At 55.6% G+C, this 57,671-nt stretch carries 45 protein-coding genes, 1 tRNA gene, 2 rRNA genes and 1 pseudogene (2 of these 49 cut by a window edge); 25 read left to right on the plus strand and 24 right to left on the minus strand.

Going from position 1 to position 57,671, the window contains the following annotated elements; all coding sequences use genetic code 11:
• From RMR21_RS20235 to RMR21_RS20250, 4 genes and pseudogenes are all read left to right on the plus strand, one after another.
• A 23S ribosomal RNA gene (locus RMR21_RS20235) occupies window positions 1-2,318 on the plus strand; it begins 489 nt to the left of the window's first position.
• 458 nt (window positions 2,319-2,776) lie between these two features.
• A 5S ribosomal RNA gene (rrf, locus tag RMR21_RS20240) occupies window positions 2,777-2,891 on the plus strand.
• A gap of 349 nt (window positions 2,892-3,240) precedes the next feature.
• A tRNA-Met gene (locus RMR21_RS20245) sits at window positions 3,241-3,317 on the plus strand.
• A gap of 283 nt (window positions 3,318-3,600) precedes the next feature.
• A pseudogene (locus RMR21_RS20250) lies at window positions 3,601-3,799 on the plus strand (transposase); the annotation flags it as partial.
• A 277-nt stretch (window positions 3,800-4,076) separates the two neighbouring features.
• Here the strand turns inward: RMR21_RS20250 and iolG are convergent.
• The 6 genes from iolG to RMR21_RS20280 form a co-directional block, all read right to left on the minus strand.
• Window positions 4,077-5,069, minus strand: a complete 993-nt coding sequence (gene iolG, locus RMR21_RS20255) for an inositol 2-dehydrogenase (protein WP_498671207.1) — start codon at window positions 5,067-5,069, stop codon at window positions 4,077-4,079.
• A gap of 172 nt (window positions 5,070-5,241) precedes the next feature.
• On the minus strand, window positions 5,242-6,585 hold the full coding sequence (gene telA, locus RMR21_RS20260) for a telomere resolvase TelA (RefSeq protein ID WP_498671209.1): 1,344 nt from the start codon (window positions 6,583-6,585) through the stop codon (window positions 5,242-5,244).
• A 62-nt stretch (window positions 6,586-6,647) separates the two neighbouring features.
• Window positions 6,648-7,790 (minus strand): M24 family metallopeptidase, encoded by a 1,143-nt coding sequence (locus RMR21_RS20265; RefSeq protein WP_498671210.1) that lies wholly within the window; start codon window positions 7,788-7,790, stop codon window positions 6,648-6,650.
• 87 nt (window positions 7,791-7,877) lie between these two features.
• Window positions 7,878-9,245, minus strand: coding sequence for a virulence factor family protein (locus RMR21_RS20270; protein WP_498671212.1), 1,368 nt, complete (start codon window positions 9,243-9,245; stop codon window positions 7,878-7,880).
• Window positions 9,242-11,842 (minus strand): bifunctional lysylphosphatidylglycerol flippase/synthetase MprF, encoded by a 2,601-nt coding sequence (mprF, locus tag RMR21_RS20275; protein ID WP_498671213.1) that lies wholly within the window; start codon window positions 11,840-11,842, stop codon window positions 9,242-9,244. The genes RMR21_RS20270 and mprF overlap by 4 nt, the downstream gene beginning before the upstream one ends.
• A gap of 180 nt (window positions 11,843-12,022) precedes the next feature.
• Window positions 12,023-13,063, minus strand: a complete 1,041-nt coding sequence (locus RMR21_RS20280; protein ID WP_498671214.1) for a dipeptidase — start codon at window positions 13,061-13,063, stop codon at window positions 12,023-12,025.
• 116 nt (window positions 13,064-13,179) lie between these two features.
• Between RMR21_RS20280 and RMR21_RS20285 the strand changes: the two genes are divergently transcribed.
• The gene (locus tag RMR21_RS20285) at window positions 13,180-14,694 is read left to right on the plus strand and encodes a serine hydrolase domain-containing protein (protein WP_498671215.1); all 1,515 of its coding nucleotides are present in this window, start codon (window positions 13,180-13,182) and stop codon (window positions 14,692-14,694) included.
• A gap of 19 nt (window positions 14,695-14,713) precedes the next feature.
• Here RMR21_RS20285 and RMR21_RS20290 read toward each other — a convergent pair whose 3' ends face one another.
• The 6 genes from RMR21_RS20290 to RMR21_RS20315 all read right to left on the minus strand — a co-directional run bounded on the left by RMR21_RS20290 (window position 14,714) and on the right by RMR21_RS20315 (window position 21,596).
• The gene (locus RMR21_RS20290) at window positions 14,714-15,580 is read right to left on the minus strand and encodes a D-amino-acid transaminase (RefSeq protein WP_498671216.1); all 867 of its coding nucleotides are present in this window, start codon (window positions 15,578-15,580) and stop codon (window positions 14,714-14,716) included.
• Window positions 15,581-15,637: 57 nt separating this feature from the next.
• Window positions 15,638-17,641: an acetyl-CoA carboxylase biotin carboxylase subunit gene (locus tag RMR21_RS20295; protein ID WP_498671217.1), complete on the minus strand. Its 2,004-nt coding sequence runs from the start codon at window positions 17,639-17,641 to the stop codon at window positions 15,638-15,640.
• Window positions 17,642-17,651: 10 nt separating this feature from the next.
• Window positions 17,652-19,184 carry an acyl-CoA carboxylase subunit beta gene (locus RMR21_RS20300; protein ID WP_498671218.1) on the minus strand — a complete coding sequence of 511 codons (1,533 nt, stop codon included), beginning with the start codon at window positions 19,182-19,184 and terminating at the stop codon, window positions 17,652-17,654.
• Between the two features lie 99 nt (window positions 19,185-19,283).
• Window positions 19,284-20,039: an amino acid ABC transporter ATP-binding protein gene (locus RMR21_RS20305; RefSeq protein WP_498671219.1), complete on the minus strand. Its 756-nt coding sequence runs from the start codon at window positions 20,037-20,039 to the stop codon at window positions 19,284-19,286.
• Window positions 20,036-20,716, minus strand: coding sequence for an amino acid ABC transporter permease (locus RMR21_RS20310; protein WP_498671221.1), 681 nt, complete (start codon window positions 20,714-20,716; stop codon window positions 20,036-20,038). Before RMR21_RS20310 ends, RMR21_RS20305 begins: the two co-directional genes overlap by 4 nt.
• Window positions 20,717-20,822: 106 nt before the next feature.
• Window positions 20,823-21,596, minus strand: coding sequence for an amino acid ABC transporter substrate-binding protein (locus RMR21_RS20315; protein WP_498671222.1), 774 nt, complete (start codon window positions 21,594-21,596; stop codon window positions 20,823-20,825).
• Between the two features lie 337 nt (window positions 21,597-21,933).
• Here RMR21_RS20315 and minC point away from each other — a divergent pair, with 337 nt between their 5' ends.
• Genes minC through minE form a run of 3 tightly spaced genes read left to right on the plus strand, consistent with a single transcriptional unit; the run spans window position 21,934 to window position 23,774 of the window.
• On the plus strand, window positions 21,934-22,671 hold the full coding sequence (gene minC, locus RMR21_RS20320; RefSeq protein ID WP_498671223.1) for a septum site-determining protein MinC: 738 nt from the start codon (window positions 21,934-21,936) through the stop codon (window positions 22,669-22,671).
• A gap of 33 nt (window positions 22,672-22,704) precedes the next feature.
• On the plus strand, window positions 22,705-23,517 hold the full coding sequence (gene minD / locus RMR21_RS20325; protein WP_498671225.1) for a septum site-determining protein MinD: 813 nt from the start codon (window positions 22,705-22,707) through the stop codon (window positions 23,515-23,517).
• On the plus strand, window positions 23,514-23,774 hold the full coding sequence (gene minE / locus RMR21_RS20330) for a cell division topological specificity factor MinE (protein WP_174155179.1): 261 nt from the start codon (window positions 23,514-23,516) through the stop codon (window positions 23,772-23,774). Before minD ends, minE begins: the two co-directional genes overlap by 4 nt.
• 61 nt (window positions 23,775-23,835) lie before the next feature.
• On the opposite strand, the gene RMR21_RS20335 is transcribed toward minE, so the two are convergent.
• Window positions 23,836-25,041 carry an MFS transporter gene (locus tag RMR21_RS20335; protein WP_498671226.1) on the minus strand — a complete coding sequence of 402 codons (1,206 nt, stop codon included), beginning with the start codon at window positions 25,039-25,041 and terminating at the stop codon, window positions 23,836-23,838.
• Window positions 25,042-25,200: 159 nt separating this feature from the next.
• Here RMR21_RS20335 and RMR21_RS20340 point away from each other — a divergent pair, with 159 nt between their 5' ends.
• On the plus strand, window positions 25,201-25,977 hold the full coding sequence (locus tag RMR21_RS20340; RefSeq protein WP_498671227.1) for an AraC family transcriptional regulator: 777 nt from the start codon (window positions 25,201-25,203) through the stop codon (window positions 25,975-25,977).
• Between the two features lie 18 nt (window positions 25,978-25,995).
• Here the strand turns inward: RMR21_RS20340 and RMR21_RS20345 are convergent, their stop codons facing one another.
• Window positions 25,996-26,889, minus strand: coding sequence for a choline sulfate utilization transcriptional regulator (locus tag RMR21_RS20345; protein WP_498671228.1), 894 nt, complete (start codon window positions 26,887-26,889; stop codon window positions 25,996-25,998).
• A gap of 94 nt (window positions 26,890-26,983) precedes the next feature.
• Here RMR21_RS20345 and choX point away from each other — a divergent pair, with 94 nt between their 5' ends.
• Both choX and betC read left to right on the plus strand, forming a co-directional pair.
• Complete coding sequence (gene choX / locus RMR21_RS20350) at window positions 26,984-27,937, plus strand: choline ABC transporter substrate-binding protein (protein WP_498671229.1); 954 nt, start codon at window positions 26,984-26,986, stop codon at window positions 27,935-27,937.
• Between the two features lie 17 nt (window positions 27,938-27,954).
• Window positions 27,955-29,469, plus strand: coding sequence for a choline-sulfatase (gene betC, locus RMR21_RS20355; protein WP_498671230.1), 1,515 nt, complete (start codon window positions 27,955-27,957; stop codon window positions 29,467-29,469).
• A 403-nt stretch (window positions 29,470-29,872) separates the two neighbouring features.
• Here the strand turns inward: betC and RMR21_RS20360 are convergent, their stop codons facing one another.
• Window positions 29,873-31,228 (minus strand): enoyl ACP reductase FabMG family protein, encoded by a 1,356-nt coding sequence (locus RMR21_RS20360; RefSeq protein ID WP_498671231.1) that lies wholly within the window; start codon window positions 31,226-31,228, stop codon window positions 29,873-29,875.
• Window positions 31,229-31,538: 310 nt separating this feature from the next.
• Between RMR21_RS20360 and RMR21_RS20365 the strand changes: the two genes are divergently transcribed.
• Window positions 31,539-34,214, plus strand: coding sequence for a DNA translocase FtsK (locus tag RMR21_RS20365; protein ID WP_498671233.1), 2,676 nt, complete (start codon window positions 31,539-31,541; stop codon window positions 34,212-34,214).
• A 63-nt stretch (window positions 34,215-34,277) separates the two neighbouring features.
• Here the strand turns inward: RMR21_RS20365 and RMR21_RS20370 are convergent, their stop codons facing one another.
• The gene (locus RMR21_RS20370; RefSeq protein WP_498671234.1) at window positions 34,278-36,269 is read right to left on the minus strand and encodes a putative bifunctional diguanylate cyclase/phosphodiesterase; all 1,992 of its coding nucleotides are present in this window, start codon (window positions 36,267-36,269) and stop codon (window positions 34,278-34,280) included.
• A gap of 324 nt (window positions 36,270-36,593) precedes the next feature.
• Here RMR21_RS20370 and RMR21_RS20375 point away from each other — a divergent pair, with 324 nt between their 5' ends.
• The gene (locus RMR21_RS20375; RefSeq protein ID WP_498671853.1) at window positions 36,594-37,631 is read left to right on the plus strand and encodes a class I SAM-dependent methyltransferase; all 1,038 of its coding nucleotides are present in this window, start codon (window positions 36,594-36,596) and stop codon (window positions 37,629-37,631) included.
• A 134-nt stretch (window positions 37,632-37,765) separates the two neighbouring features.
• Complete coding sequence (locus RMR21_RS20380) at window positions 37,766-38,587, plus strand: bifunctional allantoicase/(S)-ureidoglycine aminohydrolase (protein WP_498671235.1); 822 nt, start codon at window positions 37,766-37,768, stop codon at window positions 38,585-38,587.
• Between the two features lie 264 nt (window positions 38,588-38,851).
• Here the strand turns inward: RMR21_RS20380 and eglC are convergent, their stop codons facing one another.
• The 3 genes from eglC to RMR21_RS20395 form a co-directional block, all read right to left on the minus strand.
• On the minus strand, window positions 38,852-40,288 hold the full coding sequence (gene eglC / locus RMR21_RS20385; protein WP_498671236.1) for an endo-1,3-1,4-beta-glycanase EglC: 1,437 nt from the start codon (window positions 40,286-40,288) through the stop codon (window positions 38,852-38,854).
• A gap of 160 nt (window positions 40,289-40,448) precedes the next feature.
• A complete protein-coding gene (locus RMR21_RS20390; RefSeq protein ID WP_498671237.1) occupies window positions 40,449-41,246 on the minus strand; it encodes a 2-keto-4-pentenoate hydratase in 798 nt (265 codons plus the stop codon).
• Window positions 41,247-41,378: 132 nt separating this feature from the next.
• Window positions 41,379-42,578: a citrate/2-methylcitrate synthase gene (locus RMR21_RS20395; protein ID WP_498671238.1), complete on the minus strand. Its 1,200-nt coding sequence runs from the start codon at window positions 42,576-42,578 to the stop codon at window positions 41,379-41,381.
• 75 nt (window positions 42,579-42,653) lie between these two features.
• Between RMR21_RS20395 and RMR21_RS20400 the strand changes: the two genes are divergently transcribed.
• From RMR21_RS20400 to RMR21_RS20415, 4 genes are all read left to right on the plus strand, one after another.
• Window positions 42,654-43,772, plus strand: a complete 1,119-nt coding sequence (locus tag RMR21_RS20400) for a citrate synthase/methylcitrate synthase (RefSeq protein WP_498671239.1) — start codon at window positions 42,654-42,656, stop codon at window positions 43,770-43,772.
• A 259-nt stretch (window positions 43,773-44,031) separates the two neighbouring features.
• The gene (locus tag RMR21_RS20405) at window positions 44,032-46,254 is read left to right on the plus strand and encodes a bifunctional diguanylate cyclase/phosphodiesterase (protein WP_498671240.1); all 2,223 of its coding nucleotides are present in this window, start codon (window positions 44,032-44,034) and stop codon (window positions 46,252-46,254) included.
• Window positions 46,255-46,296: 42 nt separating this feature from the next.
• A complete protein-coding gene (locus RMR21_RS20410; protein ID WP_498671241.1) occupies window positions 46,297-47,199 on the plus strand; it encodes an amino acid ABC transporter substrate-binding protein in 903 nt (300 codons plus the stop codon).
• Entirely contained in the window at window positions 47,196-48,101 is a 906-nt protein-coding gene (locus RMR21_RS20415) for an amino acid ABC transporter substrate-binding protein (RefSeq protein WP_498671242.1), read from the plus strand. Before RMR21_RS20410 ends, RMR21_RS20415 begins: the two co-directional genes overlap by 4 nt.
• A 47-nt stretch (window positions 48,102-48,148) precedes the next feature.
• Here RMR21_RS20415 and pcaF read toward each other — a convergent pair whose 3' ends face one another.
• The 3 genes from pcaF to RMR21_RS20430 are packed head-to-tail and all read right to left on the minus strand — an operon-like array spanning window position 48,149 to window position 50,771.
• On the minus strand, window positions 48,149-49,354 hold the full coding sequence (gene pcaF, locus RMR21_RS20420) for a 3-oxoadipyl-CoA thiolase (protein WP_498671243.1): 1,206 nt from the start codon (window positions 49,352-49,354) through the stop codon (window positions 48,149-48,151).
• 8 nt (window positions 49,355-49,362) lie between these two features.
• Window positions 49,363-50,067: a CoA transferase subunit B gene (locus RMR21_RS20425; protein ID WP_174155150.1), complete on the minus strand. Its 705-nt coding sequence runs from the start codon at window positions 50,065-50,067 to the stop codon at window positions 49,363-49,365.
• Window positions 50,064-50,771, minus strand: a complete 708-nt coding sequence (locus RMR21_RS20430; RefSeq protein WP_498671244.1) for a 3-oxoacid CoA-transferase subunit A — start codon at window positions 50,769-50,771, stop codon at window positions 50,064-50,066. The genes RMR21_RS20425 and RMR21_RS20430 overlap by 4 nt, the downstream gene beginning before the upstream one ends.
• 117 nt (window positions 50,772-50,888) lie before the next feature.
• Here RMR21_RS20430 and RMR21_RS20435 point away from each other — a divergent pair, with 117 nt between their 5' ends.
• On the plus strand, window positions 50,889-51,650 hold the full coding sequence (locus RMR21_RS20435; RefSeq protein WP_498671245.1) for an IclR family transcriptional regulator: 762 nt from the start codon (window positions 50,889-50,891) through the stop codon (window positions 51,648-51,650).
• Here the strand turns inward: RMR21_RS20435 and RMR21_RS20440 are convergent.
• Window positions 51,620-52,537 carry a helix-turn-helix domain-containing protein gene (locus RMR21_RS20440; RefSeq protein ID WP_498671246.1) on the minus strand — a complete coding sequence of 306 codons (918 nt, stop codon included), beginning with the start codon at window positions 52,535-52,537 and terminating at the stop codon, window positions 51,620-51,622. The genes RMR21_RS20435 and RMR21_RS20440 overlap by 31 nt on opposite strands.
• Window positions 52,538-52,654: 117 nt before the next feature.
• On the opposite strand from RMR21_RS20440, the gene pobA reads away from it, so the two are divergent.
• The gene (pobA, locus tag RMR21_RS20445) at window positions 52,655-53,827 is read left to right on the plus strand and encodes a 4-hydroxybenzoate 3-monooxygenase (RefSeq protein WP_498671247.1); all 1,173 of its coding nucleotides are present in this window, start codon (window positions 52,655-52,657) and stop codon (window positions 53,825-53,827) included.
• Here pobA and pcaQ read toward each other — a convergent pair.
• On the minus strand, window positions 53,821-54,753 hold the full coding sequence (gene pcaQ, locus RMR21_RS20450; protein ID WP_498671248.1) for a pca operon transcription factor PcaQ: 933 nt from the start codon (window positions 54,751-54,753) through the stop codon (window positions 53,821-53,823). The two genes, pobA and pcaQ, sit on opposite strands and share 7 nt — an antisense overlap.
• Window positions 54,754-54,845: 92 nt before the next feature.
• Here pcaQ and pcaD point away from each other — a divergent pair, with 92 nt between their 5' ends.
• The 5 genes in view from pcaD to RMR21_RS20475 are tightly spaced (at most 7 nt apart) and all read left to right on the plus strand, a layout consistent with a single transcriptional unit that may run on beyond the window.
• A complete protein-coding gene (pcaD, locus tag RMR21_RS20455; RefSeq protein WP_498671249.1) occupies window positions 54,846-55,643 on the plus strand; it encodes a 3-oxoadipate enol-lactonase in 798 nt (265 codons plus the stop codon).
• A gap of 3 nt (window positions 55,644-55,646) precedes the next feature.
• Window positions 55,647-56,063: a 4-carboxymuconolactone decarboxylase gene (gene pcaC, locus RMR21_RS20460; protein WP_498671250.1), complete on the plus strand. Its 417-nt coding sequence runs from the start codon at window positions 55,647-55,649 to the stop codon at window positions 56,061-56,063.
• On the plus strand, window positions 56,060-56,800 hold the full coding sequence (gene pcaH, locus RMR21_RS20465) for a protocatechuate 3,4-dioxygenase subunit beta (RefSeq protein WP_498671251.1): 741 nt from the start codon (window positions 56,060-56,062) through the stop codon (window positions 56,798-56,800). The genes pcaC and pcaH overlap by 4 nt, the downstream gene beginning before the upstream one ends.
• A 1-nt stretch (window position 56,801) precedes the next feature.
• Complete coding sequence (gene pcaG / locus RMR21_RS20470; RefSeq protein ID WP_498671252.1) at window positions 56,802-57,422, plus strand: protocatechuate 3,4-dioxygenase subunit alpha; 621 nt, start codon at window positions 56,802-56,804, stop codon at window positions 57,420-57,422.
• Between the two features lie 7 nt (window positions 57,423-57,429).
• Window positions 57,430-57,671 carry the start of a 3-carboxy-cis,cis-muconate cycloisomerase gene (locus tag RMR21_RS20475; protein WP_498671253.1) on the plus strand. Its footprint extends 811 nt past the window's final position, so 242 of the gene's 1,053 nt are visible here — the first part of the coding sequence; its start codon is at window positions 57,430-57,432; its stop codon lies beyond the right edge, outside the window.

A 57,671-nucleotide genomic window follows, 5' to 3' on the forward strand; every position in this document is an offset into this window, starting at 1 on the left:
GCGAACAAGTACCGTGAGGGAAAGGTGAAAAGCACCCCGACGAGGGGAGTGAAATAGAACCTGAAACCGGATGCCTACAAGCAGTCGGAGCTCGAAAGAGTGACGGCGTACCTTTTGTATAATGGGTCAACGACTTAGTGTAGCAAGCAAGCTTAAGCCGGTAGGTGTAGGCGTAGCGAAAGCGAGTCTGAATAGGGCGTTTAGTTTGTTGCATTAGACCCGAAACCGAGTGATCTAGCCATGAGCAGGCTGAAGGTTGGGTAACACCAACTGGAGGGCCGAACCCATATCTGTTGCAATAGATTGGGATGACTTGTGGCTAGGGGTGAAAGGCCAATCAAACTCGGAAATAGCTGGTTCTCCGCGAAAACTATTTAGGTAGTGCGTCGATCGAATACCCTCGGGGGTAGAGCACTGGATGGGCTATGGGGACTCACCGTCTTACTGATCCTAACCAAACTCCGAATACCGAGGAGTACTAATCGGCAGACACACGGCGGGTGCTAACGTCCGTCGTGAAGAGGGCAACAACCCTGACCTCCAGCTAAGGTCCCCAAGTCATGGCTAAGTGGGAAAGGATGTGAGGATCCCAAAACAACCAGGATGTTGGCTTAGAAGCAGCCATCATTTAAAGAAAGCGTAACAGCTCACTGGTCTAAATAAGGGTCTTTGCGCCGAAAATGTAACGGGGCTAAAGCCATGCACCGAAGCTGAGGATAAGACAGTCGTAGTGGCTGTTTTGTGGTAGCGGAGCGTTCCGTAAGTCTGTGAAGGGGGACCCGTGAGGGCCCCTGGAGATATCGGAAGTGCGAATGTTGACATGAGTAACGATAAAGGGAGTGAGAGACTCCCTCGCCGAAAGACCAAGGGTTCCTGCTTAAAGTTAATCTGAGCAGGGTTAGCCGGCCCCTAAGATGAGGCAGAAATGCGTAGTCGATGGGAACCACGTTAATATTCGTGGGCCTGGTGGTAGTGACGGATCTCGTGTGTTGTTCAACCTTATTGGATTGGTTGGGCGGCGAAGAGGTTCCAGGAAATAGCTCCACCGTATAGACCGTACCCGAAACCGACACAGGTGGTCAGGTAGAGTATACCAAGGCGCTTGAGAGAACTATGTTGAAGGAACTCGGCAAATTGCACGCGTAACTTCGGAAGAAGCGTGACCCTGTTGTACGCAAGTATGTCAGGGTGGCACAGACCAGGGGGTAGCGACTGTTTATCAAAAACACAGGGCTCTGCGAAGTAGCAATACGACGTATAGGGCCTGACGCCTGCCCGGTGCTGGAAGGTTAAAGGGAGGGGTGCAAGCTCTGAACTGAAGCCCCAGTAAACGGCGGCCGTAACTATAACGGTCCTAAGGTAGCGAAATTCCTTGTCGGGTAAGTTCCGACCTGCACGAATGGCGTAACGACTTCCCCGCTGTCTCCAACATAGACTCAGTGAAATTGAATTCCCCGTGAAGATGCGGGGTTCCTGCGGTCAGACGGAAAGACCCCGTGCACCTTTACTATAGCTTTACACTGGCATTCGCCAAGGCATGTGTAGGATAGGTGGTAGGCTTTGAAGCGGGGACGCCAGTTCTCGTGGAGCCATCCTTGAAATACCACCCTTATCTTCGTGGATGTCTAACCGCGGTCCGTTATCCGGATCCGGGACAGTGTATGGTGGGTAGTTTGACTGGGGCGGTCGCCTCCGAAAGAGTAACGGAGGCGCGCGATGGTGGGCTCAGACCGGTCGGAAATCGGTCGTCGAGTGCAATGGCATAAGCCCGCCTGACTGCGAGACTGACAAGTCGAGCAGAGACGAAAGTCGGTCATAGTGATCCGGTGGTCCCGTGTGGAAGGGCCATCGCTCAACGGATAAAAGGTACGCCGGGGATAACAGGCTGATGACCCCCAAGAGTCCATATCGACGGGGTTGTTTGGCACCTCGATGTCGACTCATCGCATCCTGGGGCTGGAGCAGGTCCCAAGGGTATGGCTGTTCGCCATTTAAAGCGGTACGTGAGTTGGGTTCAGAACGTCGTGAGACAGTTCGGTCCCTATCTGCCGTGGGTGTAGGAATATTGACAGGATCTGTCCCTAGTACGAGAGGACCGGGATGGACGTATCTCTGGTGGATCTGTTGTCCTGCCAAGGGCATAGCAGAGTAGCTATATACGGAATGGATAACCGCTGAAGGCATCTAAGCGGGAAACCAACCTGAAAACGAGTGTTCCCTATCAGAGCCGTGGAAGACGACCACGTTGATAGGACGGGTGTGGAAGTGCAGTAATGCATGAAGCTTACCGTTACTAATAGCTCGATCGACTTCTTCGTTCCCATTGATTATGTTCATCAAGCAAAGCTTGATGAAGATCTGTTCTGTCTTCACGCTGACGTGGCCTTCGGCCACTACGCTGCAGACGGCGCGCAAAACGATTTGCGACGGACTATCGTCCTGTAGGGCTGCCCCGCTCAAGCTTGAGTGTGGCACCATACAGGCTCAGCGAGCCGTCGCATCGCGTGATGCGGCCCGTCCGGAGCCCTTCGGGCGTCAGGACAAAACAGATAAGACGTGTAATTAAGACAAAAAGTGGCTCAGCCACCCAGCTTCTCGAAACAACAGTTTCCATGTGAAAACATGAACATGTTGCTTTGGTCAAACGTACACTCGCAAAGGGTGCCGTATCGACCATTGGTGTGCCCTGTGAGCGTCAAGCGAACAGGATAAGCTACACCAATCACAAGCAATCATATGTTCATGCTCCGCATGAACATATGTTGCGTTTTGCCGACCTGGTGGTTATTGCGGGGCGGCTGCACCCGTTCCCATTCCGAACACGGCCGTGAAACGCCCCTGCGCCAATGGTACTCCGTCTTAAGACGCGGGAGAGTAGGTCGCTGCCAGGTCTGCAAAACGCAACACATGATAAAACAAAAATCTTCTCAAACATAAACAAACTTCGGCCCAGCCGATACAAAGGGCCGCATCAAGCGGCCTTTCGTCGTTGAAGCGATAAGCCGAAAACAAATCAAAGATCGGCGTACCAAAAAAAGAGGTGCGTCCCTTACAGGAGACAAGTTGCTACGCAATTTGCTCCGGCACTCCATGTAAACCGCCTTGCGGTGTACATGATCGGTATTTTGCCCAAGGCAAAAACCGGGAAAAAAGCGACATTTTGCTAACGCAAAAGTCGGGTAGTGACGCAAACTCTGCGAGTTTGCTATGGCGGTTTTTGCAAACGCAAAAACCTGGTAACGCGGGGTGGAGCAGCCCGGTAGCTCGTCAGGCTCATAACCTGAAGGCCGCAGGTTCAAATCCTGCCCCCGCAACCAAACTTTCCAGGACAATCAATACATTAGGCTCTCCCAAAAGGAGGGCGTTCTTGCGTTTCGGAGCGAGCACGGCACTGACGTACGCCAGAAACTCCAGATTCTCAGGACTATCCATAAACTCACACGCCCTTGCACGGCCGGCAAACTCGTTTCTGTGGCTATCTGGCATGCTGGCGCTGTATTCCTGAAACGCCTGTATCAAGGCGAGGATGGAGGCCAGGCGACCCACTACCGTCAGTGATATTGGGAGCCACAAACCGGCGGCCCCGTGCGCTTTACCGTCTTGTGGTTCCTGCCACCTTACTCACCGGACCTCAATCCCATCGAGCAGGCTTTCTCGAAGATAAGACATTGGAGGTGCAATGCACAGAAGCGGACCTTCGAAGATACCTGTCGGCATATCGGCGGGCTGTTCGAAACGATCCAACCAGACGAATGCGCCAACATTTCTCAGAAATGCAGTACATGTCTCCGTCGAAGTGAAATGCTCCAGGCGATTGAACATTCGGCGCTACAGAGTGAGCAACTCTACTCAATGCGTGTTGATGTGAAATTGCGAATAAGTGGTCTGAAAAAACGCTCTAAAATCAATAATAGCAGTTATTAAGGCGACCCGGATCAGGTGCCAGGGTCTGGCTCGTCGCCATCTCGGCACCGTTGCGATGCTTTCTTCCAATTGTCTGGAAAGACTCGTCTTTTGTGACAGCTGCCAATGGTCGGCAAGGGTGAGACGACACGCCTCACCCTTGACGGAAGGCCTTAAGCGATCTGGACGACCACTTTTTCACGTGCGGATTTCAATGCAGCGTCGGCGAGTTTCAGGGCAATCAAGCCATCTTGGGCAGACGGCGAGGGTGCGACGTTGTTCTCGATCGCGTCGATGAAAGCTGCGATTTCGGCGGCATAGGCGGCGGTGTAGCGTGTCATGAAGAAATCATGCAGCGGCGGGCGGGTGTAACCATCTTTCGTGGCAATTTCGATGGAGACAGGACGCTGGTTTTCGGCAGCGACCGAGCCCAGTGAGCCGTGAACTTCGATGCGTTGATCATATCCATAGGTCGCGCGCCGGGAATTCGAGATCATAGCCTGACGACCGCCCGCTGTCGTCAGGATGATGCTGGCGCTGTCATAATCTCCCAGTTCGCCGATCTGTGGATCGACCAGAACGGAGCCGGTTGCGAAGACGCTGACAATCTCCTCACCCAACAGAAAGCGAGCGATGTCGAAGTCGTGGATGGTCATGTCGCGGAAAATGCCACCGGAAACCTTGATGTATTCCGGGGGAGGCGCGCCCGGATCGCGGCTGGTGATGGTTACCATCTCGACATTGCCGATCTGGCCGTCATCGATGGCTTTGCGCACGGCACGGAAATGCGGGTCGAAACGACGGTTGAAACCGAGCATGATCTTTGCGTTGGTTTCCTTGACGATGTCGATGCAGCCTTGAGCTCGGGCGACGTCCAGGTCAATTGGTTTTTCGCAGAAAATCGCCTTTCCGGCACGGGCAAAACGCTCGATCAGATCGGCGTGGGTGTTGGTTGGCGTGCAGATGATGACGGCATCAATCTGGGGATTGGCCAGAACGGCATCGATAGTGCTGATCTCACAACCGGTGTCATCGGCGATGGCCTGTGCAGCCTCCTGGAATGCATCCACGACGGCAACCAGCTTCGCTCGCTTGTCAGCAGCAATTGCTTTTGCATGTACTTTTCCGATGCGTCCCGCACCCAGCAAAGCCAATCTCGTAACCATCGTGTCCTCCCGATTTGGTGTTTCGTCCGTGGAACGATGATGCGGCCAGCAGACGGTTTTGGAACATATGTTCCATCTTGCTAGAGGGGCATGTTACCCATGTCAAGACGACCAAACCGGTCTTGCTGTTCCTGACAATACGAACGTCATTCTGGCTCGAAAACCATTTTTATCAGCCAGCTTTGATAGGCATGCCAGGTATCTGATTCACACTCACCATCTGCCGGATCGTGCGTTCAGCAACACGCGCTGCGCGGGCCTGGGACTGCTCTCCATCCTCTGGGAATGTGTAGGTCATGTAGGACAGCGACGTTTCGAGGTCGTTGTTATTATGGCCGAGGATAGCAGCGAAATAGCTGTTTTTGGTGACGCTTGACGGAGCGAAGTTGCGATAGGCGATTTCGGCGTAGAGGTGCCGTAAGCCGTATGGCTTCGGCGGCTCTTCCTTGGGCCATATATCTTCGAACTTGCTGATGACCGCATCACGCAGGGGCAACCGGACCTCCGCGGTAAAATCGTCCACGCTCAGCCCGAACCAAAGCTTGCCATCGCTGCTCTCCCGCAGACGGCGATAGGCGTCCAGCACGATTTTTGACTGCTCCAGCACAGGGATTTCGTATGTGACACCGAACTTGGTACCTTCACCCTGCTTGGTCTTCGCCTGTCCATTAAACAGAATGCTCCATTTCGAAACGCCTTTCCCGTAGGCCGCTGGCGTCAGTTCGGCCTGCGTGAAGATTTCGTAGGGGCGGCGGCCCGTGGTGCCCATCAGGCCGATGGCAATTGTCATGATGTCGGACGATTGCAGGTATCGGCGGCACCGCTTCATTACCTCGGCATAATTGTCGAACGTGATCAGCGATCCGTGCTTGTTGGCGATCTTCGCCATTTTTATCTTGCGCGCGTCGTCATAGAGTTGCGGAGTGCCCGCGGCAATTCGCAGCATGGGGTGGTCGTCACCAAAGGCTTCGCGCAAAGCGTTGCGATATTTGGTGATGTAGGAGATGACGGTTGCTTGCGCTTTGTCTCCCATCGACGCCATCTCTGCATCCCACAGGGCCTGCATTTCTGGCTTCGTGGTCAGCCCGTTCGTGGCGGCTATGAAGTCCGATACCCGCAGAAGGAAGCGGGGCTTGCGACCGGCTATGTTGTGTTCGGCGCGTCCGAGCTTTTCCTCGATCGAACTCGCAACGCATTTGAGAGGGTATTCAGCCGTCTTGATGTAGGTATCCAGCCGCTCGCGTAGTTTTTTCATATTACAGATCGCAAGCGGTGTTGTCCTCGGTCCGAAGGCATCCTTGAGTGCATATCTATATTTTACAATGTAGAGTTCGAGCGTCTTCTCCGTACGGCCATTATCGAAATGAAAACGCACCTCTTCGTTCCAGAGACTGCTGATCTTCTTCGTGTCGAATGTGCCGTCAGGCTTTTGGGTGGCCTTTATCGTTTCGATAAAATCTGCAATCCGCTCGACCAGAATGGGTGTTTTTGTTTTTCTTTTTTCTGCGACGGACATCGATGGCTCCAGCAATATGATTCGCGTGTGGAAAAGTATATATTATATGCGTTAATTGCGTGTCACGAAAAGGGTTGGGTTAGCGACTTTGCCGGCTGCGTGAACCATCGTGCACCGTCGCTTCCCATGTAGATATGGTCCTCCAGACGAATGCCGAACTGATCCGGATAGACCAGCATCGGCTCATTGGAAAAGCACATGCCTTGCGACAGCGGCAGTGAGTTGCCACGCACGATATAAGGCGCTTCGTGGATTTCGAGCCCGAGACCGTGGCCTGCGCGATGCGGCAGGCCCGGCAGTGTATAATCAGGTCCCAATCCGTGCTTCAGCATAACGCTACGCGCGGCGTCATCCAGACTGCTGCAAGACGCACCGAGCGTCGCTGCGTCGAAAACGGCCTGTTGTGCCTGCCGCTCGATGGCCCAGGCGTCCGCGAACTCGGTGGAGGGGGCGTCGAGAACATAGGTCCGTGTGAGATCGGAATGGTAGCCATCGATCCGTGTGCCGGTATCGACCAGAATGACGTCGCCGTCCCGTAACGTCTGATCACCCTCTGCCCCGTGCGGAAGCGAGGTCGCCGTGCCGAACGACACGATGCAGAAAGAGGAGCCGCCATCACCACCCAACTCCAGATGCTGCTCGTTGATGAAGCGAACAACCTCGGAGGCGCGGATGCCAGGCCTCATCATGGCGTGAGCCCGCTTCTGCACTTCCAGCGTCAAATCCATTGCGTATTGAATGATCGTGATTTCAGAGGGTGATTTGTGCATACGCAAGGCACTGATCAAAGGGCCGCCGTCTACCAACCTGTCTTGCCCCAGTTCTCTCGCAAGAGCGTGGTAAATGAAAAGCGGCAGCGCATCATCCAAAGCCACTTGTCCGGTTTGCCCAATCAGCGAGGCGACGAGCGCAGCCGGATTTTGCTCCTCCTGCCAGATGTGGACGTCTCCATCGATGCAAGGGAGTGTGTCGACACGGCTTTTTTCAAAGCCAGGCACTATGTAATGCAGGCCGCTGCGCGTAATCACGGCCCCCAACAATCGCTCACTTTGATGCCAAACCAGACCCGTGAAATACCGCAAGCTCTCACTGGAGCCGAGTAGCAGTGCATCTATGTCTCGTTGCTCCATATCAGCGCGGATGCGCTCAAGTCTGTCGAAGCGCTCTGTGTTGTCGATGAGGGCGGGCTTGTTATCGAGAAACATGGACAGTGTCTTTCGTTGACATCATGCCAACGAGATACAGAGTTCAAGGTGTGTATTCAATATGTCGACAAGGAAAATCGATTTCGATTACTGTCCAAGTCGCTTTTTGAGGGAGGCAACGATACGCTTGGTCAGCGCCTCGTAGTCCTCATCGAAATGATGCCCGCCATCGATACCGATGATTTCCGCCCCTTTGTCTTTCAAGTCCGGGCAGGCGGCTTCTTCATCCTCGGTTCCGTAAACGCACTGGACAATCTTCGGATCGATTTTTTCGAGATCTTTGACCGGGTCTTGAGTGCCTGAACCAGAGACGCCGAGCCATCCTCCGACTGAAATTTCATAGGAAACCTCGTGGGACAGCGACAACAGGCTCATTTGCACGACGCGGCTTTTGTCCTTCGCGGGCAAAAGGTTGAAGGTGGCCGGGATGACATCAGCGCCGAATGAGTAACCGATCAGCATGACGTTCTTGACCTTCCACTCCTTGCGATAGGTGTCGATGATACGCGTGAGGTCGTCGGCAATATCCTGTGGCTTTTTTTCGGACCAGAAGTAGCGCAGGGAATCGATGCCGATGGTCGGTATGCCGTCCTGCTGCAAGAAGCCGCCGACATCCTTATCCAGATCGCGCCAACCGCCGTCGCCGGAATAGATGATGGCCATGGTGTCCATGGTTGGCTTTGCTTCCAGAACCGTCAACGGCAGTCCCAGAGGATTGTCGCCATTGCCAGCCGCGTCGATCCGATCTTGCAGTGCCTGGCCGAGGGCCGCCTGCGCGTCATCGTCCACGTCCTTCACGTCGATATCGGAATGGGATTTTAGAAGGTCTTCGACATGCGTGCGACCCTTGGCATCTGCCTTCGATGTGAAGACAACGCTGACGGGGGCGGGAAGCGGGCCATCGGTCAGGCCGTAAATGGTTCGGCCGTTGTCAGGCTCTTTCGTGGCCGGTGTGCACAGGATCTTCTTGTCCAGCGGAACGCTGGCAACAGGATCGACCGCGACCGCTTCGCCAATCGTTGCCGCCGGGCTCTGTGCGATCATCGCCAAGGCAAGCGTCGCACCGTCACCGATGCCGGCCACGATGGGTGGGCGATAGTTCGACACATTGGCCTTGCGCTGGATTTCCTGCGCCAATTCCTCGATGTCGGAAATCATATAGATGCAGTCTTCGTCATCGGCTTTGAGCGCTTCGATGTATTTCGGAAAATCGATACCGACGACAGCCGCACCTTTTTCGACCAAGGCTTCGGCCTGCGTCTGTTCGGCGTCACCCCAGCCGTTCGGGCCGGATATCAGGAATATGTTGGCTGCCATATCGCCGTCCGGCAACATGATGTGATCGGGTGGGATCATGCCTGTCTCAAAGCCATTGGCGTCTTGTGCCGACACATGAAGTGGAATGGAAAGTGCGGCTGCGACCAATGCGGCTTTCAGATAATGCAGGCCCGTCATTTACCAATCACTCCTCTAACGCCGCCGCTGATGAGAACGGTTGCGTCCATTAGCGCCAATGCGGCACTGGTACCGTTGGAAACCGCGACGTAACGAGGCTCCCACTTCGGGTGAAACTTCGATTTGAAGGCTCGCAGCCCCTTGAAGTTATAAAAACGCTCACCGTGTTCGAATAATGTCCCGCCGATCCGATCCCAAACCGGAGCAGCCTCTCGTTTCGACATCCCCGAAAGCGGTGCCATGCCCAGATTGAAATGGGAATAACCCTGATTGCGCATATATTCAATAATGCTGACAAACAGGAAGTCCATGGCACCGCGCGGCGCATCCGGCGAAAAGCGCATGAGATCGACGGTGACTTCCTTTTTCGTTTCGGTCATCAGCAGGTTGGCAAAAGCGGTGATCTGACCGTCTTTGTAAAGCACCGCGACCGGTTGCGAGAGAATGTAGTCTTTCTCGAACGAGCCGAGCGAAAAGGTCTTTTCGCGCGTGTTGTGATGCTCCAGCCAGGAATCTGAGACCCGTTTGATAGCCTCGTAGATATCAGGAACTTGGGGCGTATCGATAACGGAAAAGGTCAGCCCGTCTCGCGCGCCCCGGCTGAGCGATTGCCGAAGGTTGGCCAGTTTGCCACCCTTCAATTCGAAGCGGGTGAGATCGGCCATGGCAAGCTCACCCAGCTTGAAGGCGCGCAGGCCGGCATCCGCGCAATGGGTGAGAATAGCCGGCGATATCTGATAGAACACCGCCCGCCCACCAGAAGCACGAGCAGTTTCAACGAATTGCCAAACGAGGTCGGCAAAATCGTTTTCGTCTCCCACGGGATCGGCCAGTGCAATCCACGAGCGCCCACGAATGCCGTACATGATGAAGGCGTTGCCGCTTTCCGATAGCATGACGTGCTTGTCGCCCATGCGCACGAGGTTGGCGTCTGCCACATCCTGCTTTTTGACGATCTCGGTCGCTTTGGCGATATCTTCAGGGTGGATTTCCTCAGGGCGGTACATGACAGGCCGCAGCAGGCTGAAGATTGCGACGGTCGAGGAGGCGAGCACCAGACCCAGCAACGCTCGCAAGCTGCGCGGAGCTTCCTCCGAAAACTCGAACTGCCACCAAAGCGTTTGGCTGTAGTCTGTGTCACGGTAGACAAAGAACAGGATCGTCGCGGCACCGGCGACGATGACCGCCATGGCGGCCAGCCAGGTTGGACCAAGGGCTTGCCGCAGAAGCGAGGCGTGACGGGTAAAGCTACGGACGTTGAAAAACAATGCGACGATAAAGATACCGAGAAATATCGCCTCGAAAACGGCTATCGCCTTGATGAGGGACAGGAACAGGCCACCTGCGGCCGCAACGAGGGCGACCCACCATGCGCCATCGAGCCGCTGGCTAAGGCCGCGCGAGGCCACGACTAGAACGAGGCCAAGAATACTGGACAGAAAGTGCGCCGCCTCGATGATGGGTAGCGGTACGAAGCCCGACAGGAAATCGAGATTACCATCCGGCGTCGGTGTCACGCTCGAAAAAATCAGCATGGTGCCGAGAATGAGGGCATAGGCCGAGAGCAGAGACGGCGCCAGCCGCCCGGCAAGATGGCCGATATCCGCCATCACGGGCTTTGAGGCGAACTGCTTCATTTCCGTTGCCAGCATCAGGATGATGGCAACGATAAGCGGCAGGACATGGTAGATCATGCGATAGAGAACGAGACCGCCGAGCAACTGGTCGAGGCTGATGGCGTTGCCGAGACCCGCGACCATGACCGTTTCGAACACGCCGAGACCTGCGGGGACATGGCTGAGAACGCCGAGACCGACGGCCGTCGCGTAAATGGCGAAGAAGCTCGGCCAACCGACATTGGTCTCAGGCAAAAGCACGTAAAGCACGGATGCCGATGCTGCAATATCGAGTGCAGATACCAGGAATTGGCGCGAAGAGGTTCTGCTATCGGGCAAGCGCAGTTTCAGGCGTTTGATTTGCAGGACCCGGCCGTTACGTCCCAGAAACAGAAATGCTGCCATGATGAAGATGAGTGCCAGCGCTCCGCCGCGCAGCCACATCGAATCGACATTGATGATGGCCGCTATCCGCGGGGCGACAACGAGGGTGGACAAGGCACTGACGGCGAGCAGGCCAAGACCGAAGGACAGCGTCACGAAAGCAATGATACGGGCAATATCCGATGGGGTCAGTCCCATACGAGAATAGGCACGAAAGCGGATTGCGCCACCGCTCAAAGGTCCGAAACCCGCTGTGTTTCCAACCGCATAAGCGATGAATGCAGTCGCGATGACGGATGGCGTCGGCAGTTTTTTGCCGATGTATTCGATGGCGTTCAAATCGTAACAGATCAAAGCTGCAAAGCTCAGACCGGTAAAGAGCACCGCAAGCGCCGCAGCCTTCCAGCTTGTGTCGGCCAGCGCCTCGACGATATCGTCGTAACGGACTTCAGAGGTCAGCTTATAGATGGTGAAGGTCATCATCACGAAGACGACCGTTACCGCGATCGAGGTGATATGCGTCCTGTATCGCTCAAAAAAGCCTTCGAGACCTGCCTCGGCCTCTTCGATCTGCGCAACGTCGTTCTTCTCAGTCATATGCTTTTCCACGAGACCAGATTGCTTCTGGCGAACCACACGATTGTGACGCTAGTTCGGTATCGTCTCAGTCATACGAAGATTTAATTTTTATTTTCTAAATTGCGGCAGCCTGCCGTTCGAGAAACGTCAATCCTGACAAAGGCCATGGGTCGCCGCAGACCGTATTGCCTCTTTGGACTATGATTGGCTCCACGTCGCCTCCAGAACCCTGATCCAGTTGCCGTGGCAGATTTTTTCAAGCGATTCTCGATCGTACCCTGCGGCTCGCAAAGCATCGACAAGCAGTTGCAGGTCTGACGCATCCTTCATCGCTGCGGGAATCGTGGTGCCATCGAAGTCCGATCCAAATGCGACATGGTCGATACCCATGCGCTCGACCATGTAATCGACATGACGGACCAGTTCTCCCAAATCGGTGTCGGGGTTCTTGGTGCCGTCCTGGCGCACAAACAGCACGCCGAAATTGATTCCGGCCAACCCGCTTGTGTCCCGAATGGCGTCCAGCTGCCGGTCTGTGAGGTTGCGGCTGTGGTTGCAAAGGGCATGGGCATTGGAGTGGGATGCGACCAGCGGCGCTTTGGAAATCCGGGCGATATCCCAAAAGCCCTGCTCATTCATATGAGAGAGATCGATCATGACCTTCAGCTCATTGCAGGTCTTCACCAGCCGCTGCCCGGCTTCGGTCAGGCCGGGCCCGATATCGGGCGTGGACGGGAAGCGGAAAGGAACACCATGCGCGAACATGTTGGGGCGGCTCCAGACCGGACCCAATGTCCGTAGCCCCGCCTGATGAAGCGTATAAAGCGCATCGAGATCCGCATCAAAAGCTTCCACGCCCTCGATATGCAGAACCGAAGCGAACACGCCGCTTGCCATCGCTTCCCGGATATCGGCACCGTTGCGACAAATCTTGAGTTTGCCATCCGATGCCGCCTCGATGCGAAACAGCAGGCTTGCCATGCCCAGCGTGGTGGCCAACGCGTCGGGTTGGTTTGGGGGAATGAAATTGCGGTCGGCATCGAAGCCTGGGGGTGACGGAACGAAAATCGCACAAAGCCCGCCCGCCAGACCGCCCTGTTTGGCGCGTGGAAGGTCTATATGCCCGACCGTATCGCCGTCGATAAACTGCGTTTCCGGCGCAGAATGGCCCGAGAGTTTGAGACGCAACAGGACGTCATTATGGCCATCGAATACGGGTACGGCGTTGGGATTGGTCATATCGCGGTCACTTTCGGAGGGTCTGACAGGGCATTGCTGTACGCGTCAGATAGGTGCAAATGCAGCGTCTGAACAGGGTCCTTCGCGTTGCTGGGACGATTTTGAATGGAAAAAACATGCTGGACAATCAGGACTGGAACGCTGCTTCGAACGTGGCCGAAGACTTCGTGGCGCAATGGAGCAACAATGAGCCCGGAGGTTCTGTTGTCGGCTTTGACCTGTCGGGCCTGCGGTTTGCCTGTTCAGGTGGCGTGGAAAGTCTAGCGACGTACACACCTTTTTCACCCAAAAGCGTTGTGCGCTACGCATCGGTCACGAAGCATGTGTTTTGTGCCATGGTGCTGGAAAACAACCATCTGATTGCGCTCGATGACCCGCTCGGAAAGCACATCGCGGAACTGCAATCGCCGCTTCGCGATGTCACGGTGGGGCAGGCACTCGATATGAGCGGTGGCCTGCCGGATTTGCGCGAATGTCTCTCGCTGCTTGGCCTCTCGGTCTACACGGAAACGCATGCTGCGCCGCTTCTGGACTATGTTTCGAGGCTGACACGCCTGAATTTTCCCGCGGGTAGCGAGGTATCCTACACCAACACGGGCTATCGTCTGGTGGAAGCCGCACTTGAGCGAAAAGGGATTCGGTTCGACGATTTTGTGCAGGAGAAGATTGCCACACCGTTCGGCGTCGTTCTCAAGGCACCGGATGTGTGGAGCGACCCGGTGGCGGGACTTGTGCCTGGATATTGGCAGGCCGAACAAGGCTGGCAGCTATCATCCGCAGGCCTGCACATTTCTGCATCCGGCAGTTTGGCGGGAAGTGCGGAGGCGTTGGTCCGTTGGTTGCAGGCACTCCTGAACGGCGAACAGGGGTTCGAGAGCGTACTGGAAACATTGTCTTCTGAACGTCCTTTGGCGGATGGTCGGATGAGCGAATATGGGCTTGGCTTGCGCTGGTCGCATTTGGGCACGCGTCGCTTCCTGGGGCACGGCGGTTCGCACCCCGGTTACAAGACTTACTTTCTGCTCGATCCGGAAAACGGTACGGGCTTTGTCGTCGTCTCCAACAGGGAGGACACCAACGGTTTCAAAATCGCGCTGGAAAGTATGGCGGCGCTGACCGGTCTGCCATTGCCCCAGCCTACAAGCAGTCTACTGGATGGTCTCTACATCACGGAAACGGGCCCTTGGTGGCTGGAGATAAAAGGAAGCACCTGCACGTTCATCGATGCCGACGACACGCTCTATGATGATGGCGATGGCTGGGTCTCCTCCCGCTCGGCCTCATCACCGGTGCGTCTTCGCGTGGAGGGAGACGCCTTGGTGGGAGAAGCTGGCCACGCACAACGCCGCTTTCTGCCAGTCGGACCGCATGACGTGCCAACCGGGCTGACGGGTCGCTGGATGTGCGAGGAAGGTGCCGAATTATGGATAGAGAACGGCATGCTTTCCATGGGTGTCGGCCCGACGCGGCAAACGATGCCGTTAATGGCACTCGGAGCAGGCCGCTTCCTGTTTACGCTGAACGATGGCCCATGGACAAAACGCGTCTGCCTGCACGTGTTGGGTCACGACCGGCTGGAACTGGTTTCCAGCCGTGCGCGCATGGTCGAGTATCGGCGCTCGGTCTCTTAGGGACGAACGCCGTTCTCACTCAAATGGCTGTGCGCATCGCGTTTTCGAGGTAAAGCTCACGAAGGCGCTTTACAAGTGGGCCGGGCTTTCCATCGCCCACAGGCTTTCCGTCGATGCTTGTGACGGGCATCACGAAGTTGCCCGCACTGGTGAGCACCGCTTCCTGCGCTTTCAAAGCCTCACCGAGCGTAAAGGGGCGCTCTTCCAAGATCAGGCCCGCTTCTTCAATCAACTGCAAGGCCGCTTGGCGTGTGCAGCCGGGCAGGGTCTTGTTGCTGTTGCCGCGTGTCACCAGCTTCTTGTCTGCGGTGATGATATAGGCCGTCGAAGAGGCGCCTTCGGTGACGAAACCGTCCTCGATCATCCATGCCTCATCGCAGCCCTCAGCCTTGGCGATGCGCTTGGCCATGACCTGCGGCAGCAGGCAGACGGATTTGATATCGCGGCGAGCCCAGCGCTGATCCGGAACGGATTTTACCGATAGCCCGGTCAACTCCTGCGGGCTGCCGACCAGTTTTTTCACCTGTGGAAACATCACGAGCGTGGGTGCGAGATCATCCGAAAACAGAAAATTGCGGTCTTCAGCACCACGCGTCAATTGCAGGTAGATCAAACCTTCCGTCAGACTGTTTTCCTTGATCAGGCGTCGTTCCGCTTCGACCACCTGCTGGGTGGTGATGGGCAGAGGAATATCGATTTCACCCGCACTTCGTTCTAGCCGCGCCATATGTAGATCGCTGTCGATCAGCTTGCCATCGATAACGGACGTGACCTCGTAGATGCCGTCCCCGAATAGAAAGCCGCGGTCGAAGATAGAGAGTTTGGCCTCGGATTCCGGAAGAAATTCACCGTTGAGATAGACGATGCGATCGGTCGCGCTGGGCATGATAGGTCCTTTGGTGTCAGGCTGAAAAGCACCGTCTGTTTAAAACGATCCGGCTGCCTATTCAAACTCCAAAATCACCTCATCGACAGCAAGACTGTCGCCTGCACTGATCGCCACTTTGCTGACGCGACCATGCCGTTCTGCGCGAAGAATGTTTTCCATCTTCATCGCTTCGACGGTTGCGAGCGCCTGGCCTGCCTCCACATGATCGCCCTCCTGCACGGAAATGGATGTAACGACCCCTGGCATGGGGCACAGCAGAAGTTTCGACGTATCCGGCGGCAGCTTGTCGGGCATCAGTTTGGCAAGCTCGGCGATTCGCGGGGTGCGAACCCGCGCTTTTACATCCATTCCTCGCCAGCGGAGACGAATTGCGGATGGTGAAAGATCAATCTTCACGGCCATGGACTGCCCACCGACCGTAAACATTTGCAACGTCTGCCCCGGTTGCCATGCCGTCTCGATTGGCAAAGCGGTGCCGTCCTCGAAAGTTGCAGAGGTCTTGGTCTCATCGCGCATCAGGGAAATCCGGTGGTCCGTCTTTGCCAAACTGACAACCCAATCGTCGCCCACAACGCGGCGGTGGTTGCCGACCGTCCCGGAAATCTGCGTGGCGCGCGTCTGCACGCGATGATGAACAATGGCCGCAACAGCGGCCAGCTTCCGTGCAGTCTCAATCTCGGGTTCGATGCTCGCAAAGCCCTCGGGAAACTCTTCGGCGATAAAGCCAGTTGTCAGATTTCCGCTGCGGAAGCGCTGATTGTGCATGACGGCAGAGAGAAAAGGCAGGTTGTGGCCGATGCCTTCGACCTCGAAACCGTCCAGCGCATCTCCCATGGCATCTATGGCTTCTGTCCTGTCTTTCCCCCAGGTGCAGAGCTTGGCGATCATCGGATCATAATACATCGAGATTTCACCGCCTTCGAAAACGCCTGTGTCGTTACGAATCACGGTGCCGTCGGGCTGTGTCCCTTCTGTTGGGGGGCGATATCGCGAGAGACGACCGATCGAAGGCAGGAAGTTCCGATATGGATCCTCCGCGTAGAGGCGACTTTCGACGGCCCATCCGTTAAGCTTGATATCGCTTTGTCCGAACGCCAATGGCTCGCCGGATGCGACGCGGATCATCTGTTCCACGAGATCGATGCCCGTGACGAGTTCCGTCACCGGATGTTCCACTTGCAGACGGGTGTTCATCTCCAGGAAATAGAAATTGCGATCACCATCCACGATGAACTCCACCGTACCGGCAGAGTGATAGCCAACCGCCTTGCAAAGGGCAACGGCCTGTTCACCCATCGCCCTCCGTGTGCCCTCGTCAAGGAAAGGGGACGGAGCCTCTTCGATGACTTTCTGGTTGCGGCGCTGGATCGAGCACTCACGCTCTCCCAGATAAAGCACGTTGCCATGCGTGTCGCCCAGCACCTGAATTTCGATGTGGCGGGGCTGATTGACGAATTTTTCGATGAAGATGCGGTCGTCGCCGAAGGAGGATTTGGCTTCGTTTTTGGAGGATTGGAAGCCTTCGCGTGCTTCGGCGTCGTTCCAGGCGATGCGCATGCCCTTGCCGCCGCCGCCTGCGGATGCCTTGATCATAACGGGGTAACCGATAGATGACGCTATCGTCACAGCCTCGTCCGCGTTTTCGATCAATCCCATATGGCCGGGTACGGTCGAGACGCCAGCTTCCTGCGCCAGCTTCTTGGAGGTGATCTTGTCGCCCATCGCCTCGATTGCTTTCACCGGCGGTCCGATGAAGATGACGCCCGCTTTTTCCAGCGCGGCGGCAAAGACAGGGTTTTCCGACAGGAATCCATAGCCTGGATGCACGGCATCCGCACCCGTCTGGCGAATGGCATCCAGAATTTTCTCGATCACGATATAGGACTGGTTGGAAGGCGCTGGGCCGATATGGACTGCTTCGTCCGCTTCGCGCACATGCAGAGCATTGGCATCGGCATCGGAATAGACGGCCACCGTCTTTATACCCATGGCTTTCGCCGTGCGAATAACGCGGCAAGCGATTTCGCCTCTGTTGGCGATGAGGATTTTGGAGATCATTGGGTTACCCTCACAGCGGAATCGTATCGTGTTTCTTCCAATGCGTCGTCACCTGCTTGTTGCGCAGCGATGCAAACGCGCGGGCGATGCGGCGACGGGAGGAGTGCGGCATGATGACCTCATCAATGAAGCCGCGCTCTGCCGCCACAAAGGGGTTGGCGAAACGCTCTTCGTATTCCTTGGTCCGTGCCGCAATCTTCGCAGGGTCGGAAAGCTCTGAACGATAGAGGATTTCCGCTGCCCCCTTGGCACCCATCACCGCGATCTCCGCCGTTGGCCAAGCATAGTTGATGTCGGCACCGATATGTTTGGAGGCCATCACGTCATAGGCGCCGCCGTATGCCTTGCGGGTGATCAGCGTCACCATCGGCACGGTCGCTTCCGAATAGGCAAAAAGCAATTTTGCCCCATGCTTGATGACACCGCCATATTCCTGAGCCACACCGGGCAAAAATCCGGGTACATCCACGAGCGACAGAATGGGAATGTTGAAGGCATCGCAGAAACGCACGAAACGGGCAGCTTTGCGCGAGCTGTCGATATCGAGGCACCCGGCCAGCACCATCGGCTGGTTGGCGACCACGCCAACGGTCTGGCCTTCGAGCCTGATAAAGCCGGTTATGATATTTTTGGCGAAAGCTTCCTGTATCTCGAAGAAGTCGCCTTCGTCGGCCAGCGCGTGGATCAGCTCTTTCATGTCGTAGGGTTTGGCGGAGCTGTCTGGTATCAGCGTGTCCAGCCGTTGCTCTAACCGCGCCGGGTCGTCGTGAAACGGGCGGTTCGGTGCCTTTTCGCGATTGTTGAGCGGAAGGAAATCGAACAGCGCGCGCACGGCCTCCAGCGCTTCGACATCGTTTTCATAGGCGCCGTCGGCAACAGACGATTTTCTGGTGTGAGTGGAAGCGCCGCCCAGCTCTTCCGCCGTTACGATCTCGTTGGTGACGGTCTTGACCACATCCGGTCCGGTGACGAACATGTAGGACGTGTCGCGCACCATGAATATGAAGTCCGTCATGGCGGGGGAATAGACCGCACCGCCCGCACATGGGCCCATGATCACAGAGATCTGTGGAATGACGCCCGAAACCTCGGCATTGCGGCGGAAAACCTCTGCGTAACCGGCGAGCGACGATACGCCTTCCTGAATACGTGCGCCGCCACTGTCATTGAGACCGATGACAGGTGCTCCGACCCGTGCGGCCATATCCATGATCTTGCAGATTTTCTGCGCATGGGTTTCGGAAAGCGAACCACCCAGAACGGTAAAGTCCTGGCTGAAGACGTAGACCTGCCTGCCATTTATGGTGCCCCATCCGGTCACGACACCATCGCCCGCCACTTTCTGTTCGGCCATGCCGAAATCCACAGCGCGGTGGGTGACATACATGTCGTATTCTTCGAAGGAGCCCTCATCCAGCAGAACGTCCAGACGCTCCCGCGCCGTCAGCTTGCCTTTGGCATGTTGTGCATCGATGCGCTTCTGACCGCCGCCGAGCCTTGCTTGCGCCCGGCGCGTTTCCACCTCTTCGAGAACCGTCGACATACAACCTCCCAGATACGACTATTGCCATTCCAGACTTAAGGGTGAAATCCCGAATTGCAAATAGTCCATTGGTGGCAAGTTTAAGGATTTGACGGTCTGCTAAAGTGTTTGTGCCGCGTTGATGGAGGAAACGAAGCGGCGGGTACGCTCCTGTTGCGGAGAGCGGAAAATAGACTCGGACGAGCCGGTTTCAACCACTTTGCCAGCCTCGAGAAACACGACATTGTTGGCAATGCGCGAGGCAAGGCGCAGATCATGCGTCGCCATGACCATCGTCGTTCCCTCTCGTGCGAGTTGGCCGAGCACCTCGACCACCTCCTCTGACAGTTCGGGGTCCAGCGCCGACGTCGGCTCGTCGCACAGCAGCACGTGTGGAGAGGGGCCGAGCGCTCTTGCGATCGCAACGCGCTGTTGCTGCCCGCCCGAAAGATTGGCGGGCCAGGCATCGGCCTTGTGCTCCATACCCACTTTGGTCAGCAGTTCCAAGGCCCGATCTCTTGCCTTTTCGCGCGACCACTTCTGCACGATCAGCAGGCCCTCCATGACATTTTCGATGGATGTACGGTGCGGGAAAAGCTGGAAGTTCTGAAACACCATGCCCGTCTGACGGCGGATTTTCTGGATGGACTGCCATGCAACCTTGCGACCTGCTGTGAAGGCGACCTCATCGGTGCCGATCCGCACCGTGCCCTCCGTGGGGAGTTCCAGCAGATTGATGCAGCGAAGCAATGTGCTTTTGCCGCCGCCGGAAGGGCCAACCAGTGCCGTAACGCTGCCTTCGGAAAAGGTCAGCGAAATGTCTTTGAGGATGACCGCTTCGCCGAAGCGTTTTTCGATGTTGGAAAGCTCGATCATCGGTTGGTCTCCATCATGCCGCCGTACCGGGCGAAACGAACTTCCAGACGCGCCTGCAAGCTCGATAGCACGGAACTCAGGGCCAGATAGATGATGGCCGCCTCGATATAAAGGATCAGCGGCTCATAGGTGGTGGCGACGATGCGTTGTGCGGACTGGAAAAGTTCCGGGACGGTAATGGCTGCGGCGAGCGAAGTGTCCTTCACCAGAGAAATGAAGGTGTTGGACAAGGGCGGTACAGCCACTCGGCTCGCTTGCGGCAGGATGGTGCGCTGCATGGCCTGTCGCCAGTTCATGCCGGTCGAAAATGCGGCTTCCCATTGGCCTTTCGGGACCGAGGAAATGGCAGCGCGAATGATTTCGGAGGTGTAGGCGCCTACATTCAGTGTGAAGCCGATGAGAGCAGCCGGGAATGCGTCCAGCAGGATACCGATGCTGGGAAGACCGTAGAAGATGACGAAAAGTTGCACCAGCAGCGGCGTGCCACGGATGACCCATACGTAAAACCGCGCGAGCAACCGCAGCGGCGCAGGGCCGAACAGCCGGGCGACGGCAGTTGCGAGCCCCAGCGTCAGTCCCAGCGCAAACGAAAGCAGAGTCAGTGGGATGGTGAATTTCACGCCTGCCCAAAGCAGCGTGGGCAGGGAATCCATCATCAGTTGAAGCCAATGCGGCACGGTAAACCTCTTGAAAAATGCGAAGTCCGGCGCTGGACGCCGGACTTTATGATCTTATCGCAACAATGGCTTATTTTCCCGCAGGAAAATAGACGTAAAGGTCAGCTTACTTGGAGACGTCCTGACCGAAATACTTGTCGGAAATCGCCTTGTAGGTGCCATCGGTTTTGATGTCGGCCAGTGCCTTGTTGATGGAGGTAACCAGATCGTCATCGCCTTTGCGCACGATGATGCCGGAATAATCAGCGTCCGGCTTTTCAGCCACGATCTTCACGGGTGCGTTCGCCTGCTTCTTCTTGAAATCCAGATACGAGAGGCTGTCGTTGACAGTCGCGTCGGCACGACCCGTCAGAACCAGCTGGATAGACTGGTCGAAGCCATCTGTTCCAACCAGCTCGGCGCCCGCTTCTGTTGCCAGCTTGCCAAAGTTGCTCGTCAGCGATTGAGCCGATTTCTTGCCCTTCAGGTCTGCAAAGCCCTTGATGTCGGCGTTCTTCTCGCTGACGATCAGGACCGCCTTGGATGCGATATAGGGGTCGGAGAAAGCGTATTTCTGTTTGCGCGCTTCGGTGATTCCAACCTGATTGATGACGGCGTCGTAACGCTTGGAATCCAGACCAGCGATCAGGCCATCCCACTTGCCCTCGACGAACTCTGCCTTGACGCCGAGCTTCTTGGCAACGGCTTCACCGATTTCCACATCGAAGCCGACGAGCTTGTTGGCCGAATCATGAAAGGTAAATGGCGCATATGTGCCTTCGGTCCCGATCTTGATGACGCCTTCGGACTTGATCTGGTCAAGGTTTTCGCCAGCAAATGTCGGAGCAAACATGGCAGCATTCAGTGCAGCGGCGGTTGTGATTGTCTTGAGCCAGCTCATAATCTTCCTTTCAGACTTTTCTAATGATGTCTCTTCCCACAAATCGTGCCGATTTAAACGGCAGAAAGACGCAAAAAGATGCAGTTAAAGAGAATATTTTTCCCTTCTTTTGATGCGTCGCTGGGATTGTCGGTTGAAGGTTGGCTACTCACTCTCTGAAGGCGAGCCATGTCACGCCGTGGGGCAGAATCATTTGGAAATTCAGCGCTATGGCGATTCTGAAACATGGTTCTGTCAAGGCCATTTTGAGGTTAATTTCTGCTGGCCGAAACAGCGCCTGTTAATCCTTTGTTAACCACATTCGCGGTACCTGATTGTCAATGATTTCTTTACCAAGATGACCAAAGTGCTAACAGACACCTCACGCTCAATCCGCATCAAGGGCCGCTCGTTTCTTGCGGTCGTGCTCTCTCCTGAACAGCCTCTCGACCAATGGCTTGAGCGTTTGGATGATCTGGCAGCACGGTCTGCCGGTTTCTTTTTGTCACGTCCTGTGGTTCTGGATGTCGCTGATCTGAAGCTCGACAAGGCGGGACTGAAGGCCCTTCTGGCCGAACTTTTTTCGCGCAATGTCGCGATCATGGGCATCGAAGGTGCACGCCCGTCCATGATCGAGCCGGGAATGCCGCCAGCTCTGAAGGGTGGAAAGGCAGCGTCTGATGTTGATGTGGAGCCGGTATCGCTCGCCACTGTCGATGTTGCCGAGCAAATTTCGAAGCCGCCGGTGACGGAAATTCGCAGTGTGGTTCAGTCGCTGATGATCAGCGAGCCAGTTCGTTCCGGTCAATCAATCATCTTTCCTGAGGGCGATGTGACCATCGTCGGGTCTGTGGCCTCCGGTGCCGAAGTCATCGCCGGTGGATCGATCCATATTTACGGTGCGCTGCGCGGTCGCGCCATGGCAGGTTCGCTTGGCAACGCTTCGGCGCGGATATTCTGCAAGAAGCTTGAGGCCGAGTTGCTGGCCATCGATGGCGTCTACAAGGTGGCCGAAGATATCGACCCGAAGTTTCGCGGTCAGGCCGTCCAGCTGTGGCTGGAAAACGATACGATCAAAGCGGACAAACTCAATTAAGCCGTAAGCGGCAAAAACGGACAGGAGAGCAGGATGGGGAAAGTCGTCGTCGTTACTTCCGGCAAGGGAGGCGTTGGCAAAACAACGTCCACAGCCGCGCTTGGTGCTGCGCTGGCACAGAATAACGAGAAGGTCGTCGTTGTCGATTTTGACGTCGGTCTTCGCAATCTGGATCTTGTGATGGGTGCGGAACGCCGGGTCGTCTACGATCTTGTCAACGTCATCCAGGGTGATGCGAAACTGCCGCAGGCGCTGATCCGCGACAAGCGTCTCGATACGCTGTTTCTGCTTCCAGCGTCGCAGACACGCGACAAGGACAATCTGACGCCTGAGGGTGTCGAATGGGTCATCGGCGAGCTGAAGAAGCATTTCGATTGGGTCATCTGCGATAGCCCGGCTGGGATCGAACGCGGTGCGACCTTGGCTATGCGCCATGCGGATGTGGCCGTTGTCGTCACGAACCCGGAAGTGTCCTCGGTGCGTGATTCGGACCGGATCATCGGTCTGCTGGATTCCAAGACGCTCAAGGCCGAGCGCGGCGAGCGCATGGAAAAGCACCTGCTGCTTACCCGTTACGATTCGGTTCGTGCCGAACGGGGCGATATGCTGAAGGTCGAGGACGTACTGGAAATTCTGTCTATTCCGTTGATCGGCATCATTCCTGAAAGCATGGACGTTTTGCGTGCATCCAACGTCGGTGCGCCTGTTACCCTGGCGGATGCAAAGTCCCCGCCTGCCATGGCTTATTTCGATGCGGCACGCCGCCTGCGCGGCGAAGACGTTCCCATGATCATCCCTGGCGAAAAGCGTGGCATCTTCGCCAAGTTCTTCGGGAGGGCCGCATGAGCATCTTCAACCTTTTCCGCAAACAGAAATCGGCGCCTCTTGCCCGTGAGCGGTTGCAGGTTCTGCTTGCGCATGAACGCAACGGTGTCGGCAATGAGCTTGTCGCCTTGCTGCGTGAGGAAATTCTGGCTGTCATCGCCAAACATGTGCAGATCGACAGCGATAAGGTTCATGTCAAGATGGACAGTGACGAGCATATGTCGCTACTGGAAATCGATGTGGAAATTCCCTTGTCGGCACAATTGCGCGCTGCCTGACACCTGATACACACAAGAAAAAAGCCGCCTGAACAATTGTTTCAGGCGGCTTTTTTGCGCTCTAGGCTGCGCGTCGGCGGCTCGGCAATTGCGGTAGAAAGACCGTGAGCAAGCCGAGGAGGGGCATGTAGGAGCAGATGCGATAGACGAATTCTATGCCTTCGCGGTCTGCAAAGACACCGAGAACTGCGGCTCCGATGCCGCCAAAGCCGAAAGCGAAGCCAAAGAACATTCCCGCAATCAGCCCAACGCGCCCTGGCACGAGCTCCTGCGCAAAAACCACGATGGCTGAAAATGCCGATGAAAAGACAAAGCCGATGAGCACGACGAGAACAGCTGTCCACATCAGATTGGCGTAGGGCAGAAGCAGCGCAAACGGGATGACACCAAGGATCGAAAACCAGATGACGACCCGCGAGCCGAACCGGTCGCCAATCGGGCCACCGAAAAACACGCCCGCAGCGGATGCTCCAAGAAACAGGAACAGCAGCAGTTGCGCGTCCTGAACCGAAAGGCCGAACTTCTCGATGGTGTAGAATGTGAAGTAGCTTGAAAGGCTCGCAAGATAGGCGTTCTTGGTCGCCGTCAGAATGAGAAGGACGACAAGCGTCATGATGACCTTGTTTTTGGCCAGAGGCAAAGCGCGGCTGACTGGCGGACGCCCGGCATTGCTTCGACGGTGACGGCTATACCAGACGCTGACCCAGGACAGAACGGCAAAACCAACCAAGGCGATCACGGAAAACCAGCTCAGGCTCTGCTGGCCCATCGGCAGCACGATAAAGGCGGCCAAAAGCGGCCCGATCGCCGTGCCGGTGTTGCCACCAACCTGAAAGAAAGACTGTGCCAGGCCGTGGCGGCCACCGGACGCGACGCGCGCCACGCGTGACGCCTCGGGGTGAAAAATGGCAGAACCGATGCCGATCATGCAGGCGCCGATGACCAAGACCGCAAAGCTATGTGCGTAAGCGAGCGTAAACAGCCCGGCGCAGGTCGACAGCATGGCTACCGGCAGCGAAAATGGCATCGGCCATTTATCTGTCGCTATACCCACTGCTGGCTGTAGCAGCGAAGCCGTGACCTGAAAGGCGAATGTCAGCAAACCGATCTGAACGAAATCAAGCGCATAGTTTGCCTTGAGAAGCGGATAGAGCGATGTCAGCAGCGACTGCATGATATCATTGAGCATATGGCAGAAGCTGGCTGCGGCGATGATGGAAAACGTCGTTCTTTCGGCACTGAAGCTCGTGCTGGTCACACTCGCCATGGGGTCTCTCTCCAGATATTCAGCATGATTTTGCGTTCTTGTAACCCTATTGTTTTCGGCCTGCTTTTGTGGTGTGGTCTAGTTTTTACGCGAGTGGGCCAAATGTTGGATGGTCAATCCCAAAGATTGGGCTTTCTGCGCAGCGATGAGCATGACGCCATGCTCCGTTTCATCGACGGCAACAATGAATCCGTGCTGGCGCTTCGTCGCCTCTATCCCGAAGGCTTCAAGAGCCCGGTGCATCTGCACGGTAAAACTCAGCTGTGGTTTGCCCATAGCGGTGTCGTGGTCGTGAGCACGGGTGACGGGCGCTGGATGATCCCACCCGGCCACGGGCTGATCATTCCCGCCGGATTGCAGCACTCCAGCGAAATGATCAGCGAGGTGGAAATGCATTCCGTCTACGTGCATCGCAATGTCATCACCACCGACAGGCCACGCGTCGTCGAAGTCACCGCTCTTGCTGGGAACTTGATCGAGGAACTCGTTCAGGATGATGTGAACCGATCAGCCACGCGCAGGCGCGAACTGGTCATGGAATTGCTGATGGATGAAATCAGTCAGCTTCCCGAAAAGCCGCTGGGGCTTCCCTTTCCATCTCACCCAAATATTGCAGCGCTTTGCAGGCATTTTCTCAGCGCCCCAGCCGCCAACACCAGCATCGATGATTGGGCGCTGGCGCTGGGCATGAGCCGGCGAACATTTACCCGCCTGTTTCGCGCCGAAACTGGTGTAAGTTTCGTCACATGGCGCCAGCAAGCCTGTATCTTTGCCTCGCTACCGCGTCTGGCAAGCGGGGAGAGCGTCACGAATGTTGCGCTGGATGCGGGATATGAGAATGTTTCGGCCTTCACCACCATGTTTCGCCGCATGTTGGGCAGCTCACCAAGTGCTTACCTCAAATCATCGGGCTTGCGACTAGCCAGGCATCCATGATTTGAGAGTCTGTTATCGCTATGACACCGTCTCGCGCAGCCAATCCACCAGTTTTGCCGTGGCACCTTTTCTGTCGGATGAATTCATCAACCAATATCCCCGGTCCGGGGCTTCAAGTTCAGGGCCGACACTGACAAGCGCGCCGGTTTTCAGCAGATCATCCACCAGACCCGCCCAGCCAAGCGCCAATCCCTGTTGGCCAATGGCGGACTGGACCACCAGGGAATAGGTGTTGAAGCTTATGTCGCCTCTGCCGTGTTCGATGTTTCTATGGACACCAGCAGCGGCGAGATAACTGGACCAATCGTGCCACGTTGATGCCCACGAGCTTTCGAGATGGATGAGCTTTAGTTTGGCGAAATCTTCCGGCGTTACCGCTTCAGATGTGGCACTCAAAAAGCCGGGTGCGCAAACGGGCCTTACTTTTTCCGGCAGTAGCAACGTCGCGTTTCGTCCCGCCTCTTCGCGGGTTCCGAAAATGACAAGAACATCATCTTCACCCGTATTCTGACGGAGCGGGTTCTGTGTCGCGGCGATCTGAATGTTGATATCGGGATAGAGGGCGCGGAACTCTTGCATTCTGGGAATGAGCCAAAGTGAAGAAAACGCGTAGTCCGTGTGCAGTCGAACGGCAGGTCTTTCATCGGCCTTGAACGCACCGGCCAACTGGTCGATCTCTGCAACGTGACGGCTGACGAGATCGTAGAGCGCCCTGCCTTCCTGCGTCAGTTCGACGCCGCGGTGCTGGCGCTTCAGAATACTGACACCCAATTCATCTTCCAGACGTCTGATCTGATAACTCACCGCAGGCTGTGTCAGACCCAATCCCTGGGCTGCGGCGGTCAGACTGCCGCGCCTGCCGATTTCCAGCAATATCCGCATCCACCCCAGATTGATTGGTCGATCAGCCATAAAAAATCCTTTTGCCAGATATCAAAAAATATCCGCTTCACGGCAGAGATCAATCCGTTGTTCACTAAAATACTGGATTAATCGGAGAACAGCGATGAACAGGAATTTTCGTACGGGACGCATCACCGCAGGCATCCTTCTGCTCGCTGCTGCTTTTGCAGGCAACGCACAAGCAGCGGATGATGCTGCCTGCAAAATGATCCGGTTGAGCGATCCTGGTTGGACCGACATCACTGCCACCAATGGCGTCGCAACAGTTTTGCTGGGTGCGCTTGGATACGAACCTGACGTCAAGACGCTCTCGGTTCCGATCGGTTATCAGGCCATGAAAAACGCAGAGATCGACGTTTTTCTCGGTAACTGGATGCCCGCCCAGAAGTCGTTTATCGACGATCTGAATTCCGCAAAAGCTATCGAAATTATCGGGCAGAACCTGGAGGGTGCCAAATTTACGCTCGCCGTTCCATCCTACATGGCGGAAAAAGGTATCAAGAGTTTCGCTGACCTGTCCAAACATGCAGATGAGTTCGACAAGAAGATTTACGGTATCGAACCCGGCGCACCTGCCAATCAGAATATCCAAAAAATTATCGCGGATGAAAAATTCGGTCTGAAAGACTGGGAACTGGTCGAATCCGGTGAGCAGGCGATGTTGTCTCAGGTAGAGCGCGCGGCGAAATCCAAAAAGGGTGTCGTGTTTCTGGCTTGGGCGCCTCATCCGATGAACGAGAAATTTTCGATCGAATATCTATCCGGTGGCGATGATTATTTCGGACCGGATTTTGGTGGCGCGCAGGTCTACACCCTGGCCAGAACCGGTTGGACAGCGCAGTGCCCGAACGCTGCCAGCCTGTTTAAAAACCTCAAATTCGATGTGGGCATGGAAAACAAGCTCATGGGTGAAATTCTCGCTGGCCAGACGTCCACCGACGCGGCAACAGCGTGGCTCAAAGCCAATCCAAAAATCATCGACACATGGCTTTCCGACGTGAAGACGCTGGATGGCAAGCCGGGTGATGCTGCGGTCAAGGCAGCGGTCGGTCTGTGATATCGGGATAAGAGTGCATGACGCGTCAGAATTTTCTCATTCTCATGGTCGATCAGTTGAACGGAACGTTCTTCCCTGATGGACCAGCGGATTTTCTCCATGCGCCACATTTGAAGGCCTTGGCGGAGCGCTCCGTTCGCTTTTCCAACAGCTATACGGCCAGTCCGCTGTGCGCGCCTGCACGGGCGTCGTTCATGTCCGGCCAGTTGCCAAGCCGTACACGGGTTTACGATAATGCAGCGGAGTTTGCTTCCGACATCCCGACCTATGCGCACCATTTGCGCTCTGCGGGGTATTATACGGGTCTATCCGGCAAAATGCATTTCGTCGGACCTGACCAGTTACATGGTTTCGAAGAGCGACTGACGACGGATATCTATCCTGCAGATTTCGGTTGGACACCTGATTATACCAAGCCCGGCGAGCGAATAGACTGGTGGTATCATAATCTCGGTTCCGTCACAGGGGCGGGCGTTGCCGAAATCACCAATCAGATGGAATATGACGATGAGGTCGCCTACCACGCCTCGCGCAAGCTCTACGACCTGTCTCGCGGACTGGATGACCGTCCATGGTGCCTGACCGTCAGCTTCACCCATCCGCACGACCCGTATGTCGCAAGGCGCCAATACTGGGATTTGTACGATGATTGTCCGGCGCTTGGACCGCAAATTGGGGCACTGCCGTTCGACAAACACGATCCGCATTCGCAGCGGTTGCTGGAAGCCTGCGACCATCAGGCCTTTGAGATAACGCCTGAACAGGTCCGGCGCGCGAGACAGGGCTACTTTGCCAATATCTCCTATGTCGACGACAAGATCGGCGAGATCATGGATGTGCTGAAACGTACGCGAATGGATGACAACACGACGATCGTTTTTCTCTCCGACCACGGTGACATGTTGGGAGAACGCGGTCTGTGGTTCAAAATGTGCTTTTTCGAAGGTTCAGTACGCGTTCCCCTGATGATCTCAACGCCGGGTTGGAGCGGAAGGCAGGTCGATACGCCTGTCTCGACGCTGGATGTGACACCGACCCTGTGTTCTCTCGCTGGCCTCGATATCACTGCGCTGAGACGGTGGACCGATGGCGAGGATTTGTCCGGGCTCGCGCAGCAATCTACCGGACGTAGTCCCGTCCCGATGGAATATGCAGCCGAGGGGTCAATCGCGCCGCTGGTGGCCATACGCGACGGGCGTTACAAGCTGATGATTTGCGACAGCGATCCTCCGATGCTGTTCGATCTGGAGACTGATGCTAACGAGCGCTACAACCTTGCTGGCGATCCGCACCACCAGGCGGCTTTAGCATCACTTATGGGGCAAGTGAAAAGCCGCTGGGATTTGGCCTCGTTCGATGCCTCGGTTCGCGAAAGTCAGGCACGCCGACAGGTGGTTTACAAGGCACTGCGAAATGGTGCCTATTATCCATGGGACCATCAGCCGCTCCAGAAAGCATCAGAGCGCTACATGCGAAACCACATGGATTTGAATGTTCTTGAAGAAAACCAGAGATTTCCTAGAGGCGAATGATTGATGAGGGGTGGCCGACGAGCTCTCGTTTCACGTCAAAAGGCCGCTGCCCAACTCTTGGAGTTGGTATCAAAATACCGCAAAATGCACGGTTTGTGACACGTCGGACGACACAATTTTTCTTCTAAAGTCAGTGACCTTGCCATATGAAACGCAACGGAAAACCGAGCGGTGTATCCTTGTGGCGGGAGCGGTCTCATCCCTTGCCGCCAACATCGGTAGCTCGGCGCATCTACGGCGTGCTTGTGTTACGGCGGCCGGATAGCAAGACCGTCGATTTTATCGAGCGTGTGACATGCCATGCAGTGTTTCAACGAGACGCAACCCCGAGAGGTTGAAATAACACCGTTTTCAGCCTGCGCGCAAAGCATGCAGGGTTCCGATTAGTCCAACAACTTCACGCTTACGCTGCTTTTGTTGCAGTCATGTTAGCGGACGTCTCGCCCTGGTGTGCCGCATTCAGACGGCGCGCTACGATGTCGTGGTTCAGCCACTGAACGGGCGCGCGTGGCTGAGACGATGCGCCGAAAATAAGTTGACCAGTCGCTTCCACGACAAGCGCACTCAACAGATCGCTGATCATGTTCTTGCTGTCACGATGCATCGCGGTGATCTCGTTCGACGTGCCGATGGTCAGGTCAGCCTGCGTTTGGCTGTTGGGCATTGGCCAAGCAGTGAAATCGTAGAACGGAACCATGACATCGCTGGCCTGCAGATTGCTGATCTTGCGCATGACGTCATCAAGCGTGAAACCGTCGGCTAGAAGTGCTTCGCAGGCGGCCCACTGCTCGTCTGCCCACTTGCTGCCGTTTTCTTTTTTGAGCGCCAGCAAGAGCGGTATCAACGGCAGTTCGATGCCGGTGAACACGTCGGAAGAATTCGTACGAATCTCAGGGCAGTTGTACACGCAAGCCTTCACGCCCTTGGCCCAGGCTTCTTCGGCAATGCCTTCAAGACGCATCTTTGCGTAGCCTTGGGTGTAATTCGTGTAGGTCTGCCAACGGTATTCACCGTCGATCAGGATGCCTGTTCCATGGTAACCGTAAGCTGTGTAGCGAACCTGTCCACCGGATGTTTCGACGCGCTCGCGGATGGATGCGCTGGCGTCGATCAAGTGACGGAACGTGTTGGCTGAAACCTCGTCGAAATTCCGCAGAATGAGCTTGCCCATATCGCTGTCGATCAACGACTGCGATGACATGTGGCGAGCGCCGGTGCCCTTGTAGATGCGATTGGCAATGACCAGGAAAACCTTGGCTTTCGGAATTCCGCCTGCCATCGTATGTGCGAAGAAGACGTTGCGGCCATTCGGGATCATGTCATTGAGCGTGGCCATGACCTGCGACAGCGATTCTTTAAAACGTGCTGTGGCGATGGCCTGGCATTTTTCGATATAATCCCAGTCGAGTTTTTCGCGCTCCCAGCTTTCCAGCGTCAGGCCAGCGAGAAGATCTGTCGGTGTCGGGCCGTTTTCAGGCGCATCGAGATCGAACCCAGCCATCATCGGCACGTTGATGATCGTTCCGCCGAGACGCGCTTCAGCTTCGGAAAGCTCGTCGCTGGTCAGCGGACGAAGAGCGTTGTTCTCGTCACGACGTCCAACCGTGATCCCAACGATGCGCATTCCAGCTTTCCGGGCCTGGTCAAGAAGGCCTGTCGCATAGCCACGTCCGAACAGTTCGCCGAACAGCACAAAGACATCGTCTTTTTTAAACACGGTGTTTTCGGAGATAGTCTCCATCGCAATCGGGTTTTTCATGTGCTCAGTTCTTCAGATTGGGGCGTCGGCAAATCACCGCGACAGTTGTGTAAGACTAAATGACTGGAGACGGCCCAGAAAGAAAGTCATTTAAAATGACGGAATATATCAAAACGTGAAGTGAAAGGCCGTTCGTGTGTCAGGTCACCCCAATCGGCTTCAGGCTCTGCAGATGATCTGACGTTACGTGGGGCGTGTCTGGATGGACACAGCGGAAAAGTCGCTTGGGAAAAATCACCTCCATCGACGCTTTGGCAACAGGTGATTAACCTTTATTTTCTATTCCATTTGCTGTGCCGAATGTCCGTTTATGATGAGTGTACAGGCTGTGATGCGTATTCCCCGTTCAAATTTAAACCATTCCATCAATGCGATAGAAGAGAGGGGAGCAACGAAGCCCGTGGCAGAACCGAATGTGACGCAGAGCGCGTCAGACGGAATGATTCCGTTGACGGCTGATCAGCGTGCCGTCATGGGTCACAACGCAGATCAGATTGCCGCTAACGCGATCGAGGGGCGTGACGAGATGCCGTTGTGGCAGAACGCCTTTACCCTGGGGCCCAATGTCCGCTTTACCCGGACCCCCCAAAATATCGTTGCTGGAAAGCAGTCGACAGGTAGTGCGCCCGGCAAGACCGAGGATGATGTCGATTCTTTCGCGCACCCAGATATCAAGGCTGTCAGTATCGAATCAACCGAGCCGAAAGTGACGGATGAAGAACGCAAAATCGCCAGGCCGGCCGTGTTGCCGCAGCCGCCAGGCGCGATTGGCGCACTTGCTTTGACATACCGCTTGCGCCGCGAATTGGCTTTGAAGCAGAGAGAAGTCGCCGAGCCCGTCGAGTCGGCGTCCGATACGGCCCAGCCGGCACGAGCAAATGTGGTGGAGCAGGTCGATGTGGTTTGCTTTCCTTCCGAACGTGACAACAAAAGCTCTGTCGAAACGCTTGATGTGCCTGCCTTCGCTGCGTCTCTGTCAGACGAGATGTTCTGGGAAGCGATGAGCCTGGATGTGGGCGGTGCCATGCTGCCACCGTCAAAGCCCATGCGGCTCGCAGAACTGGCCCGGATCAAGGCTCAGACCGTGGCCCCATCCCCAGTCAAACCGTTGGCACCTGTCGCTGCGAGACCTGCTCCTGTGCAGATTATTCGTCAGCTAAGGCCCGTTGCTGACGGGCTTGTCCTCTCCAACGCTGGAGAATCGGCTGTCGCGCTCTATCGACAACTGGACATTCGTGCGGTTGGACCGAGGGAAACGGCTGTCGAGAACGTGGAAGACGTTAGCGCAGCACCGGTCGAAGAAACGGTGCAGGTTGTTCCGCCGGCCGCGCAAGCCACCATTTCGGCTCCCGTTGCCAGCCCGCCGCGTCGCGAGATGCGCACGGTTGCTCGCAACAATCAGCCCATGTTCCTGGATGCTCCGGTTTTCTGCGAAGGTGAATACGAATATCCGCCCATCGACCTGCTTCAGAAGGCGCAGGTTCTACAGACGACGACGATGACGCCGGAAGCGCTGGAACAGAGCGCCGGTCTGCTGGAAAGCGTGCTTGAAGATTTCGGGGTTAAAGGTGAGATTATCGACGTTCGTCCCGGTCCGGTCGTCACGCTCTACGAGTTTGAGCCTGCGCCTGGCGTCAAGTCTTCGCGTGTCATTGGCCTTTCGGATGATATTGCCCGTTCCATGTCGGCTCTGTCTGCCCGCGTTGCCGTGGTGCCCGGCCGTAATGTCATCGGCATCGAATTGCCCAACCCGGTGCGCGAGACGGTCTATTTCCGGGAACTGATCGAATCTTACGATTACGCCGAAACGCGAATGAAGCTGGCGCTTTGCCTTGGCAAGACCATTGGCGGCGAGCCTGTCGTGGCAGAACTCGCTAAGATGCCGCATCTTCTGGTGGCTGGTACCACGGGTTCGGGCAAGTCGGTCGCGATCAACACCATGATCCTGTCGCTGCTCTACCGGTTGAAGCCGGAGGAGTGCCGCCTGATCATGGTCGATCCCAAGATGCTGGAATTGTCGGTCTACGATGGCATTCCGCACCTGCTGACACCGGTTGTGACGGACCCGAAAAAGGCCGTGATGGCACTGAAATGGGCCGTGCGCGAAATGGAAGACCGGTATCGCAAGATGTCGCGTCTGGGTGTGCGCAATATCGACGGTTACAATGCCCGTGCGGCGTCTGCCCGTGCCAAGGGTGAAACCGTGATGTGCAATGTGCAAACCGGGTTTGATCGTGCGACTGGTGAAGCCGTTTACGAGCAGGAGGAAATGGACCTCACGGCTATGCCGTACATCGTCATCATTGTCGATGAAATGGCCGACCTGATGATGGTTGCCGGTAAAGAGATCGAGGGTGCGATCCAGCGGCTTGCCCAAATGGCGCGTGCTGCCGGTATTCACCTTATCATGGCGACACAGCGACCGTCCGTCGATGTGATCACCGGCACCATCAAGGCCAACTTCCCCACGCGTATTTCCTTCCAGGTGACATCCAAGATCGATAGCCGCACCATCTTGGGTGAGCAGGGTGCCGAACATCTGCTGGGGCAGGGCGATATGCTGCACATGGTGGGTGGCGGACGCATTGCGCGTGTGCACGGGCCTTTCGTCTCTGACGAAGAAGTCGAAAAGGTCGTCGCGCATCTGAAGACACAGGGACGTCCGGAATATCTGGGCACCGTGACAGAAGATGCCGATGAGGCCGATGACGGCGAGGAAGAAGACAGCGCCGTCTTCGACAAAACCGCCATGGCCGAGGACGACACTGCCGATCTCTACGAAAAAGCCGTGAAGGTCGTTCTGCGCGACAAGAAGTGCTCGACCTCCTATATCCAGCGGCGCCTGTCGATTGGGTACAATCGCGCCGCATCTCTGGTGGAGCGTATGGAACAGGAAGGCATCGTTGGGCCTGCCAACCATGTCGGCAAACGCTCGATCATCGTCGGGGAGCGCGATATGTGCGAGGTTCCCGGCGCCGTGGACTGATCAGTCCGCTGCCACCGAGAAACCAGGAGACCGCAAACCCGGCAGCACTTGCCGGGTTTCTTATCACGCAGGCTGGTTCAGGCTGCGGGGACGATAGGTCATCTCTTTGGTCCACAGGTTGGCCGGTGCCGGGCGTCCGACGTAGTAGCCCTGCGCCTGGTTGATCCGCAGTTCTTTGAGAAGCTCAAGCTGCTCGGCGGTCTCAACCCCTTCCACCAGAATTTTATTACCACGGTTTCGAATGAGGGCGATGATATCGCTCAACATGAGTTTCCCACGCGGCGTCTGCGCGTCGTGCAAGAACGACTTGTCTATTTTCACCGTGTCGAAATCGATGAGCCTCAGCCATGACAGGCCGGCAAAACCCGTGCCGAAATCATCGAGCCATATTTTAATCCCGAGTGTCTTGAGATCGCTGATGCAACGAAGGACATCGGAATTCATGTCCATTTCCAGGCCCTCGGTGATTTCGAAGGCCAAACGTCCACCGGACACGCCGACGTCCCCGAGAATAGCCGCCACCGATGTCGCAAACCCCGGGCTCTTGAGCTGGATGGGTGAAACATTGACGCTGACGATGGGTATTTTCTCGCAGTTCAGCGCCTGCTGACACGCGGTGCGAATTGCCCACAGGCCAAGCTCCATGATCGTCCCTGTCCGTTCGGCGATGGGAATGAAGATGCTGGGTGGCACATGCGTCCCATCCAGAAGTTTCAGCCGCATCAAGGACTCCGCGCCGATGATGGTGTTGGTTTTCAGATCCTTGATCGGTTGATAAACCAGCGACACCAGATTTTGCGCGATCGCGATATTGAGGAGTGCTGCGACATTTTCCGTGTCGTCGCTGTGTTGCGGGTCGTTGGGGTCGAATAGCTTGACGGTGTTGCGGCCATTCTCTTTTGCAAGATAAAGCGCGCGGTCGGCCTCGTTGATGATCCGTTCCAGCTTCGGGTCCTGTTGCGGACGGGTAAACGACGCGCCGACACTGACCGTGATGACGGAGGTCCCATCCCGACGCCTTTCATGCGCCAGACGCATATCCTCCACGGTCGTTCGAAGTGTCTCTGCAATGTCTTCTATGTCTTTGGCTGACGTAAAACGGGCAAGCGCAATGAACTCTTCGCCGCCGTAACGACCGATCACGGCATCGAACCGGCTCATGCTGGCTTGCAGCGTCTGCGCGACCTGGATCAGGCACCGATCACCCTCCTGATGCCCGTAGAAGTCATTATACTTCTTGAAGAAATCCACATCGATCAGGAATACCGCGAAGTTGTGCTGGTGGTTGACCCAGCCATCCCAAAGCTGCCGTAGCCTGCTATCGATAGCGCGTCTATTTTCGAGACCGGTCAAAGGGTCGGTGTTTGACAGATGGAGCAACGCTTCACCGCGCTGTTCTGCCTCACGCTGCTGGACCTTCGCCTCCACGGCGTTGAGAAAGACCTGGTAGCGCTCGCGGTTAAGACGCAAATTGACGTAGGACGTGAAGACGAAGCACGAGAAATAGAACGCCCCGAAATTGATCTGGTAATAAATATCCTCGTGAAAATAGCTGAGAGCGACGAAGTATATGACCAGCACGAGGCTTGAGGCGATCAACGACAGAACGAAATTGAACGTGAAAAACAGATTGGCACCCATCATGAAGATGGCGCCGAAAACCATGTAATAGGACATGTTGGTGATATACGTCGTCATCATGGCCGGCATGAGCCACGCGATATAACCACACACCAGCGCTGTAGCACAGGCGATGTCCATATGGCTTGTCTTGACGTTGGCGCGGATTTGCATTTCCAGCATCATCAAGGCGGCAATGCCGACGACGAACCTTGCAAACATCGTGTGTGGTGAAACATCCGGAATAAGCAGGATGTCAGTTACCGAAAACAGCAGATAGATCGGCACCGCGATCCATAGCCCCTGCCGTATTGAGGTGCGTCTGCTGGCGTCTGCCTCTTTTAAAAAGAGTGCTCTCGAAGCATCGGTTGACCGCTCTTGCGATGCATCCAGTTGCGGATCAAGTCCCACCACATCTGCCAAAGTGTGCGTCATGCACTTTTCCATAGGTTGCAATAATAGTGCCAGGTTACATCCGGAAGAATTGTGAACTACATTTCCGGAAATTTTTCGTTACTTTTGTTTCTTCAATCTGGTGATGTCAGAAACAAGAGATATTCCCGCTATTATGGCGTGCGTCGAGCTTAAATTTGTTTAAGCAAAAAGAAAATTACAATCGATCTGCCGTTTACCTTAATAAAAAGTTTCCCGTCAGGCGGCGGTTTTATCCATGTGCACCACATTGACTTGCATTCAAATAAAGAGTGAATTGTTTCAAAGTTAACAAAGCGTTAATCAGGAGATTTATCTTTGTCCAGTGTGCTGAATAGAAAATTTGATGGTGAAAGTCTTATTACGCCTGAAACAATATCAGATGAAATATTCGCTCAACGCTCAGATGATTTTAAAGAGCAAATTGCAATTGCTGAAGCTGAGGTCGCAATCCTTCTCAATTTGGCGCACCAGCAATTTCTGAATGATGCTGCACCGCAGCAAATTATACATGAAGTCGCGGGACGGTTACATCAAAGCAGGGAGAGATACCACTCGAGCGTGTGGAAGGAGATCATCCCTCTGGTTCAGAACCATCCCGTTGCGGAGTATTTCCTGCAGGATCCCTTCACCCATTGGTCGTTCGACAAGCCGCGCGGATATTCCGGCGATGCTCAGCTTCTCGACTTCATCTATGGCCACCCAAGTGTGCAGGACAAGATTGTGGCTGCATCACCGATTGGCACAGCGCTTTACGACTATACCAAGGATGCTTCATCCTCTGTGGCCGTGCGGGAGCGTCGCGATATACTGACGAAATATGTTGACGACATTGCCAATGTGCGTGGACCAGACACCGAGGTCCTGACGATTGCCGCGGGGCACTTGCGCGAAGCCAATAGCTCGGCTGCCTTGGCGCAGGGCAAGATCAAGCGTTGGGTCGCTCTTGACCAGGACCCGCTCAGCGTCGGTGCCATCATGCGTGATTTCCACGGAACCTGCATCGAGGCGATCGACGGGTCGGTGCGCGGAATTTTGTCGCGTCGCCAGGAACTCGGCACCTTCGACTTCGTCTATGCGGCTGGCCTTTACGACTATCTGGTCGACAAGGTGTCTATCAAGTTGACGCAGCGCTGCCTGGAGATGCTGAAGCCTGGCGGCAGTTTCCTGTTTGCGAATTTCTCTCAGGATATTGGCGTGGATGGCTATATGGAATCCTTCATGAACTGGGCGCTTCTTTTGCGCACAGAGCAGGATATGTGGGATATCATCAATGCCAGCATCGACCCGTCATTGGTCGAAGCAGAGGTGTTTTTCGGTGAGAATCGCAACATCGTCTACGGCGTCATCCGCAAGATAGCGTGATGGATCTCTAAGGCTGTCGCGATGCCGGACAGGCGTCGCGACAGGATGCTTGAAAATCGTTCATGAGTGATTCCCTTCCAAGTCGAAAGGCTCTAATGATTTTGCGCTGACATGGCGTATCTTTGGAGTGCATGATGGACAATAAGCGATATTATTCTGATTTTGGCGGCCTTCCGGGCCAGACTGAATTGCTTTCGAGCAAGGCGACGTTCACCACGGCCTATGCCGTCATTCCAAAGCGTGTGATGTCGGATATCGTCACAAGTATTCTCCCTCATTGGGCAGAGACACGCGCCTGGATCATCTCGCGCCCGATGACCGGTTTCTCCGAGACCTTCGCGCAATATGTCATGGAGGTTCAGCCCGGCGGTGGCAGCGATAGACCGGAACCGGACGTACGCGCGCAAGCCGCGATTTTCGTTGTCGATGGTGAGTTGAGCATTGAGTATGAGGGTCAAAGACACGCTCTGCGCGCGGGCTCTTTCGCCTACATTCCCGCTGGTAGTGCCTGGACGCTGCGCGGCGAAGGCAACATCCCTGTCAAATTCCATTGGGTCAGAAAAGTCTTTGACGTTGTCGAGGGGCTGGAGTTGCCACCGGCGATCTTCACGCATGAAGACGACCACGAACTTTCCGCCATGCCTGATACAGATGGCAAGTGGGCAACGACGCGCTTTATCGATCCCGCAGACGGTCGTTATGACATGCACCTCAACATCGTTACGTTTGAGCCCGGTGCAACCATTCCCTTCATGGAAACCCATGTCATGGAGCACGGGCTATTCGTGCTGGAAGGCAAAGCCGTCTACAGGCTGAACAATGATTGGGTGGAAGTTGAAGCGGGCGACTTCATGTGGCTTCGCGCATTCTGCCCACAAGCCTGCTATGCGGGTGGGCCTGGGCGTTTCCGATACCTTCTCTACAAGGATGTAAACCGTCACGTGAAGCTTTGGTAACGTCGATTTCGCCAAATTGGCTTAACCTTGCAATGAGACCGTATGCATAGGCGTGCAACGCATACCTATGCCGGTTGTCCCAGCATATGACATTCAGGTCTGTCATGCGCTGGACAAGTTTCCGCACACCTGGAAACCAAGCCTGTAGTGCAGTCATCGGATGATGGCACCTTGGAACCGGACACATTCGCGATATCGAGCGAGGAGTTTTGCGGGTCACGCATGCATGCAATGAGCGCCGCCCTTTCAAGCGGCGCTCATCGTTTATACCAGCAGATTTTCCGTCGAGGCTGACTGAGCCATCTGGTTCACGGCCGGGTCATTGATCGAATATGCATGGATATAGTCGATCTTCATTTCGGAGCCGTTCGGCAAGCCGTCTGCCGGCGTTCCAGCGACGCCGCCTACGGCAAGATTAACGAGCAGATACATGGGGTCGTGCATGTCCGACGGCGTTTTTGTCTGCGCCACCGCCACATCATCGAAATACCAGGTGACATAATCTTTGTCCCACAGCATTCCGTACTTGTGGAAACCTTCGGTGCTGGAAACCTGCACATTGTTGATGGTCGATGTTTGCTCGCCCGTTTCATTGGAATGCGAAGACATGATCAGTGTATTGGGGTTTTGCCCGCGCATCTCGATGACATCGAGCTCCGGTGGCCATTTGCCATCGGTGGGCAACAGCCAGAAAGCAGGCCACGCCCCCTGATCGCTTGGCATATCCGCGCGGATTTCAAAATAGCCGTAGGTCTGGGAAAAGGATGGATGCGTGGTCAACATGCCCGACGTATAATCATAACCACCAATCGCATCCGAAATCGAATCGGGGGTAGGGGCCGCCGTGATCGTCAGAACGCCGTTCTGCACGGAAAACGGATTGACCGATGATGTCGGCTGATAGGCCGGATTGATGTACCACTGCTGTTCGGAATTGGTGTGCAGGCTACCACCAGACTCACCCGCCCACCAAAATTTCGGTTCCCAAACGCCTGCCTGACCATCACTGAGAGATAGCGAGTTGAATTCGTCGGAGAAAGTGGATGTGAGTTGGGAGCGGTCCAACGTGAGTCTGAACTGGTTGGGATTCAGGCTATCAGCTGTCGTATTGGCCAATACGACGCTTTCGCCGTTGTCGAAATTGAGCCAGAGGTCAGCACCCTTTTGGGTCGATGCTGAGAGAATATGATCAAAGGATGTAACGCCGTACCCATCCAGTCTGATGATATCGTCGGAACCGAAGTCCGTGATCAGGTCCGTGCCGTTGCCCTTGGCAAAGACGAAGGTATCGGCGCCGCCCGCACCTGTCAGGACATCGTTACCGGCACCGCCGTCGATTGTCTGTTTTCCGGAACCACCGCTGATAATGTTATCGGTTGTATTTCCGAACGCAGTGCGTCCATCCCCCGTGACGGTGAGATTTTCAAAGTTCTCAGGAAGCGTGTAGCTCATCCACGTGTCGATTGTGTCGATGCCCTCACCGGCAGCTTCAGCCGCACGGTTGGATGTCGAATAAAGGTAGTAAATATCGTCACCCGTGCCACCATGCATGGTGACGTTGACACTGCTGTCACCCCACATCGAGTCGTTTTTGGTGGTGCCGTAAAGATCGAGACCAGAGCCGGTCGCCGAGAAAAAGCCGGTGGACGTATCGCTATAATATAGCGGCTTTCCAAGAGCATTCAAAATCGATTTCGCCATCGAACCATCTCCTGTTGAAACTGTCCTCCCCGTGACACCCTCTCCACGGAGAAGTGTAACAGCGACGACGTTTTCATTTATGGCGGAAATGCGATAAATCGTCCTGAGACCCACCTGAAAAGTAACGGGTATGCGGTGGCAGGCAGGGCTTGAAACAGGATTACCGTGCCGGGAGTGTCACCACCAACTGCCCGATGTCACCCCAGGATACCTTGATAGATGTTTGTCCAGACAGCCTGATCAGGCCGCAGAGACTGCCTGTTGTCACCACCTGACCGCGCTTGAGTCCACCAAGATGGTCGAGCGGGGCATTGGCATAGGACAGCAGCGGGGCCAGAGGATCGCTTTGTGGGTGCTTGGGCACCGCCGCAAACAGAACCTCCGTGCCGCTTTCCAGAACGAGCGCAGGTAATGTTGCGTCATGATTGGCCAGTCGTTCCATAATCGAGTGATCGACTTCCGGCCCGAGAACGAAAGAATGATTGCCAAGACGATCCGCAAGATGGAGCGCAAACGGCGCCTTGTTTTCCTCGATCATCCGGTAGCTGACAAGCTCCGCGCCCATATGCACCGATGCGACGCGGGCCAGAATGTCTTCACGAGAGTAGTCGGAGTTTGCTTCCGGCGCAGGAATATCCTCTGCCAGAACAAAACAGATTTCGATTTCAATCCCGACCGCCCCCGGTTTGGGGACGTCAAAAGCGGTATCCGTGACAGTGTCGAAGAGATCCAGAAGCGGTGCAGCAACAGCACGAACGCCATTCATCGCCACCTTCCAGCCGCCAACCTCTTTCCCGATGGCCGCTGCCGCTATAGCCTGCGCTGCCATACCGGTTTCGACAGTATCAGGCACGAGACCCTTGGTCTCAAGTTGCGCGGCGCTGAGTGAAGACTGCTGGTTTTCAGCCTCGGCGAGAATAGCACCAAGTCTTATGTTCGCCTCTGTCATCGTCGTCATGCGAAACGCTCCCGTAACGTCAGTCCCTGACAGATTTCATTGCAGTCATTTGCGGCGATGACAAGTGAAGCACCAATTGTGATGTCATAAATACATGGTCTTCAACACCTATTCGTCGCAATTGCCGAGAGGTCATGACTTATCACGCTGAGGCCCATCATATCGCGCACGTGGTCGGATCAGTCTCTTCTGTTGGAATTGTTCGAGGGCATGCGCAATCCAGCCGACGGTCCGCCCTACCGCGAAAAGAGCCAGCGCGGCGCCCATCGGTAGGTCAAGTTGGCGGCGAACGGCCACCAGTGCAACATCGATTGTTGGCCGTTGACTGGTCGTCTCTTCAACGGCATAAATCAGTGACTGAAGCATTTTGTTCTGAGGCAAAAGCGAAAGCAAAGCTGCGGCTCTGGGGTCGCCATCCGGATAAAGCGGATGTTCGAAACCCGGTAGATTATCGCCGCGGCGCAAACGTCTTTCCAGGACAATACTCGCATCGGCCCCGGCTTCCATTTCGTCGAACAGAATTTCGACGAGGCTCGTCATGCCGCCATGAAGTGGTCCGCTCAGCGCTGCAAGTCCCGCGTCGAGACACGCGCCGAGAGATGCGCCGGTCGAGGCAACGACTCGTGTTGCAAAGGTTGAAGCATTCAGTTCATGATCGGCCAGCAGGACAAGTGTCCGCCGTAGGATGTCTGCGCCGCCATCGTCAAGCTTCCACGTGTTGGCAAGGTGTAGATGCGCGGGCATCGCGCTTTGTTGGCTGCCACTGGCAGCCGCGGTCATTGCGCGGACCAAGGCCGCAGCACTGGGCCATAGGTTTCGATTGTCGCGCTGCCATGAGGTTAGTCTTCCTGCATCAACGAATGAAAGCAGCGCCTGACAACGCTCCGTCAATGGTAGATGTTTTGTCAGATCCAGAAGGGCGCTGTCCCAAAGGCATGTTTCTGCATCACTAAAAGGATCATGATCATCGCAGGCCCACAGCAAACGAGCGATCTCTTCCAGAGAGGCATGCGTCGCAAGCGTGACCGCGTCATATCCCCGATAGAAGAGGTGGCCATTCTCGATCAGCGTAATGCCCGACGATAGAACGGGTAGTCCCCAATCCAATGTTGTTGCCGCGACATCGCGTGGCTTTCGCCCGATGGACTTGTTCTTCCTCAACCTTTCCACGTCTTCGACGGTGTAGAGCCGCCTGCGCGGATCAGTCGGGTCGTCCGTAGCGCGGACAATGCCGCGGCTGACATAGGCATAGAGGGTTGCCCGGCTGATGCCGAGGATTCCTGACGCCGTCTCTGCATCTATGAAATGGTCGCGCTCTATCATTTTCTTCATATTGATTCGTTCAATCAAGATTGATTATATTGATACAAGCATCATCCTCGGGGAAGTCAACCCTTGAGGATTATCATGAGCACTCAGTCGAAAAACGCGTCCACAATGACATCGGTCTCGCAAACCGTGAGCCCTGGTCTGGAAAACATCGTCGCAGCGCAAACCGGTCTCAGTCACATCGATGGCGTGGCAGGTCGTCTTATCGTGCGCGGGTATGATCTGGACAGTCTTGCCAGCTGGAGCTTTGAGGCAGTTCTTGACTTGCTTTGGAAGGACCTGACGCCCGTCTATCAAGATGTTGCAGACATACGCGAGGCGCTTGCGCTCGCGCGAGTTCGTGCATTTGCTTTCGTCGAGCCGCTTCTGCTGGCAACAACGACGCTTTCGCAAGTTGAGGCGTTGCGTCTTTTTTTATCATCTCTTTCGGACGCAGAGCCTAAAGCCCACCATATCATGGCTGTTGCCGCGGTTCCCGTATTCGCGGCCGCCATCGCGCGTCGAGATGCTGGCCTCGCGCCGGTTGCGCCCGTCGAAGGGTTAAGCCACGCCGCCGATTTTTTACAGATGCTGCATGGACGTGAAGCGTCTCCCGAAAAGGTCAAGGCGCTCGATACCTATCTGGTATCGGTGGCCGACCACGGACTCAACGCCTCGACCTTTACCGCTCGGGTCATCGCATCAACGAAAGCCGGCATGTTTTCGTCCGTCATCGGGGCTCTCTGCGCTCTCAAAGGTCCTCTCCATGGTGGTGCGCCGGGTCCGGTTCTCGATATGCTGGATGCCATCGGGCATGAGCGCAATATTCACACTTGGCTGGTCAACACACTGGCACGCGGTGAAAGGTTGATGGGTTTTGGCCACCGCATCTACCGGGTTCGCGACCCAAGGGCAGACGTGCTCAAGAAAGCCGTTGGCGCATTGCGGCGTGATAGTCGTCGTATCAACTTCGCAGAAGCCGTTGAAAAAGAAGCTCTGGCACTCCTTGCAGAAAAGAAGCCGTTACGTCCCTTGGAAACCAATGTCGAATTTTACACGGCGCTGGTTCTAGAAGCCGTTGGCTTCCCGCGCGAAAGTTTCACAAATGTATTCGCTGCCGGACGCATGGCGGGATGGACCGCGCATGTTCTGGAACAGGATCACGTGGGGAAACTGATCCGTCCGCAATCGCAATATGTCGGCCCGATGCCCCAATGACAGTAAACTTGCCGGGGGACATCAAACCAACTCTTCATGCTCATGGATTTCCCGCTGTAGGGGCGGCTGAGTCCGGTTGCAGGCAATTGCCCGCATTGCGTGCTGACGGTGCTAAAAAACGTGTCTGTTTTTTTAGACTTTGTTGTCTATATCTCGGAATGGTTGTGCGAAATAGCGGTTTACGCCCATTCGTTAAGTCCATGATTAAACTTTATTCCAATATGGTTCGTGGACTCGGGGAAAAAGGTTTCAGGCCGCAATGGTCGTTTATGACAACAATGCCGAACAGGAGGTTGGCGATGTGCCGGGACACCAGGCTCGGCTTGTCTGGTATCATTCCCTGTTCTGGAAGATCACAGTCTTCTTCGTGTCGAGCGTGGTGCTCGCTTATGTCGTCGGCGCGACCATTGGCTGGATCATGGTCGAGCGGGATTCACAGGAACAGTGGCGCCGTCAGGCGGAGTTGAATGCGCAGGTAACAACGTCCGCGATCCGCTCTATCTACACATTCGTCGCGATCAATAGTGCCGATGATGGACAAATCACCAAAATCATCAGTGAACGACCGCTGGGTGACGATGCGTCTATTTTGGACACGGGCTTTAATCCCGGCGACGTTCTGAACCTTGCGGCATCGCAGACGAAAAACAATATCTGGCTCTTCCAGATATCTTCCGACGGGCAGGCGTTATCCAGCTCAGCCGAAGCACTGGGCTCCAACCGAGGAACTGCACTCGTTTTGCCGGATGATGCGCCGCCGGGTCAGTTCTTCACTGGATTTGCCCAGATTGGCGCGACCAGACATTTTATTGCCTATGTACCTGTCGTAACCCCAAAAGGGGAGCTTCAGGGTGCCGTCGTGACGACGATTGGTGAAGCTTCCATTCTTCAGGAAAGCCAGACCCGGTTGTTGCGCAACTCGGTACTGCTCCTCTTCACCATTCTTCTGCTCACGGGTATCACTGTCACTCTCATCATGCGCAAAGTGTTCAAGCCGGTGCCGTCGCTGGTCAGTGCGCTGACCCGCATCGCGCAGGACGACACGCGCATTGTCACGCCTTTTCAGGATCGTCACGACGAGATCGGCAGATTTGCTATCGCCATCGAGGCGCTGCGCGAGGCGGTTGTTGAACGAGAACACCTGCGGCAGGTGCGTGATGTTGCCAAACATATGGAGCATCTTGCTCACCATGATGCGCTGACCGGACTTCCGAACCGGGCGCTGTTCAGCAGAAAAATAGAAGAGATGAAGGGCTTGCCGGACGGTGAGGCTCGCGCGTTCAACATCATGCTTCTCGACCTTGATCGCTTCAAGTCGATCAATGATGGCCTGGGTCACGCAAGCGGTGATGCTCTGCTGGTATCTTTTGCCGAACGCTTGCTGCTTTTGATGCGTCCCGGCGATATCGCCGCTCGTCTTGGCGGCGACGAATTCGCCATTATGCAAGTTGTCAACAAAAATGCCGTTGTCGAAGCCAGCAAGTTGGCATCGGCCATTATTCGCTCGGTCGCCAGACCCTTCAACCTTTTGGGCAAAGAAATATCTGTCGGCACAAGCATCGGGATTTCTACCGATACGGCGTCCGACGTCGATATTTCCGAGCTGCTTAAAAAAGCGGATATCGCACTTTACGCATCAAAGTCTGAGGGGCGGGGCATTTTTCGCTTCTTCAAGCCAGGGATGGAGATGTCGGGCGACCGCGGTCATGTGATGCAGCATGATATTGTTGCGGCTTTGCGTGACAACCAGTTCATGCTGCATTATCAGCCGATATTCTCTGTCTTGAAAAACGAGCCTGTCGGGTTTGAAGCGCTTTTGCGGTGGTGGCACCCACGGCTCGGCTGGGTTTCACCGGCCGATTTCATTCCTGTTGCCGAAAAGACAGGACAGATCGTGGCGATCGGTGAATGGGTGCTGAAGCGCGCTTGCGCCGATGCCAGACGACTTCCACCTGAATGTACGATTGCGGTCAATGTCTCTCCCGTTCAGTTGCAGCACGGAAACTTCATCAAGACGGTGAAGTCGGCGCTCTTCGCCAATGGTCTTGCTGCCTCGCGGCTGGAGCTTGAATTGACGGAGAGCGTGCAGATTTCGGCCTTGGAGTGCAAGGAAACGCTGCAAAGCCTTCGAGCGCTGGGAATACGCATCGCCCTCGATGATTTTGGCACCGGTTATTGTGGTGTCAGCTATCTGCTCACGCTGCCGGTTACCAAGATAAAAATCGACCGTAGCTTCATCATGGGCATCGAAGATCGCTCGGAGAGCCGCGCAGTCATCCTCAGTCTGTTACAGCTCGCCAATACTTTGGGACTGGAAACGACGACAGAAGGTATCGAGACCGAAAGCCAACTCGAATTCGTCCGCTCAGCCGGCTCTTTGCTGGGGCAGGGATATTATCTTGGACGTCCCGCCAAGATCGAGGACATCGAGCGTATCTATCAAGATTTTTATCCCCGGAAGGTGTCATCGCTAGGAGCGTAACGAATGCGATATCCTGAGTTTTTATGTGTGAATAGGAAATTCTTGCAGATTGCATTCGGGAGCGTTCTCTCCGTAGCACTTGTGTTCCCGGCATTCGGTTCCCCGGCGGCCATAGCCGGTGAGGAGGGAACGCTGGATAAAATCGCCCGCACCAAAACGATAACCATCGGGTATCGCTCCGATGAGGTGCCGTTTGCCTATCGAACCCAGGACGGTGCTGCGGTTGGCTATACCGTGGAGTTATGCAATCGCATTGCCGAACACGTCCGCGCCACGCTCAATCTCGACACCATCAACATCGATTACGTCCTGGCGACAGCCGCAACCAGGTTTCTTCTCATAAAGACCGGTAAAATCGATCTGGAATGCAGCGCAACGACCAACAATGCCGAGCGGCGCGAGCAGGTAGCATTTTCTTATCCCCACTTCATCACCGCCACACGGTTTGTCGCGAAAAAATCTAGCAATCTGAGGGACATCAAGGACCTGGCGGGGCATACCGTGGCGTCAACGACGGGGACGGTCAACATCGAGCAATTGCAGGAGCGAAACCGCGCCGATAAGCTGAATATTTCGGTTATGCTCGCCAAACAAAACATAGACGGGTTTTCCTTTGTGGAAAACAACAAGGCTTCGGCTTTCGTCATGGATGGGGTGCTGCTTGCGGCCAATGTTGCGTTTTCCAAAGCGCCTTATGACTATATGATCTCGTCCGAGACCTTCGGGCCGCCTGAGCCCTACGGAATTTTGCTTCGCAAGAATGACGAGCCTTTCCGCACCAGCGTTAACGACGCGTTGCGGACGATTTTTGTCGGCGGGGAAATCGACGAGATCTACAACAGATGGTTCATGTCACCGCTGCCGCCTGATGGTCGCAATTTCAATCTGCCAATGTCCCCCGAGCTGAAGTCCGCGTTTGGTGACCCGAAGGAGTATCTGCAATGAGGTGCGGCTCTTTGTTTCGTGCAGGCCTTGTTCAGAGCGCCATCCTTCTTCTGCTGTCTGCGGGTATAGCGTCGGCGGACTTTACCATGCCCACGCTTCAGCGCATCAAGGAGTCCGGAAAAATCAGGATCGGTTATGGCGTGACATCGCCGTTCTCGTTCATGACGGCGCAGGGTGATGTTGTCGGTTATTCGATCGATCTGTGTCGGCTCCTCTCGGAAAAGCTCAGAGAGCGGTTGCAAATGCCGAAAATCGAGATCGATTTTGTGCCGCGCACGCCCAGCAATCGCATACAGCTGCTGAATGATGGCACCATGGACATCGAATGCAATGCCAGCACGAACACAGCCGAGAGGCGAAAAAGCGCAAGTTTTGCCGTCAGTCATTTCCTGGGTGTGACGCGCTATGTTTCGCTTGCAAAAAATGAACTCAAGACCTTGGAGGATCTGAAAGGGCGGTCCGTCAGCGTGGCCCTCGGTACAGTGAATGTCAGTGATATCACCGAGATCAATCGTTCGCGGAAACTGAACATGTCGATTGTGCCGGTGGAATCGCTGCAGTCGGCATTCGACATGGTGAGCGACGGCAGGGTGTCTGCGTTTTCCATGGATGAGGTTTTGTTGAGCATGATGATTGCCAAGTCAACAACGCCATCGCAGTACCGCATGTCATCAGACACCGTAAGCAATGAGCAGCCCTATGGTTTCATGATGCGGTTGAACGACGACGCGTTTACCGATGCGGTCAACCAGGCGCTGACCGAAATCTACAAGAGCCCGGAAATGCCGAAAATCTATGCCCGCTGGTTCCAGCAGCCAACGCCGGCTACAGGCGTCAATCTGAACATGCCGATGAGTGCAAGTTTAAAAGACGCCTTGGCAAAACCCGTGCCGATAAAATAAAGCAGCCACCACGCTTCCATGCGTGATGGTGGAAATGATTTCTGCTGTTACGCCTTTTCCAGGGCGATCGCTATGCCTTGGCCAACGCCGATGCACATCGTGGCAAGCGCCTTGTCTTTACCCTTCAGCGAAAGCTCGAGCGCTGCCGTCCCCGTAATTCGCGCGCCGCTCATGCCCAGGGGATGCCCCAGCGCGATGGCGCCGCCATTGATGTTGGCGCGAGGGTCATCATCGGCGAGCCCAAGCTGGCGTAGCGTTGCCAGCCCTTGCGACGCGAACGCCTCGTTCAGCTCGATGACATCCAGCATGTCTTGCGTCCAGCCGAGCCGTGACAGAAGTTTTTGAGACGCCGGTGCCGGACCGATGCCCATCACGCGAGGAGGGACGCCAGCCGTTGCTCCGCCGCGGATGCGGGCGAGGGGTGTAAGGCCATATTTCTTGACCGCCGCCTCCGAGGCGATGATCAGGGCTGCAGCGCCGTCGTTGACGCCTGAAGCATTACCCGCGGTGACGGTGGCACCGTCCATGCGATTGATTGGCTTCAATTTTGCCAGCGCCTCAAGGCTCGTCTCGCGGGGGTGCTCATCCTTGCCAACGATGACAGGATCGCCCTTCCGTTGGGGAATGCTGACCGGGGTGATCTCTTTTGCCAAGCGTCCGTTCGCCTGCGCCTGCGATGCTTTTTGCTGGCTGCGAACCGCGAAAGCATCCTGGCTCTCCCGCGAAACATGATAGTCGATGCCGACATTGTCGCCGGTCTCCGGCATGGAATCGACACCATACATCGACTTCATTGCCGGATTGACGAAGCGCCATCCAATCGTCGTGTCGTAGATTTCAGCGTTGCGCGAAAAGGCGGATTCTGCTTTCGGCATCACGAATGGCGCGCGGCTCATGCTTTCCACGCCACCGGCAATCATCAGTTCTGCCTCGCCCGATTTGATGGCGCGCGCAGCGGTGATCACCGCATCCATGCCGGAGCCACACAGACGGTTGATGGTCGTGCCAGTGACCGACACCGGCAATCCTGCGAGCAAGGATGACATGCGCGCCACATTACGATTGTCTTCACCCGCCTGGTTGGCGCAGCCGAATACCACATCATCAACGGCCTCCCAGTCAACCGTCGGATTGCGCTCGATAAGAGCCTTCAACGGAATGGCGCCCAGGTCATCGGCGCGAACGGAAGACAGAGCACCGCCGAAGCGGCCGATCGGGGTGCGGATATAGTCACAGATAAAAACGTCGCTCATGGCGTGCCTCACAGTTCGGGCGCGGCAAGATCGGCCACATCCCCATCAATATGGAGTTTGGCGCCGGTCATGGCCTGCAGATCGTCAATCGTCATACCTGCCAGCTTTTCTCGCAAAACGAATCGACCATCGACAACATCGACGACGGCGTGACTGGTGTAGATGCGGGTAATGCAGCCAACGCCTGTCAGCGGAAACGCGCATGTTTCGACGAGCTTTGGTTCGCCCTTCTTCGTGACATGCTCGGTAATGACAAAAACCTGCTTTGCGCCATGCACCAGATCCATTGCCCCGCCAACGGCCGGAACGCCTTTGGAGCCGACGCGCCAGTTGGCCAGATCACCATTCTGCGCCACTTGATAGGCACCCAGAATGGCAACATCCAGATGTCCGCCGCGTACCATGGCGAAACTGTCGGCGTGGTGAAAGAAGGCGGCGCCCTGCTTCAGCGTCACGGCCTTCTTGCCGGCATTGATCAGGTCCCAGTCCTCTTCGCCTTCCGGAGGCGCTTCCCCGAAATTCAGAATACCGTTTTCGGTGTGGAAGATCGCTTCGCGTCCGGGGGGCTGATAGCGGGCGACCATTTCGGGAAAACCGATGCCGAGATTGACGTAGGCGCCATCTTGGATGTCCTGCGCCGCGCGCCAGGCGATCTGGGCATTGGAAAGCTTGATGTCTTCGAACGTGTTGAGAGCGTGCGTGTCGTCGGTCATGCGTAGGCCACTCCTGCGCGGATCAGTTCTTCTTCTTGTTGCGGATGTTCGATCTGGACGACCCCGTCCACAAAAATCCCCGGTGTCACCACCTGCTCGGGATCAATGCTGCCTATCGGCACGATCCTGGAAACCTGCGCAATGGTCGTCGCTGCTGCCATGCACATCAGAGGATTGAAGTTGCGGCCCGCCTTGTTGTAGGTCAGGTTGCCGTGCGTATCGCCCAGGTGAGCCTTGACGATGGCGAAATCCGCCTTCAACCATCGCTCCTGCACATAATGGCGTCCATCGAATTCGGCAATCGGCTTGCCCTGCGCAAGCTCTGTCCCATAAGCGGTCGGAGTATAAAAAGCCGGGATGCCTGCGCCGCCTGCACGAATGCGCTCGGCCAGCGTTCCCTGTGGAACCAGTTCGAGTTCTATCTGTCCTGCCAGATATCGGTCCGTAAAGGCACGTGGGTCCGATGATCGGGGAAATGAGCAGATCATCTTGGCGACCATCCCAGCATCGATCATGGCGGCAATGCCGATGCGCCCGTTTCCTGCATTGTTGTTGATCACGGTCAGGTTCTTAGGACCCTTGTCGATCAGGGCATGGATGAGTTCAATGGGCGCGCCAGAACCGCCAAAGCCGCCAATCATGACGACGGCGCCATCACCAATCGCGCTGACCGCATCTGCAGCGCTGCTGATCGTCTTGTCCATATGTCGACCTCCCGGATCTCGTCCAACTGCTGACAGCTAAATCCGAATGCATCTCGACCGCAACCATTTTGTGCGATATATCATATTTGTTCGATTATCGCACGGAATGGCGGGTGGATGGTAACAAGTGACAGAGACATGATGGGTGGGCTTGCCAAAGGCCTCAGCATCATCGAAGCCTTCAGTGCCGAACACCCGCGTCTCTCGATCTCTCAAGCGGCCGAGATTGCCGGCCTTGATCGGGCCACCGCAAGACGTTGTCTTTTAACGTTGGCGCAGCTCGGTTACGCGGCCTATGACGGCAAGTTTTTCACTGTGACGCCCAAGGTCCTGCGCCTGGGTACAGGGTGCCTTGCCACCATGCCGCTACCGCGTATCGTCCAGCCTTTGCTGGATCATCTCTCCGAGCAGATCGGCCAGAGCACATCGGTTTCCATTCTTGATGAAACAGATATCGTCTATGTCGCACGCGCTGCCCAGCGACGGGTCATGTCCATCGCGCTGATGCCAGGCTCACGTCTTCCGGCCTATTGCACGTCAATGGGGCGGGTTCTTCTTGCTGCCATGAGCACTGATGACAGACGAAAACATCTCGCATCGATTAGGCTTGAGGCGAGAACGAAAAAAACCATCACGGACATCGAGATGTTGATGGTTGAACTCGACGTAACAAGGGCACGAGGCTATGCGCTCATCGATCAGGAGGTTGAGGTCGGGCTCCGCTCTATCGCGGTACCGCTGAAAAACGTGCATGGAAAGACAGTTGCAGCGCTCAATGTCGGCCTTCCTGCATCTGTGGCATCGATGGCGGAAGTGGTAGAGAATTATCTGCCTTCGCTTCTGAAGGTTCAGGAAGAGCTGGCAAGAATGTTGGTCTGATCGCCCGATCTCTGGGAGATTGACAGTCTCTGCTGTTCTGCGACGCGCCAAGCGCGAGGGTTCATTCCTGTTTCGCGCACAAAAAAACGTGAGAAATAGGCTGGATCGTCAAACCCCAAGCCACGTGCCACCATCTGTACAGTTGACACCGTGAACAGCAGTTCCTGCTTGGCAATATCGATCTGTTTTTGCGCAATCAGGCGCTGGAGGCTGATGCCGGATTGCTGTCTCACAAGGCGGTTGAGATGCGTTTGCGATATGCCCAGTTGCTCGGCGTAGAACGCTGTGCGCTTCTGTTCGCGGATATGACGGGCGACCAAATCCAGCAAGCGGTCGAAGCGAGCGCCATTGTCATCCAGTCCGGCCTCGCGAAATGTTTGTTGCGATATCCGGGTAAGATAGACTGTTAACGAGACGATTTGACCTTCGATGAGCGCATTCGACGCCAATCCGCCATTCGAATATTCACGGAAAATCGTTTCGCAACATGAACGCACATCATCGAGCGCTGCGTGGCCTTCCAAATTCATTGACGTTGGGTCTTTGAAATACCGACGCCAAAGTGCTTGCGCCGGGGCAGGCAGAGCGGATGGTATGATGGTGACGATAATGCCTTTGATATCTGGCGAGAACCGGAAGCCATGCTGGAAGCCGGGCGGAACCACGATCACGGCTGGTGGCGTGATGACTTCCACCTCACCCTTCAGCACAGCATCGCCTTCCCCACCTGAGATAAAGAGGATTTGCAGAAACCCCTCATGCCTGTGAAGTCCGATCTCGAACCTGTGAAGGCTGCTACGGGAAAACAGCGTTTCGCAATGAAAGCGAAAATCCACCTGCTGAGCTGGATCCTCACCGTATAGATGGTCTTCAACGGAACGCGTCATGCTGTTGTCCCTTTGTGTATGGTCGGATAGTGCAAGATTTGTGTTTGAAAGTCTATTGTAAGGTCGTGGCCGAAGCGGCAAGTTTGCGTGCGGGAAAAACCGTTTCGGGAGGATACAATGCGCACGCAAGTCGTCATCATCGGCTCCGGGCCAGCGGGTTTGCTACTGGGGCAGCTCTTGGCAAAGTCCGGTATCGACACGGTCCTCTTGGATCGGGTCGGAAAAGATTACATTCTGGGCCGAGTGCGTGCGGGTGTGCTGGAAGAGGGCACCGTCCGTTTGCTCGAGGACGTCGGTGTAGCCGCCCGCCTTCATAAGGAAGGACTGCCGCATGACGGCTTTTCGCTGGCGTTCGATGGACGCGATCACCGCATTGATCTCCACGATTTGACAGGTGGAAAACGGGTGATGGTCTATGGCCAGACCGAAGTCACCCACGACCTGATGGATGCGAGAGAACGCCAGGGCCTTGTAACCATCTATGATGCGGTTAACGTACAGCCGCACGATTTCGATACCGATAAACCGTATGTAACCTTCGACAAAGACGGCTCGACACAGCGCATCGACTGCGATTTCATTGCTGGCTGCGATGGTTTCCATGGTGCAAGCCGCAAAGCCGTTCCACAAGGCGCTATCAAGGAGTTCGAGCGGGTCTATCCATTCGGCTGGCTCGGCATTCTTGCCGATGTTCCACCCGTCAATCATGAACTGATCTATGCCAACCATCCGCGTGGCTTTGCGCTCTGTTCCATGCGGTCTGAAACGCGTAGCCGTTATTATATTCAATGTTCCCTCGATGAGAAAATCGAAAGCTGGAGCGATGACAGGTTCTGGGACGAGATCCGTCTTCGCCTCCCAAACGAGCATGCGCAAGCGATGGTCACCGGGCCCTCTTTCGAAAAATCCATCGCGCCGCTGCGCTCTTTTGTGGCTGAACCCATGCGATTCGGGCGGATGTTTCTGGCTGGCGATGCCGCCCACATTGTCCCACCCACGGGTGCCAAAGGGCTCAATCTTGCGGCCAGCGATGTCTATTATCTCAGTCACGCACTGATCGAATATTACAAGGACCGTTCTGAGGCGGGCCTTGACACTTACTCCGCCCGCGCCCTGTCTAGGGTATGGAAAGCCGTCCGCTTTTCCTGGTGGATGACGACGATGATGCATCGCTTTCCCGATACGGGCGACTTTGGCCAGAAGATACAGGAAGCGGAATTGGACTATCTCGTGCAATCACGGGCCGCAGCCATGGCGCTTGCGGAAAACTACGTCGGCCTGCCCTATTGACGCGGTGAGGCAGCGAGTGCCTCGGCTGTCTCGCGGATCGTCTGCATCAACAGCGATAGGGGCAGCGACGGTTGCGTGTCGGCGCGCATGGTCAGGCCGACGGCCCCGCTCGTATCTGTCGTGTCAAGCGGCAGCACGGCAAGGGTGCCGTCGGCGACATCCGCTGCGATCACCCCTTCGGAGATGATCCATATGGCATCGCTTGTTCGCAAAAATGCCCGGCCGAAGGCATCGGATACGGTCTCGATCCGGGTTGGCAGTTGCGATACGCCATGGGCCAGCAGAAACTGATCGACAACTGGCCCGATCACGGAATTCCGCGTTGGTGTCAGCACGGGAAACTCGTGCAGTCGCGCAAAAATTGACGTCGTTTCTCCGAGCAAAGGATGCTTTGCCCGCACCACGAAACGAACCCGTTCCGAATAGAGATGTTCGAACGAAAACCCCGTCATCTTCTCAGGCGCCGCCAATCGACCGACGACAAGGTCGAGATCGCCGATCCGCAATTGCTCGAGCAAAACGGCGTTTTCGCCGGTTACGATTTTGACCGTGCTACCTGTGTCTTCTTTCAGAAAACTGGCCATGACCTTCGGCATGATACTGACCGATACGGTCGGCAATGCGCCGATCCTCACCGGCACGCCACTTCTGGAAGCATCCTGCGAAACCGAATCCATCGCCTGCCGCAAGGCTGTCATGGCGGCGCCCGCATGTTTCAGAAAAATCTCGCCATAACGGCTTAGCTTGATACCTCGCCCATCGCGCTCGAACAGCACGACGCCAAGCACCTCTTCCAACTCCCGAACCGTCTTGGTCACCGCAGGCTGACTGACATGCAGAACAGTCGCCGCCTTGACCACGCTTTTTTGACGAGCGACTTCGACGAAGGTCTGGATATGACGGAATTTGAAGCGGTTATCGATCATTCATATAATCTAACGGTTATGTTAATTGGCGATAAACTCATTTTACTTAACCGTTTTCAGCTTGCAAGGTAATTTCTAGGAGGATCGTTTCCATGCAATTTCTGCTGTCCGGTGCGCGGGCTCTTCATTATTCGGCGATTGCTCTCGGCGCCGCAAAACCCGTGATCGTGTTTATCAACTCGTTGGGAACGGATTTTCGGATCTGGAACGACGTGATGGCGGAACTCGGCGATGGGTATGCCTTTGTTTTGCACGACAAACGCGGCCACGGATTGTCCGATGTCGGTGCGGCGCCCTATTCCATAGACGATCACGTCGACGATCTCGAAGTGCTGCTTGATCATCTCGACGTCAAGCACGCCATCATCTGGGGCCTGTCCGTGGGCGGTTTGATCGCGCAGCGTCTTTATGCGCGCCGACCTGATCTCGTGCGCGCACTGGTTCTCAGCAATACGGCGCACAAGATCGGAACCGCAGAAATGTGGAACGACCGCATCGGATATATCGATCGCGAGGGCATAGCCCTATTGGTCGACGGTGTCATGGAGCGCTGGTTCACGCCGGCGTTTCGCTCGCCTGAAAACGCTGTTTATCTCGGCGCACGCACTATGCTGGCACAGCAGAACAAGGCTGGATATGCCGCGACTTGCGCTGCTATCCGCGATGCGGATTACACTGAACAGGCGACGAAAATATCCGTCCCGACGCTCTGCGTTGCGGGCGATGGTGATCAGTCGACGCCGCCTGATCTTGTGCATACCCTGTCTTCTCTTATTCCGGGGTGCCGCACTGCCATCATCAACGATTGCGGACACATTCCGTGTCTGGAGCAGCCAGGCGCCTATGCGGCTGTTGTCGATCATTTTCTGAAATCCCTGCCGGAGTTTTGACGCATGGCCGAAGCCACGACATCTAACAGGTTCGAACAGGGCATGGTGACACGCCGCAAGGTCTTGGGAGACGCGCATGTCGACCGTGCGCAGGCGGCATCGACCGCTTTTGACGAACCTTTTCAGCGCTTGATTACCGAATCCGCCTGGGGCAACGTCTGGTCGGGTGAGCAGTGGACGAAGCGTGAGCGCTCTATGGTGACGATCGCGCTGCTGGCGGCACTCGGGCAAGATGAAGAAGTCGCCATGCATGTGCGGGCGACCGCGAATACGGGTGCGAGCGAGGAGGATATTCGTGAAGCACTGATGCATGTGGCGATTTATGCTGGTGTTCCGGCCGCCAACCATGCTTTCAAGATTGCAAAGTCGACGCTTGCCGAAATGCGAGCCAGAGCTTTGCTGCAGGAGGAGATGAAATGACCAACAAGCCGCCGGAAACCGGGCCGTTTTTCGCCAGAGATCACAGTCTTCATCCTCCCGCTTACGCGCCCGGATACAAGACGTCGATTCTGCGGTCGCCCCAGCGGGCACTCATCTCCATGGAAGGCACCAAGAGCGAGATCACAGGCCCCGTCTTCGGGCATGGTATGCTCAACCCGCTCGATAATGACCTGATTTTGAATTATGCGCGACCCGGCGAATTGCCTATCGGCCCTCGTATTCTGGTGCACGGCCGTGTTCTGGATGAACGAGGGAAGGGTGTCGAAGGTGCATTGGTGGAGTTCTGGCAGGCCAATGCAGGCGGCCGTTATCTCCATAAAAAGGAGAGTTATCTGGCCCCTGTCGATCCGAATTTCGGTGGCGTTGGTCGCACGATAACGGACGCAGATGGCTACTACTGGTTCAAGACGATCCAGCCAGGCGCCTATCCATGGCCCAATGGCGTCAATGACTGGCGCCCGGCCCACATCCATTTTTCCGTGTTCGGTCACGGCTTTTCACAGCGTTTGATCACCCAGATGTATTTCGAAGGTGACCCGATGATCTGGCAATGTCCGATCGTCAAAACCATTCCCGATAAGGCTGCCATCGAGCAGCTTGTCGCGGCATTGGACATGACATCCGCTATTCCCATGGATATGCGCGCCTATAAATTCGATATCGTCCTGCGCGGGCGTCGTTCGACCCTGTTTGAAAACCGCACGGAGGGTAACTGACATGGTTCAGCCGCTTCACTACTTCAAGGAAAGTGCGTCTCAGACAGCCGGCCCCTATGTTCATATTGGCTGTACGCCCAATTTCGTCGGTATTAACGGCGTGTTTGCTCAGGATCTGGGGTCGGGCGCTCTTTATAACGAACGTGCACAAGGCGAACGGATCACTATTCGCGGTACCGTTTACGATGGTGCTGGAAACGCATTGAAAGACGCGCTCATCGAAATCTGGCAGGCCGATTCCGAAGGGCTGTACAACAGCCCCAGCGAGACACGTGGCACGGCTGACCAAAATTTCTCCGGTTTTGGCCGTTCTCCCGGCAATATGGACACGGGCGAGTTCGTGTTCGAAACCATCAAGCCGGGCAAGGTTCCGTTCAAGGACGGTCGCTGGATGGCGCCACATATCACCTTTTGGATCGTGGCGCGTGGCATCAACATCGGCCTTCATACACGCATGTATTTCCCGGAGGAGGAAGTGGCCAACGCCGTCGATCCGGTGCTGGCGCGCGTCGAGCACAAACCGCGCCTGCCGACGCTGATTGCGAAGAGAGAAGACGGCAACACATACCGTTTCGACATCCGGCTTCAAGGCGAAGGCGAAACCGTCTTTTTTGATATTTGAGAATAGAATGAGCCTTTCCCCGTTCGAGCATCCTTTTCTAGGCGGTCTTTTTGGCGACGAAGAAACAAGCGCTTTGTTCAGCGCCGAAGCCGATGTCGCCGCGATGCTTCAATTCGAGGTGGCGCTGGCCAAGGCGCAAGCGGCTTGCGATGTCATATCAAATGATGACGCGGTGCGGATCGCTGACGCACTGAATACGATCGTGATCGATTACCCGTCATTACGTGAAGGGGTTGCAAAGGACGGAGT

This window comes from Agrobacterium sp. rho-8.1, assembly GCF_033957725.1.
Classification (GTDB): domain Bacteria; phylum Pseudomonadota; class Alphaproteobacteria; order Rhizobiales; family Rhizobiaceae; genus Agrobacterium.

Excerpts from the sequence above, each read along its gene's own strand:
- iolG (WP_498671207.1), bottom strand. The coding sequence starts at position 5,069 with ATGGTTACGAGATTGGCTTTGCTGGGTGCGGGACGCATCGGAAAAGTA.
- telA (WP_498671209.1), bottom strand. The coding sequence starts at position 6,585 with ATGTCCGTCGCAGAAAAAAGAAAAACAAAAACACCCATTCTGGTCGAG.
- RMR21_RS20265 (WP_498671210.1), bottom strand. The coding sequence starts at position 7,790 with ATGTTTCTCGATAACAAGCCCGCCCTCATCGACAACACAGAGCGCTTC.
- RMR21_RS20270 (WP_498671212.1), bottom strand. The coding sequence starts at position 9,245 with ATGACGGGCCTGCATTATCTGAAAGCCGCATTGGTCGCAGCCGCACTT.
- mprF (WP_498671213.1), bottom strand. The coding sequence starts at position 11,842 with ATGACTGAGAAGAACGACGTTGCGCAGATCGAAGAGGCCGAGGCAGGT.
- RMR21_RS20280 (WP_498671214.1), bottom strand. The coding sequence starts at position 13,063 with ATGACCAATCCCAACGCCGTACCCGTATTCGATGGCCATAATGACGTC.
- RMR21_RS20285 (WP_498671215.1), top strand. The coding sequence starts at position 13,180 with ATGCTGGACAATCAGGACTGGAACGCTGCTTCGAACGTGGCCGAAGAC.
- RMR21_RS20290 (WP_498671216.1), bottom strand. The coding sequence starts at position 15,580 with ATGCCCAGCGCGACCGATCGCATCGTCTATCTCAACGGTGAATTTCTT.
- RMR21_RS20295 (WP_498671217.1), bottom strand. The coding sequence starts at position 17,641 with ATGATCTCCAAAATCCTCATCGCCAACAGAGGCGAAATCGCTTGCCGC.
- RMR21_RS20300 (WP_498671218.1), bottom strand. The coding sequence starts at position 19,184 with ATGTCGACGGTTCTCGAAGAGGTGGAAACGCGCCGGGCGCAAGCAAGG.
- RMR21_RS20305 (WP_498671219.1), bottom strand. The coding sequence starts at position 20,039 with ATGATCGAGCTTTCCAACATCGAAAAACGCTTCGGCGAAGCGGTCATC.
- RMR21_RS20315 (WP_498671222.1), bottom strand. The coding sequence starts at position 21,596 with ATGAGCTGGCTCAAGACAATCACAACCGCCGCTGCACTGAATGCTGCC.
- minC (WP_498671223.1), top strand. The coding sequence starts at position 21,934 with ATGACCAAAGTGCTAACAGACACCTCACGCTCAATCCGCATCAAGGGC.
- minD (WP_498671225.1), top strand. The coding sequence starts at position 22,705 with ATGGGGAAAGTCGTCGTCGTTACTTCCGGCAAGGGAGGCGTTGGCAAA.
- minE (WP_174155179.1), top strand. The coding sequence starts at position 23,514 with ATGAGCATCTTCAACCTTTTCCGCAAACAGAAATCGGCGCCTCTTGCC.
- RMR21_RS20335 (WP_498671226.1), bottom strand. The coding sequence starts at position 25,041 with ATGGCGAGTGTGACCAGCACGAGCTTCAGTGCCGAAAGAACGACGTTT.
- RMR21_RS20340 (WP_498671227.1), top strand. The coding sequence starts at position 25,201 with ATGCTCCGTTTCATCGACGGCAACAATGAATCCGTGCTGGCGCTTCGT.
- RMR21_RS20345 (WP_498671228.1), bottom strand. The coding sequence starts at position 26,889 with ATGGCTGATCGACCAATCAATCTGGGGTGGATGCGGATATTGCTGGAA.
- choX (WP_498671229.1), top strand. The coding sequence starts at position 26,984 with ATGAACAGGAATTTTCGTACGGGACGCATCACCGCAGGCATCCTTCTG.
- betC (WP_498671230.1), top strand. The coding sequence starts at position 27,955 with ATGACGCGTCAGAATTTTCTCATTCTCATGGTCGATCAGTTGAACGGA.
- RMR21_RS20360 (WP_498671231.1), bottom strand. The coding sequence starts at position 31,228 with ATGAAAAACCCGATTGCGATGGAGACTATCTCCGAAAACACCGTGTTT.
- RMR21_RS20365 (WP_498671233.1), top strand. The coding sequence starts at position 31,539 with ATGATGAGTGTACAGGCTGTGATGCGTATTCCCCGTTCAAATTTAAAC.
- RMR21_RS20370 (WP_498671234.1), bottom strand. The coding sequence starts at position 36,269 with ATGACGCACACTTTGGCAGATGTGGTGGGACTTGATCCGCAACTGGAT.
- RMR21_RS20380 (WP_498671235.1), top strand. The coding sequence starts at position 37,766 with ATGGACAATAAGCGATATTATTCTGATTTTGGCGGCCTTCCGGGCCAG.
- eglC (WP_498671236.1), bottom strand. The coding sequence starts at position 40,288 with ATGGCGAAATCGATTTTGAATGCTCTTGGAAAGCCGCTATATTATAGC.
- RMR21_RS20390 (WP_498671237.1), bottom strand. The coding sequence starts at position 41,246 with ATGACGACGATGACAGAGGCGAACATAAGACTTGGTGCTATTCTCGCC.
- RMR21_RS20395 (WP_498671238.1), bottom strand. The coding sequence starts at position 42,578 with ATGAAGAAAATGATAGAGCGCGACCATTTCATAGATGCAGAGACGGCG.
- RMR21_RS20400 (WP_498671239.1), top strand. The coding sequence starts at position 42,654 with ATGAGCACTCAGTCGAAAAACGCGTCCACAATGACATCGGTCTCGCAA.
- RMR21_RS20405 (WP_498671240.1), top strand. The coding sequence starts at position 44,032 with ATGGTCGTTTATGACAACAATGCCGAACAGGAGGTTGGCGATGTGCCG.
- RMR21_RS20415 (WP_498671242.1), top strand. The coding sequence starts at position 47,196 with ATGAGGTGCGGCTCTTTGTTTCGTGCAGGCCTTGTTCAGAGCGCCATC.
- pcaF (WP_498671243.1), bottom strand. The coding sequence starts at position 49,354 with ATGAGCGACGTTTTTATCTGTGACTATATCCGCACCCCGATCGGCCGC.
- RMR21_RS20425 (WP_174155150.1), bottom strand. The coding sequence starts at position 50,067 with ATGACCGACGACACGCACGCTCTCAACACGTTCGAAGACATCAAGCTT.
- RMR21_RS20430 (WP_498671244.1), bottom strand. The coding sequence starts at position 50,771 with ATGGACAAGACGATCAGCAGCGCTGCAGATGCGGTCAGCGCGATTGGT.
- RMR21_RS20435 (WP_498671245.1), top strand. The coding sequence starts at position 50,889 with ATGGTAACAAGTGACAGAGACATGATGGGTGGGCTTGCCAAAGGCCTC.
- RMR21_RS20440 (WP_498671246.1), bottom strand. The coding sequence starts at position 52,537 with ATGACGCGTTCCGTTGAAGACCATCTATACGGTGAGGATCCAGCTCAG.
- pobA (WP_498671247.1), top strand. The coding sequence starts at position 52,655 with ATGCGCACGCAAGTCGTCATCATCGGCTCCGGGCCAGCGGGTTTGCTA.
- pcaQ (WP_498671248.1), bottom strand. The coding sequence starts at position 54,753 with ATGATCGATAACCGCTTCAAATTCCGTCATATCCAGACCTTCGTCGAA.
- pcaD (WP_498671249.1), top strand. The coding sequence starts at position 54,846 with ATGCAATTTCTGCTGTCCGGTGCGCGGGCTCTTCATTATTCGGCGATT.
- pcaC (WP_498671250.1), top strand. The coding sequence starts at position 55,647 with ATGGCCGAAGCCACGACATCTAACAGGTTCGAACAGGGCATGGTGACA.
- pcaH (WP_498671251.1), top strand. The coding sequence starts at position 56,060 with ATGACCAACAAGCCGCCGGAAACCGGGCCGTTTTTCGCCAGAGATCAC.
- pcaG (WP_498671252.1), top strand. The coding sequence starts at position 56,802 with ATGGTTCAGCCGCTTCACTACTTCAAGGAAAGTGCGTCTCAGACAGCC.